The 55,368-nt window shown below is 71.3% G+C and carries 53 protein-coding genes, 5 tRNA genes, 1 other RNA gene and 2 pseudogenes (2 of these 61 only partly in view); 28 read left to right on the top strand and 33 right to left on the bottom strand.

What is annotated here, in order from left to right:
• Nucleotides 1-346, bottom strand: the beginning of a protein-coding gene (locus ACIRD7_RS31120) for a hypothetical protein (protein ID WP_403458804.1). Its footprint begins 497 nt before the window's first position; the window shows 346 of its 843 coding nt (coding positions 1-346); the start codon lies at nt 344-346; the stop codon falls past the left edge of the window.
• Between the two features lie 222 nt (nt 347-568).
• Here ACIRD7_RS31120 and ACIRD7_RS31115 point away from each other — a divergent pair, with 222 nt between their 5' ends.
• Together ACIRD7_RS31115 and ACIRD7_RS31110 are read left to right on the top strand one after the other, a co-directional pair.
• Nucleotides 569-1,657: a Leu/Phe/Val dehydrogenase gene (locus ACIRD7_RS31115; RefSeq protein WP_403458803.1), complete on the top strand. Its 1,089-nt coding sequence runs from the start codon at nt 569-571 to the stop codon at nt 1,655-1,657.
• A gap of 321 nt (nt 1,658-1,978) precedes the next feature.
• Nucleotides 1,979-2,236, top strand: coding sequence for a DUF3073 domain-containing protein (locus tag ACIRD7_RS31110; RefSeq protein WP_403458800.1), 258 nt, complete (start codon nt 1,979-1,981; stop codon nt 2,234-2,236).
• A gap of 125 nt (nt 2,237-2,361) precedes the next feature.
• Here ACIRD7_RS31110 and purM read toward each other — a convergent pair whose 3' ends face one another.
• From purM to ACIRD7_RS31080, 6 genes are all read right to left on the bottom strand, one after another.
• Entirely contained in the window at nt 2,362-3,438 is a 1,077-nt protein-coding gene (gene purM / locus ACIRD7_RS31105; protein ID WP_403458799.1) for a phosphoribosylformylglycinamidine cyclo-ligase, read from the bottom strand.
• A gap of 31 nt (nt 3,439-3,469) precedes the next feature.
• A complete protein-coding gene (gene purF, locus ACIRD7_RS31100) occupies nt 3,470-4,999 on the bottom strand; it encodes an amidophosphoribosyltransferase (protein WP_403458796.1) in 1,530 nt (509 codons plus the stop codon).
• A 61-nt stretch (nt 5,000-5,060) separates the two neighbouring features.
• On the bottom strand, nt 5,061-5,831 hold the full coding sequence (locus ACIRD7_RS31095) for an META domain-containing protein (protein ID WP_403458795.1): 771 nt from the start codon (nt 5,829-5,831) through the stop codon (nt 5,061-5,063).
• A gap of 70 nt (nt 5,832-5,901) precedes the next feature.
• Nucleotides 5,902-6,699 (bottom strand): sterol carrier family protein, encoded by a 798-nt coding sequence (locus ACIRD7_RS31090; protein WP_403458793.1) that lies wholly within the window; start codon nt 6,697-6,699, stop codon nt 5,902-5,904.
• Between the two features lie 10 nt (nt 6,700-6,709).
• Nucleotides 6,710-7,543: a M23 family metallopeptidase gene (locus tag ACIRD7_RS31085; protein ID WP_403458791.1), complete on the bottom strand. Its 834-nt coding sequence runs from the start codon at nt 7,541-7,543 to the stop codon at nt 6,710-6,712.
• Nucleotides 7,544-7,651: 108 nt separating this feature from the next.
• Nucleotides 7,652-8,155 carry an ArsR/SmtB family transcription factor gene (locus tag ACIRD7_RS31080; protein WP_403458789.1) on the bottom strand — a complete coding sequence of 168 codons (504 nt, stop codon included), beginning with the start codon at nt 8,153-8,155 and terminating at the stop codon, nt 7,652-7,654.
• A gap of 445 nt (nt 8,156-8,600) precedes the next feature.
• On the opposite strand from ACIRD7_RS31080, the gene ACIRD7_RS31075 reads away from it, so the two are divergent.
• Nucleotides 8,601-8,855 carry a hypothetical protein gene (locus tag ACIRD7_RS31075; protein WP_403458788.1) on the top strand — a complete coding sequence of 85 codons (255 nt, stop codon included), beginning with the start codon at nt 8,601-8,603 and terminating at the stop codon, nt 8,853-8,855.
• A 105-nt stretch (nt 8,856-8,960) separates the two neighbouring features.
• On the opposite strand, the gene purL is transcribed toward ACIRD7_RS31075, so the two are convergent.
• Genes purL through purS form a run of 3 tightly spaced genes read right to left on the bottom strand, consistent with a single transcriptional unit; the run spans nt 8,961 to nt 12,156 of the window.
• Nucleotides 8,961-11,219 (bottom strand): phosphoribosylformylglycinamidine synthase subunit PurL, encoded by a 2,259-nt coding sequence (gene purL, locus ACIRD7_RS31070; protein WP_403458787.1) that lies wholly within the window; start codon nt 11,217-11,219, stop codon nt 8,961-8,963.
• The gene (gene purQ, locus ACIRD7_RS31065) at nt 11,216-11,896 is read right to left on the bottom strand and encodes a phosphoribosylformylglycinamidine synthase subunit PurQ (RefSeq protein ID WP_403458785.1); all 681 of its coding nucleotides are present in this window, start codon (nt 11,894-11,896) and stop codon (nt 11,216-11,218) included. The genes purL and purQ overlap by 4 nt, the downstream gene beginning before the upstream one ends.
• Complete coding sequence (gene purS / locus ACIRD7_RS31060) at nt 11,893-12,156, bottom strand: phosphoribosylformylglycinamidine synthase subunit PurS (RefSeq protein ID WP_103783996.1); 264 nt, start codon at nt 12,154-12,156, stop codon at nt 11,893-11,895. The genes purQ and purS overlap by 4 nt, the downstream gene beginning before the upstream one ends.
• 279 nt (nt 12,157-12,435) lie before the next feature.
• Between purS and ACIRD7_RS31055 the strand changes: the two genes are divergently transcribed.
• The 8 genes from ACIRD7_RS31055 to ACIRD7_RS31020 all read left to right on the top strand — a co-directional run bounded on the left by ACIRD7_RS31055 (nt 12,436) and on the right by ACIRD7_RS31020 (nt 16,953).
• Nucleotides 12,436-12,753, top strand: a complete 318-nt coding sequence (locus tag ACIRD7_RS31055; protein WP_030947653.1) for an Lsr2 family protein — start codon at nt 12,436-12,438, stop codon at nt 12,751-12,753.
• A gap of 159 nt (nt 12,754-12,912) precedes the next feature.
• Nucleotides 12,913-12,984, top strand: a tRNA-Gly gene (locus tag ACIRD7_RS31050).
• 80 nt (nt 12,985-13,064) lie between these two features.
• Nucleotides 13,065-13,137, top strand: a tRNA-Gly gene (locus tag ACIRD7_RS31045).
• 131 nt (nt 13,138-13,268) lie between these two features.
• The gene (locus ACIRD7_RS31040) at nt 13,269-14,228 is read left to right on the top strand and encodes an ABC transporter ATP-binding protein (protein WP_403458784.1); all 960 of its coding nucleotides are present in this window, start codon (nt 13,269-13,271) and stop codon (nt 14,226-14,228) included.
• A complete protein-coding gene (locus ACIRD7_RS31035) occupies nt 14,225-15,001 on the top strand; it encodes an ABC transporter permease (RefSeq protein ID WP_403458781.1) in 777 nt (258 codons plus the stop codon). Before ACIRD7_RS31040 ends, ACIRD7_RS31035 begins: the two co-directional genes overlap by 4 nt.
• A gap of 16 nt (nt 15,002-15,017) precedes the next feature.
• Nucleotides 15,018-16,244, top strand: a complete 1,227-nt coding sequence (locus ACIRD7_RS31030; RefSeq protein WP_403458780.1) for a sensor histidine kinase — start codon at nt 15,018-15,020, stop codon at nt 16,242-16,244.
• A complete protein-coding gene (locus ACIRD7_RS31025) occupies nt 16,241-16,855 on the top strand; it encodes a response regulator (RefSeq protein ID WP_403458778.1) in 615 nt (204 codons plus the stop codon). Before ACIRD7_RS31030 ends, ACIRD7_RS31025 begins: the two co-directional genes overlap by 4 nt.
• Nucleotides 16,856-16,877: 22 nt before the next feature.
• Nucleotides 16,878-16,953, top strand: a tRNA-Gly gene (locus ACIRD7_RS31020).
• 76 nt (nt 16,954-17,029) lie between these two features.
• Here ACIRD7_RS31020 and ACIRD7_RS31015 read toward each other — a convergent pair.
• The 6 genes from ACIRD7_RS31015 to ffs all read right to left on the bottom strand — a co-directional run bounded on the left by ACIRD7_RS31015 (nt 17,030) and on the right by ffs (nt 26,104).
• The gene (locus tag ACIRD7_RS31015) at nt 17,030-17,929 is read right to left on the bottom strand and encodes a phosphoribosylaminoimidazolesuccinocarboxamide synthase (RefSeq protein ID WP_403458777.1); all 900 of its coding nucleotides are present in this window, start codon (nt 17,927-17,929) and stop codon (nt 17,030-17,032) included.
• A gap of 134 nt (nt 17,930-18,063) precedes the next feature.
• Complete coding sequence (locus tag ACIRD7_RS31010) at nt 18,064-19,554, bottom strand: N,N-dimethylformamidase beta subunit family domain-containing protein (protein WP_403458883.1); 1,491 nt, start codon at nt 19,552-19,554, stop codon at nt 18,064-18,066.
• A gap of 330 nt (nt 19,555-19,884) precedes the next feature.
• Nucleotides 19,885-21,948, bottom strand: a complete 2,064-nt coding sequence (locus ACIRD7_RS31005) for a hypothetical protein (protein ID WP_403458775.1) — start codon at nt 21,946-21,948, stop codon at nt 19,885-19,887.
• A gap of 332 nt (nt 21,949-22,280) precedes the next feature.
• Nucleotides 22,281-23,531, bottom strand: a complete 1,251-nt coding sequence (purD, locus tag ACIRD7_RS31000; RefSeq protein WP_403458774.1) for a phosphoribosylamine--glycine ligase — start codon at nt 23,529-23,531, stop codon at nt 22,281-22,283.
• Between the two features lie 80 nt (nt 23,532-23,611).
• Nucleotides 23,612-25,909 carry a DNA polymerase III subunit gamma and tau gene (locus ACIRD7_RS30995; protein ID WP_403458773.1) on the bottom strand — a complete coding sequence of 766 codons (2,298 nt, stop codon included), beginning with the start codon at nt 25,907-25,909 and terminating at the stop codon, nt 23,612-23,614.
• Nucleotides 25,910-26,007: 98 nt separating this feature from the next.
• Nucleotides 26,008-26,104, bottom strand: an RNA gene (ffs, locus tag ACIRD7_RS30990) — signal recognition particle sRNA small type.
• A 73-nt stretch (nt 26,105-26,177) separates the two neighbouring features.
• Between ffs and ACIRD7_RS30985 the strand changes: the two genes are divergently transcribed.
• Nucleotides 26,178-26,265: transfer RNA gene (locus ACIRD7_RS30985), tRNA-Ser, on the top strand.
• A gap of 307 nt (nt 26,266-26,572) precedes the next feature.
• On the opposite strand, the gene ACIRD7_RS30980 is transcribed toward ACIRD7_RS30985, so the two are convergent.
• The gene (locus tag ACIRD7_RS30980) at nt 26,573-26,965 is read right to left on the bottom strand and encodes a hypothetical protein (protein WP_403458772.1); all 393 of its coding nucleotides are present in this window, start codon (nt 26,963-26,965) and stop codon (nt 26,573-26,575) included.
• A 16-nt stretch (nt 26,966-26,981) separates the two neighbouring features.
• Nucleotides 26,982-27,736 (bottom strand): annotated as a pseudogene (locus tag ACIRD7_RS30975) (transposase family protein).
• 344 nt (nt 27,737-28,080) lie between these two features.
• On the opposite strand from ACIRD7_RS30975, the gene ACIRD7_RS30970 reads away from it, so the two are divergent.
• Together ACIRD7_RS30970 and ACIRD7_RS30965 are read left to right on the top strand one after the other, a co-directional pair.
• Nucleotides 28,081-30,111: a cell wall-binding repeat-containing protein gene (locus ACIRD7_RS30970; RefSeq protein WP_403458770.1), complete on the top strand. Its 2,031-nt coding sequence runs from the start codon at nt 28,081-28,083 to the stop codon at nt 30,109-30,111.
• A gap of 80 nt (nt 30,112-30,191) precedes the next feature.
• Nucleotides 30,192-30,314: pseudogene (locus ACIRD7_RS30965) on the top strand (phosphotyrosine protein phosphatase); the annotation flags it as partial.
• A 269-nt stretch (nt 30,315-30,583) separates the two neighbouring features.
• Here the strand turns inward: ACIRD7_RS30965 and ACIRD7_RS30960 are convergent.
• The 13 genes from ACIRD7_RS30960 to ACIRD7_RS30900 form a co-directional block, all read right to left on the bottom strand.
• Nucleotides 30,584-30,787, bottom strand: a complete 204-nt coding sequence (locus ACIRD7_RS30960) for a hypothetical protein (protein ID WP_403458768.1) — start codon at nt 30,785-30,787, stop codon at nt 30,584-30,586.
• A gap of 162 nt (nt 30,788-30,949) precedes the next feature.
• Nucleotides 30,950-31,738, bottom strand: a complete 789-nt coding sequence (locus ACIRD7_RS30955) for an Fpg/Nei family DNA glycosylase (RefSeq protein WP_403458766.1) — start codon at nt 31,736-31,738, stop codon at nt 30,950-30,952.
• A gap of 61 nt (nt 31,739-31,799) precedes the next feature.
• Nucleotides 31,800-33,074 carry a TerD family protein gene (locus ACIRD7_RS30950; RefSeq protein WP_403458764.1) on the bottom strand — a complete coding sequence of 425 codons (1,275 nt, stop codon included), beginning with the start codon at nt 33,072-33,074 and terminating at the stop codon, nt 31,800-31,802.
• 109 nt (nt 33,075-33,183) lie between these two features.
• The gene (locus ACIRD7_RS30945) at nt 33,184-35,184 is read right to left on the bottom strand and encodes a beta-galactosidase (protein ID WP_403458762.1); all 2,001 of its coding nucleotides are present in this window, start codon (nt 35,182-35,184) and stop codon (nt 33,184-33,186) included.
• Entirely contained in the window at nt 35,181-36,500 is a 1,320-nt protein-coding gene (locus ACIRD7_RS30940; protein WP_403458760.1) for a glycoside hydrolase family 36 protein, read from the bottom strand. The genes ACIRD7_RS30945 and ACIRD7_RS30940 overlap by 4 nt, the downstream gene beginning before the upstream one ends.
• A 26-nt stretch (nt 36,501-36,526) precedes the next feature.
• Nucleotides 36,527-37,411, bottom strand: coding sequence for a carbohydrate ABC transporter permease (locus ACIRD7_RS30935; RefSeq protein WP_403458759.1), 885 nt, complete (start codon nt 37,409-37,411; stop codon nt 36,527-36,529).
• Nucleotides 37,408-38,385, bottom strand: a complete 978-nt coding sequence (locus ACIRD7_RS30930) for a carbohydrate ABC transporter permease (protein ID WP_403458758.1) — start codon at nt 38,383-38,385, stop codon at nt 37,408-37,410. Before ACIRD7_RS30930 ends, ACIRD7_RS30935 begins: the two co-directional genes overlap by 4 nt.
• Before the next feature lie 5 nt (nt 38,386-38,390).
• Entirely contained in the window at nt 38,391-39,704 is a 1,314-nt protein-coding gene (locus tag ACIRD7_RS30925; protein WP_403458757.1) for an ABC transporter substrate-binding protein, read from the bottom strand.
• Nucleotides 39,705-39,958: 254 nt separating this feature from the next.
• Nucleotides 39,959-41,713: a copper resistance CopC/CopD family protein gene (locus tag ACIRD7_RS30920; protein WP_403458881.1), complete on the bottom strand. Its 1,755-nt coding sequence runs from the start codon at nt 41,711-41,713 to the stop codon at nt 39,959-39,961.
• 169 nt (nt 41,714-41,882) lie between these two features.
• Nucleotides 41,883-42,650: an SDR family NAD(P)-dependent oxidoreductase gene (locus ACIRD7_RS30915; protein ID WP_403458756.1), complete on the bottom strand. Its 768-nt coding sequence runs from the start codon at nt 42,648-42,650 to the stop codon at nt 41,883-41,885.
• Entirely contained in the window at nt 42,647-43,120 is a 474-nt protein-coding gene (locus ACIRD7_RS30910) for a cupin domain-containing protein (protein WP_403458755.1), read from the bottom strand. Before ACIRD7_RS30910 ends, ACIRD7_RS30915 begins: the two co-directional genes overlap by 4 nt.
• A gap of 10 nt (nt 43,121-43,130) precedes the next feature.
• On the bottom strand, nt 43,131-43,715 hold the full coding sequence (locus ACIRD7_RS30905; RefSeq protein WP_403458753.1) for a GNAT family N-acetyltransferase: 585 nt from the start codon (nt 43,713-43,715) through the stop codon (nt 43,131-43,133).
• Nucleotides 43,708-45,852 (bottom strand): penicillin acylase family protein, encoded by a 2,145-nt coding sequence (locus tag ACIRD7_RS30900; protein ID WP_403458752.1) that lies wholly within the window; start codon nt 45,850-45,852, stop codon nt 43,708-43,710. Before ACIRD7_RS30900 ends, ACIRD7_RS30905 begins: the two co-directional genes overlap by 8 nt.
• A gap of 77 nt (nt 45,853-45,929) precedes the next feature.
• Here ACIRD7_RS30900 and ACIRD7_RS30895 point away from each other — a divergent pair, with 77 nt between their 5' ends.
• The 5 genes from ACIRD7_RS30895 to ACIRD7_RS30875 all read left to right on the top strand — a co-directional run bounded on the left by ACIRD7_RS30895 (nt 45,930) and on the right by ACIRD7_RS30875 (nt 48,664).
• A complete protein-coding gene (locus tag ACIRD7_RS30895) occupies nt 45,930-46,649 on the top strand; it encodes a siderophore-interacting protein (RefSeq protein WP_403458751.1) in 720 nt (239 codons plus the stop codon).
• Nucleotides 46,650-46,729: 80 nt separating this feature from the next.
• Nucleotides 46,730-47,323, top strand: coding sequence for an HhH-GPD-type base excision DNA repair protein (locus ACIRD7_RS30890; protein ID WP_403458750.1), 594 nt, complete (start codon nt 46,730-46,732; stop codon nt 47,321-47,323).
• Nucleotides 47,324-47,397: 74 nt separating this feature from the next.
• A complete protein-coding gene (locus ACIRD7_RS30885; RefSeq protein WP_403458748.1) occupies nt 47,398-48,063 on the top strand; it encodes an HdeD family acid-resistance protein in 666 nt (221 codons plus the stop codon).
• A 98-nt stretch (nt 48,064-48,161) separates the two neighbouring features.
• A complete protein-coding gene (locus ACIRD7_RS30880) occupies nt 48,162-48,482 on the top strand; it encodes a hypothetical protein (RefSeq protein WP_403458746.1) in 321 nt (106 codons plus the stop codon).
• A gap of 56 nt (nt 48,483-48,538) precedes the next feature.
• Nucleotides 48,539-48,664 carry a hypothetical protein gene (locus tag ACIRD7_RS30875; RefSeq protein WP_403458745.1) on the top strand — a complete coding sequence of 42 codons (126 nt, stop codon included), beginning with the start codon at nt 48,539-48,541 and terminating at the stop codon, nt 48,662-48,664.
• Between the two features lie 33 nt (nt 48,665-48,697).
• Here ACIRD7_RS30875 and ACIRD7_RS30870 read toward each other — a convergent pair whose 3' ends face one another.
• Entirely contained in the window at nt 48,698-50,314 is a 1,617-nt protein-coding gene (locus ACIRD7_RS30870; RefSeq protein ID WP_403458744.1) for a helicase HerA-like domain-containing protein, read from the bottom strand.
• A 370-nt stretch (nt 50,315-50,684) separates the two neighbouring features.
• Here ACIRD7_RS30870 and ACIRD7_RS30865 point away from each other — a divergent pair, with 370 nt between their 5' ends.
• Both ACIRD7_RS30865 and ACIRD7_RS30860 read left to right on the top strand, forming a co-directional pair.
• Nucleotides 50,685-50,981, top strand: coding sequence for a type II toxin-antitoxin system VapB family antitoxin (locus tag ACIRD7_RS30865; protein ID WP_003999914.1), 297 nt, complete (start codon nt 50,685-50,687; stop codon nt 50,979-50,981).
• Between the two features lie 110 nt (nt 50,982-51,091).
• Complete coding sequence (locus ACIRD7_RS30860; RefSeq protein ID WP_403458743.1) at nt 51,092-51,730, top strand: LytR C-terminal domain-containing protein; 639 nt, start codon at nt 51,092-51,094, stop codon at nt 51,728-51,730.
• Nucleotides 51,731-51,830: 100 nt separating this feature from the next.
• Here the strand turns inward: ACIRD7_RS30860 and upp are convergent, their stop codons facing one another.
• Nucleotides 51,831-52,466 (bottom strand): uracil phosphoribosyltransferase, encoded by a 636-nt coding sequence (upp, locus tag ACIRD7_RS30855; RefSeq protein ID WP_403458742.1) that lies wholly within the window; start codon nt 52,464-52,466, stop codon nt 51,831-51,833.
• A 139-nt stretch (nt 52,467-52,605) separates the two neighbouring features.
• Between upp and ACIRD7_RS30850 the strand changes: the two genes are divergently transcribed.
• From ACIRD7_RS30850 to ACIRD7_RS30820, 7 genes are all read left to right on the top strand, one after another.
• A complete protein-coding gene (locus ACIRD7_RS30850; RefSeq protein ID WP_403458741.1) occupies nt 52,606-52,800 on the top strand; it encodes a hypothetical protein in 195 nt (64 codons plus the stop codon).
• A gap of 314 nt (nt 52,801-53,114) precedes the next feature.
• A complete protein-coding gene (locus tag ACIRD7_RS30845) occupies nt 53,115-53,648 on the top strand; it encodes a hypothetical protein (protein WP_403458879.1) in 534 nt (177 codons plus the stop codon).
• A gap of 38 nt (nt 53,649-53,686) precedes the next feature.
• A complete protein-coding gene (tadA, locus tag ACIRD7_RS30840) occupies nt 53,687-54,118 on the top strand; it encodes a tRNA adenosine(34) deaminase TadA (protein WP_403458740.1) in 432 nt (143 codons plus the stop codon).
• Nucleotides 54,119-54,191: 73 nt separating this feature from the next.
• Nucleotides 54,192-54,276 (top strand) — tRNA-Ser (locus tag ACIRD7_RS30835).
• 152 nt (nt 54,277-54,428) lie between these two features.
• Entirely contained in the window at nt 54,429-54,608 is a 180-nt protein-coding gene (locus ACIRD7_RS30830) for a hypothetical protein (RefSeq protein WP_403458739.1), read from the top strand.
• Nucleotides 54,605-54,898, top strand: coding sequence for a Dabb family protein (locus ACIRD7_RS30825; protein ID WP_403458738.1), 294 nt, complete (start codon nt 54,605-54,607; stop codon nt 54,896-54,898). The genes ACIRD7_RS30830 and ACIRD7_RS30825 overlap by 4 nt, the downstream gene beginning before the upstream one ends.
• Before the next feature lie 157 nt (nt 54,899-55,055).
• Nucleotides 55,056-55,368, top strand: the 5' end (the start) of a protein-coding gene (locus tag ACIRD7_RS30820; RefSeq protein ID WP_403458737.1) for an RNA polymerase sigma factor SigF. 542 nt of this gene lie beyond the right edge of the window; 313 of the gene's 855 nt are visible here — the first part of the coding sequence; it begins with the start codon at nt 55,056-55,058; its stop codon lies off the right edge, out of view.

The raw sequence follows: 55,368 nt of genomic DNA, 5'->3' as shown, positions 1-55,368 counted from the left end.
GTACGACCTCCGGCAGCACCGCGTCCAGCACCGGCCTGGGCAGTTCGTCGCCGAGCTCCCCGAGCGCCTGCCAGCCGCGCAGCCGGGTGCGCCACGGGCACACGCACAGCACCCCGTCGATCTCCAGCACGAACGCGTCGGCGCTCTCGTGGACCGGCACGGCGACGGGCGGGGTGGGCAGCAAGTCCGCCAGGGAGCGGCGCAGTTCGTCCTGGTACGACGGCCGGTCGGGGTTGCGGGCGTAACGCGCCCAGTGGTCGCGCTCCGGTTCCGGGAAGGCCGCAAGCGGTTCGTACACCCGCAGATAGGTCGCGTACGGGACGATCACCGAGGACACCTTGGGCACGCCTGCTCCATCCCCCGCCGTCTGCCAGGGAAACCTGCGAAACCCGCTCACAAACGTGCGGGAAAACTATGCAAATCGTCGCACGGGTGTACTCCGGGAGTAGGTGATCCTGAGCACTGCGGGTTGGACGGGCGCCGGCGGGTTTAATCTCATGCTCAACAGCCCCCGCCACCCGTACGGGAGCTCGCTCCGATCGCCGCACCGTACTCAGGAGTCACCACAGTGACCGACGTAACACACGGCGTCCTGCACACCCTGTTCCACTCGGATCAGGGGGGTCATGAGCAAGTAGTGCTCTGCCAGGACCGCGCCAGCGGCCTCAAGGCCGTCATCGCCCTCCACTCCACCGCCCTGGGCCCCGCCCTCGGCGGTACGCGCTTCTACCCGTACGCGACCGAGGAAGAGGCCGTCGCCGACGCGCTGAACCTCGCGCGCGGGATGTCGTACAAGAACGCCATGGCCGGTCTCGACCACGGCGGCGGCAAGGCCGTGATCATCGGGGACCCCGACCTGATCAAGTCCGAGGAGCTGCTGCTGGCCTACGGCCGCTTCGTGGCCTCGCTCGGCGGCCGGTACGTCACCGCGTGCGACGTCGGTACGTACGTCGCCGACATGGACGTCGTGGCCCGCGAGTGCCCCTGGACGACCGGCCGCTCCCCGGAGAACGGCGGCGCCGGAGACTCCTCCGTGCTCACCGCCTTCGGCGTCTACCAGGGCATGCGGGCCTCCGCCCAGCACCTGTGGGGAGACCCGTCGCTGCGCGGCCGCAAGGTCGGCATCGCGGGCGTCGGCAAGGTCGGCCACCACCTGGTCGAGCACCTGCGCGCCGAGGGCGCCGAGGTCGTCATCACGGACGTGCGCGAGGAGGCCGTCGGCCGGATCCTCGCGGCGCACCCGGACGGCGTGACCGCCGTCGCCGACACCGCGACCCTGATCCGCGTCGAGGGCCTCGACATCTACGCCCCCTGCGCGCTCGGCGGCGCCCTGAACGACGACACCGTGCCGGCGCTGACCGCCAAGGTGGTCTGCGGCGCGGCCAACAACCAGCTCGCCCACCCGGGCGTCGAGAAGGACATCGCCGACCGCGGGATCCTCTACGCGCCCGACTACGTGGTGAACGCCGGCGGTGTCATCCAGGTCGCCGACGAGCTCCACGGCTTCGACTTCGACCGCTGCAAGGCGAAGGCCGCGAAGATCTACGACACCACGCTCGCCATATTCGCACGTGCGAAGACGGATGGGATTCCGCCGGCCGCCGCGGCCGACCGGATCGCCGAGCAGCGGATGGCGGAGGCACGCGGAGCGCACTGATCCGCCGAGTCGTCCCGGCCTTCCTCGACCCCCTAACACGGGTTTGGCCGGTACCCGCCGGTGGGCAGTTGGAGAGAACTCTCACTCTTACCGGCGGGTCGACCGCCAATAAGTGGTTAAAATCGCGGTTGACCAGCGAGGACAGGGCACCTCAAAGGTCGTGGGCACACGCCTGTGCTGCGGGCGACGTACCGTATGGGCGCGGGCTCAGGTACCGTGGAAGCCCTACGGACCGGCCTCTCCACGGAGAGTCCGTTCCAGATCATGAACGCGTGTCGAGACTCTGGGGCCGTCGAGCCCCGTCACCGAGGGGGTCGAGCCATGGGGCGCGGCCGGGCCAAGGCCAAGCAGACGAAGGTCGCCCGCCAGCTGAAGTACAACAGCGGCGGGACTGACCTGTCGCGTCTGGCCAACGAGCTGGGCGCTTCGACTTCGAACCAGCCGCCGAACGGCGAGCCGTTCGAGGACGACGAAGACGACGACGACCCGTACGCGCAGTACGCGGATCTGTACAACGACGACGACGAGGACGATGAGGACGACGAGTCCGGTCCCACGTCGCAGCGTCGCGGCGCTTGACCTGGCGCGCTTCGCAGTTCCCGTCACAACTGCACTTCACCCGGTCCGGGGCCTCAGCGCCGGACCGGGTTTCGTGCTGCCGCACGGGGGCTGATCAGGCCACGGGGGCTGATCAGGCGGCGCTTTTAGTTCGAATACGTGCCCACCAGCGCTGCGCCCGTCTCGTGGTCGCCCCGGTCAGTGATCTCGCCGGCGACCCACGCCTCCACGCCGCGGTCGGCCAGCGTCGCCAGGGCCGCCTCGGTGGACTCCTCGGGGACGATCGCCATCATGCCGACGCCCATGTTGAGGGTCTTCTCCAGCTCCAGGCGCTCGACCTGACCGGTCCGGCCGACGAGGTCGAAGACCGGGGCCGGGGTCCAGGTGGAGCGGTCGACGATCGCGTGCAGGCCGTCCGGGATCACCCGGGCCAGGTTGGCGGCCAGACCGCCACCGGTGATGTGCGAGAAGGCGTGCACATCCGTGGTCCGGGTCAGCGCCAGGCAGTCCAGCGAGTAGATCTTGGTGGGCTCCAGCAGCTCCTCGCCGAGGGTGCGGCCGAGCTCGTCGATCCGCGCGTCCAGGGCCAGGCCCGCCTGGTTCAGCAGGACGTGCCGGACGAGCGAGTACCCGTTCGAGTGAAGGCCGGACGCCGCCATGGCGATCACCGTGTCACCCGTACGGATGCGATCGGGGCCCAGCAGCCGGTCGGCCTCCACGACACCCGTGCCGGCGCCGGCGACGTCGAAGTCGTCCTCGCCCAGCAGCCCCGGGTGCTCGGCCGTCTCGCCGCCCACCAGGGCGCAGCCGGCGAGCACACAGCCCTCGGCGATGCCCTTGACGATGGCGGCGACCCGCTCGGGGTGGACCTTGCCGACGCAGACGTAGTCGGTCATGAACAGCGGCTCGGCGCCGCACACCACGATGTCGTCCATGACCATCGCGACCAGGTCGTGGCCGATCGTGTCGTAGACACCCATCTGGCGGGCGATGTCGACCTTGGTGCCGACTCCGTCGGTGGCGGAGGCCAGCAGGGGACGCTCGTAACGCTTGAGGGCGGAGGCGTCGAAGAGGCCGGCGAAACCGCCGAGGCCGCCGAGGACCTCGGGGCGCTGGGTCTTCTTCACCCACTCCTTCATCAGCTCGACCGCGCGGTCGCCCGCCTCGATGTCGACGCCGGCCGCCGCGTAGGAAGCTCCGCCGGGCACAACAGTCTCAGACATTGCCTGGGATCTTTCGGGTTGGTTACAGGGCTTACGGGCGACGGATCGCGTCGACGGCAGCCGTGGCGGCCGGACCGGCCGCGAGCTCGGTCTCCAGGAGCTGCTTGCCGAGCAGCTCGGGGTCCGGGAGCTCCATCGGGTACTCGCCGTCGAAGCAGGCGCGGCACAGGTTCGGCTTGGCGATGGTGGTCGCCTCGATCATGCCGTCGATGGAGATGTACGACAGCGAGTCGGCGCCCAGCGAGGTGCCGATCTCCTCGATCGTCATGCCGTTGGCGATGAGCTCCGCGCGCGTGGCGAAGTCGATGCCGAAGAAGCAGGGCCACTTCACGGGCGGGGAGGAGATCCGGATGTGGACCTCCGCGGCGCCCGCCTCGCGGAGCATGCGGACCAGGGCGCGCTGGGTGTTGCCGCGCACGATCGAGTCGTCGACGACGACCAGCCGCTTGCCCTTGATGACTTCCTTCAGCGGGTTCAGCTTCAGGCGGATGCCGAGCTGGCGGATGGTCTGCGAGGGCTGGATGAACGTGCGGCCGACATAGGCGTTCTTCACCAGGCCGGCGCCGAACGGGATGCCGCTGGCCTCCGCGTAGCCGATCGCGGCCGGGGTGCCGGACTCCGGGGTCGCTATGACCAGGTCGGCCTCGACCGGGGCTTCCTTCGCGAGCTTGCGGCCCATCTCCACGCGGGAGAGGTAGACGTTGCGGCCGGCGATGTCCGTGTCCGGGCGGGCCAGGTACACGTACTCGAAGACACAGCCCTTGGGCTTCGCTTCCGCGAATCGGGAGGTGCGCAGGCCGTTCTCGTCGATGGCGACGAACTCACCCGGCTCGACCTCGCGGACGAAGCTGGCGCCGCAGATGTCCAGGGCGGCGGACTCGGAGGCCACGACCCAGCCACGCTCCAGGCGGCCGAGGACCAGCGGGCGGATGCCCTGCGGGTCACGGGCGGCGTAGAGGGTGTGCTCGTCCATGAAGACGAGGCTGAAGGCGCCCTTGACCTGCGGAAGGACCGTGTGGGCGGCCTCCTCGATGGTCAGCGGCTTGCCGTCCTCGTCGACCTGGGCCGCGAGCAGCGCGGTGAGCAGGTCGGTGTCGTTGGTGGCCGCGACGCGCGGGGTGCGGCCGCCCTCCTGCTTGGGCAGGTCGGCGACCATCTCGGCGAGCTGGGCGGTGTTGACCAGGTTGCCGTTGTGGCCGAGCGCGATGGAGCCGTGCCCGGTGGCCCGGAACGTCGGCTGGGCGTTCTCCCACACGGAGGCACCGGTGGTCGAGTAGCGGGCGTGACCGACCGCGATGTGACCCTGGAGCGAACCGAGCGAGGTCTCGTCGAAGACCTGGGAAACGAGGCCCATGTCCTTGAAGACGAGGATCTGGGAGCCGTTGCTGACCGCGATACCCGCGGATTCCTGGCCCCGATGCTGGAGGGCGTAGAGCCCGAAGTACGTGAGCTTTGCGACCTCTTCGCCCGGAGCCCAGACACCGAAGACGCCACACGCGTCCTGGGGGCCTTTCTCGCCGGGGAGCAGATCGTGATTGAGTCGACCGTCACCACGTGGCACGGCACCGAGTGTAGGCGAGATCGACCACTGGTCCGAATTGGGGATACGCGGCCGTAAACGATCACCCTGCGGCGGTCGCGTTCACGCGCTCGCCGTTTTCGCTGGTCAGAGTGAGGTTGCGGTGATCGATCCGGTACTCGACCGTGCCGCCGAAGAGGCCCAGGAGGGTCTTCTCCGTCTTCATGAGTGAGGCGTCGCACATCATGCGCGTGGTGGACGCCGTGCCGAGCGTGATACGGCCGTCGCTGACCGTTGCCTCGGCCTTCACCTTGTTGCAGCCCAGGCTTCCGCTGACCTGTCCGCTCTTGCGGTCGATGGTGAGGTGGGCCTTGCCGTCGGTGTCGGGGCTGGTGATGTTCCACTTCGTGTCCTGCAGCGTGGCCGCCTTCTGCTTGCTGAGGGCGACGCGGTCGCCGTCGGCCGTGGTGAGGGTCAGCCGGTCGCCGTCGACCTCGGTGGTGAGGTCGCCGTCGGCGAGGGTGCGCGCGAGGGTCTGCTCGAAGTTCACCGGGACGTTCTCGCAGGCCATCTCCGTCGACTGCAGCTGCTCGAAGGTGACGTGGCTGTCGGCGAAGGCGGCCTCGGCACCGAAGTTGTTGCAGCCGAGGCTGCCGTCCACCTTGCCGCCGTCGGCGATCTTCAGCCAGGCGCTGCCCGGGGCGTCACTCTTCTTCCCGTCGACGGTGACGTCGTCGACGGCCCAGTGGACGCCGGTGACGGAGGCCGCGGCCCCGGCACCGACCGATTCGCTGCCCGCGTCCTGGCTGCCGCAGGCGGCGGCGAGCGGAAGGAGGGTGAGCGCGGCGAGGGCGGCCAGTCGCTTTGTGTCCATGCCGAGTGTGTCCATGCCGGTGGGACGGGAGGGACACGGGACCGGTTCCGTTGGTTCGCCCGCGGGCGCGTCACCCCATGAGGGGCAGCAGCCCGCCCAGGTCCGCCCGCTCCCCGCTCGCGCTCACCTTGGCCTCCGCCACGGCGTCCTTCCAGGTCACCCGCCCGGTCGCCAGCCGGATCCAGGTCAGCGGGTCGGTCTCGACGACGTTGGGCGGGGTGCCCCGGGTGTGCCTCGGCCCCTCGACGCACTGGACCACGGCGTACGGCGGGATCCGCACCTCGGTCGAACCGCCGGGCGCCTTCGCGGCGAGCGCGTCGGCGAGCAGCCGGGTGCAGGCGGCGAGGGCCTGGCGGTCGTGGGGGACGCCGAGGCCGGGGACGGCGGCGTTGAGGTCGTCGGTGTGGGCGACCAGCTCGACGGTCCGGGTGACCAGGTAGTCGGCGAGGGTCATGGCGCCGGTGAGGGCGGCGAGGAGGCGGTCGCCGGGCACGGCCGCGAGCCCGGCGGCGAGCCGTTCCTCGGTGCGGGCGTACAGGGCGTCGAGGTCGGGGTTGGCGGCGGCGAGGTCCTGGGTGCGGTCGGCGATGTCGACGGCCCGGGCCGCCGTGGCGAAGGGCCACTCCAGGAGGGTCAGTTCGGCCTTGGCCGGCTCGTCGCGGTCGAGGTTGCGGCTGACGCTCCCCACGGCCATGGCCACGTGCGCCGCCAGGTCCCGCACGGTCCAGCCCGGCAGCCGGGTGGGAAGGGCGAGCTGCTCCTCGGTGAGGGTGCGCACGGCCTGCCGTACGTGCCCGAACTGGGTGAGCACCGCGGTGCGGATCCTGGCGGGGTCGTAGGTGCGGGCACGCTTCTTGGCCGGGGGCATGTACGGCAGCCTATGCGGGCCGGGACGCGGGCGCGGCCGCCTCGAAGACCTCGCCGTTGCGGGGGACGCCGACACCGCGCCAGGTGAAGGGGATGCCGCGGGCGGTGTCGGGGTCGGGGCCGTTCATCAGCTGGAAGTGCACGTGCGGCTCGCTGGAGTTGCCGGAGTTCCCGCACCGGGCGAGCACCTGGCCGGCGCGCACCCGGTCGCCCTCGCGGACGGCGAGCGAGCCGCGTTGCAGATGGGCGTAGAGGGCGTGGGTGCCGTCGCCGAGGTCGAGGACGACGTGGTTGCCGACGATCCTGCGGACGCCCCCCATCTCGCGCACCGCACCCTCGACGAGCATCAGATAGAGCAGTCCGGGCAGCGAGGTGCGGCTCAGGTGGTCGCGCTGACGGTCGTCGGCCCGCACGACCGTGCCGTCGGCCACCGCCGACAGCGGGGCGCCGAAGGCCGGGAAGTCGGCATTGCGCCGGGCGAGCGGCCACAGCGCGCGGAACCCGGGGCGGGCGCCCGGCTCGGGCTCGGCGACGATGTCGATGGCGTAGGTCTGCCCGTAGGCGTGCGTGCCATGGCTCGGGGTGCGGTCGGCCGGGCTGTTGAGCGCGGACCAGCGGCCGCTGACGGGAGGGTCGACCTCGACCGGCTCGCGGTCCTTCGGCGGGTCGTCGGGTGTGCGGCCCGTCCGGTTGACGACGGCGACGAGGACGTACGCCAGGACCAGGGGCAGGAAGTTCCACCAGTGCGGGTACCCGAGGTCGAGCCAGGCGTCGGCGATGATCACGGCGAAGAAGGCCGCCAGCAGGGCGCGGAAGGCGATCATGGCGAGCTTGCGTGCGGACATTGTTCCCCCTGTTTTTTCATGACGTGCGGTCGTGCAACGCCGTTCGGCACCTTGCGGACGTGCCGCCGTTTCGGCAACTTGCGGCCGTACCGCCGCCGTTTCGACGGCTTACGGCCGTGCCGTCGCCAGTGCCACCAGCAGCGGTACGACCCGTCCCGGCGGGACCTCGTAGCGGCCCCGGCCGGTCGTGTGGAGCCAGCCCGCGCCGGTCAGCTGGCGCAGGTGGTGGTAGATCTGGCCGGTCGTGCCGACCTCGTCCAGCTCGGCGAGTTCGGCGGCGGTGCGCCGGCCGCCGAGGATCTCCCGGAGCAGCCGCAGCCGGACGGCGTGTCCGAGCGCCGCGAACGACTCGGCGGCCGCGGTCCAGTCGTCGTCCAGCAGGCCCTCGGTCAGCGTGCCGTGCTGCCACTCGTACTGCTCGCCGGTCGGCAGCCGTACGGCGCCGGTGAACAGGACGCCGCCGTCGGCCGCCCCGAGCTCGGCCAGTTGGTCCTTGAACCCTTGCAGGGCCCAGAAGTCGCCCTCGCCGAGGCGGGGCGCGGCAGGGCGTGCCCCCTCCAGTGCCGCGATGCGGCGTTCGAGGTCGGCGACGCGTTGTTCGAGTTCCTCCACACCGTGGATATTACGGAACTACGTAATTACGGTCAACTCTGCCGCCGTAGCCGATCTCGAGATCCGGTGACTCGGGCACCATGAGGCAACTCACGTCGCGCTCGCGCGAGCGGCCGGCTCGCCCCCGGCGACCCGGGCGAGCCGCCTCGCGGTGGAGACGCTCCAGGCCCTCGCCCCGTCCACGGACGATCCCCGCCTGCCGCTGATGCCGGCCGCCGTCCAACCGGTCCTCGTGCCTCCATCTCCTCGATCGCCACGCCGAAGCGGCCGCCTGCCGCGGGGAAGCGATCGGCATCGTGGGGGAGGAGGCGCGGGGGGGGACGGGAAGTTCCTGGTGGTCCTGGCCGACATGCAGGGCGAGCAGGCGCGTTGCCTCGCGGAGGCCGGTGACCAACGCCGCGGCCGCGGACGCCTGTCGCAAGGAGACGGACATCCGCTACGGGCTGTGCCGGACCGACCCGTCGCCCGTCCCCGGCTCGCCCGGTCCCTGGCCGACCTCTCCACCCACCTCCAGGACGCAGGCCGCCTGCCCGCCGCCGTCTCGGCGGCGGAGGCCGTCGCACCCTTCGTGCACGCCATGGCGATGGCCCGCAACGCGGGCGTCATGGACCTGGCCGCCGGGTGCCGGTCGGCATCGACCTCGCCCAACGCTGGCCCCGGGCGGCGCCGTGGCCGAGTGGCGGCGTCTGGTCGGCCCTGAGCTTCCGGACCGGTCGACGTAAGGGCACGGAAAGACGTAAGGGCACGGAAAACGGCGAGGCCCGCCCGGATCACCGGGCGGGCCTGCGGTCAGTACGGAGACCGGCTACGCCAGCAGCGCCTCGATGGTCCCCTCGTGCGCCTCGCGCAGCTCCTCCAGGGAGAGCGCGAACTCGCCCTGCAGCTCCACGGAGTCACCGTCCACGACACCCACGCGGGTGACCGGCAGACCCCGGGCGCCGCACATGTCGTTGAAGCGGACCTCCTCCGAGCGCGGGACGGCCACGACCGCGCGGCCGGCCGACTCGGAGAAGAGGAAGGTGAAAGCGTCCAGACCGTCGGGGACGACCAGACGGGCGCCCTTGCCGCCGAGCAGCGCCGACTCCACGACCGCCTGGATCAGGCCGCCGTCCGACAGGTCGTGCGCGGAGTCGATCATGCCGTCGCGGGAGGCGGAGATCAGGATCTCGGCGAGCAGCCGCTCGCGCTCCAGGTCGACCTTCGGGGGCAGCCCGCCGAGGTGGTCGTGCACGACCTGGGACCAGGCCGAGCCGCTGAACTCCTCACGCGTGTCGCCGAGGAGGTACAGCAGCTGGCCCTCCTCCTGGAAGGCGACCGGCGTGCGCCGGGCCACGTCGTCGATGACGCCGAGGACCGCGACGACCGGCGTCGGGTGGATGGCGACCTCGCCGGTCTGGTTGTACAGGGAGACGTTGCCGCCGGTCACGGGGGTGCCGAGCTGCTGGCAGGCGTCCGCCAGACCGCGCACGGCCTCCGCGAACTGCCACATGACGGCCGGGTCCTCGGGCGAGCCGAAGTTCAGGCAGTCGGAGACGGCGAGCGGCTTGGCGCCGGTGGTGGCGACGTTGCGGTACGCCTCGGCGAGGGCCAGCTGGGCGCCGTGGTACGGGTCCAGCTTGGCGTACCGGCCGTTGCCGTCCGTCGCGATGGCGACGCCGAGGCCGGTCTCCTCGTCGATGCGGATCATGCCGGAGTCCTCGGGCTGGGCGAGGACGGTGTTGCCCTGCACGAAGTGGTCGTACTGCGAGGTGATCCACTTCTTGGAGGCCTGGTTCGGGGAGCCGACCAGCTTCAGGACCTGGTCCTTCAGCTCGTCCGCGCTCTTCGGCCGCGGCAGCTTGTTCGCGTCGTCCGCCTGGAGGGTGTCCTGCCAGTCCGGACGGGCGTACGGGCGCTCGTAGACCGGGCCCTCGTGCGCGACGGTCCGCGGGTCGACGTCGACGATCTTGCCGCCGTGCCAGTAGATCTCCAGCCGGTCGCCGTCGGTCACCTCACCGATGACGGTGGCGATGACGTCCCACTTCTCGCAGATCTCCAGGAACCGGTCGACCTTCCCCGGCTCGACGACCGCGCACATGCGCTCCTGGGACTCGCTCATGAGGATTTCCTCGGGCGAGAGCGTGGAGTCACGCAGCGGTACGTCGTCGAGGACGACGGTCATGCCGCCCGAGCCGTTGGAGGCGAGCTCGGAGGTGGCGCAGGAGAGACCGGCCGCACCCAGGTCCTGGATGCCGACGACCAGCTTCTCCTTGAACGCCTCCAGGGTGCACTCGATGAGGAGCTTCTCCTGGAAGGGGTCGCCGACCTGGACGGCCGGGCGCTTGGAGGGCTTGGCGTCGTCGAAGGTCTCCGAGGCGAGGATCGACGCGCCGCCGATGCCGTCACCGCCGGTGCGGGCGCCGTACAGGATGACCTTGTTGCCCGCGCCGGACGCCTTCGCGAGGTGGATGTCCTCGTGCCGCATGACGCCGATGGCACCGGCGTTGACCAGCGGGTTGCCCTGGTAGCAGGAGTCGAAGACGACCTCGCCGCCGATGTTGGGCAGGCCCAGGCAGTTGCCGTAGCCGCCGATGCCGGCGACGACGCCCGGGAGGACGCGCTTGGTGTCCGGGTGGTCGGCGGCACCGAAGCGCAGCGGGTCGACCACGGCCACCGGCCGCGCGCCCATCGCGATGATGTCGCGCACGATGCCGCCGACACCCGTGGCCGCGCCCTGGTAGGGCTCGACGTACGACGGGTGGTTGTGCGACTCGACCTTGAAGGTGACCGCGTAGCCCTGGCCGACGTCCACGACACCGGCGTTCTCGCCGATGCCGACGAGCAGGGCGTCCGACTGCGGGGCCTTCTCGCCGAACTGGCGCAGGTGCACCTTCGACGACTTGTAGGAGCAGTGCTCGGACCACATGACGGAGTACATGGCGAGCTCGGCGCCGGTCGGCCGGCGGCCCAGGATCTCGACGATCCGCTCGTACTCGTCCTTCTTCAGGCCGAGTTCGGCCCAGGGCAGCTCGACGTCGGGGGTCTCGGCCGCGTGCTCGACCGTGTCCAGTGGCGTCCGGCTCATGCGTTGACCAGCTTCTTGAGGATCGAGGTGAAGAAGGGGAGACCGTCGGTGCGGCCGGACCCGATGAGGGGCTCGACGGCGTGCTCCGGGTGCGGCATGAGGCCTACGACGTTGCCGGCCTCGTTGGTGATGCCGGCGATGTCGTTGAGCGAGCCGTTCGGGTTGAAGTCGAGGTACCGGAACGCGACCCGGCCCTCGGCCTCCAGCATGTCCAGCGTGTACTGGTCGGCGACGTAACGGCCGTCCATGTTCTTCAGCGGGATGAAGATCTCCTGGCCCTCGCTGTAGTCGCTGGTCCAGGAGGTCCCCGCGTTCTCCACGCGCAGCTTCTGGTCGCGGCAGATGAAGTGCAGGTGGTCGTTGCCGAGCATCCCGCCCGGGAGGAGGTGGGCCTCGGTGAGGATCTGGAAGCCGTTGCAGATACCGAGGACCGGAAGGCCGGCCTTCGCCTGCTCGATGACGCTCTCCATCACCGGCGAGAAGCGGGAGATGGCGCCGGCCCGCAGATAGTCGCCGTAGGAGAAACCGCCGGGCAGCACCACGGCGTCGACCTGCTTGAGGTCCTTGTCCTTGTGCCACAGGGCGACCGGTTCGGCACCCGCGAGGCGGATCGCGCGCTGGGTGTCCCGGTCGTCAAGGCTCCCCGGGAAAGTGACGACGCCAATACGAGCGGTCACTTCGCGGCCTCCGCGACTTCCTCCACCTTGACGGTGAAGTCCTCGATCACGGTGTTGGCGAGGAAGGATTCCGCAAGATCGTGGATGCGGGCGAGCGCGGCCTCGTCGACCGGTCCCTCAACTTCCAGTTCGAAACGCTTTCCCTGACGGACGTCGGAGATCCCTTCGAATCCCAGCCGCGGCAGTGCGCGCTGCACCGCCTGGCCCTGGGGGTCGAGGATCTCCGGCTTGAGCATGACGTCGACTACGACGCGTGCCACGTGCACTCCCGGTGGTGTGGTGCTGAGCAGGTTCCTGCAGTGGTTTCAGACTACCTGCACAAAATTTCTACGCGCGTCGACTTGTAGGAATCTACGTGATGGCTGTCACGGGCCGACGGGAGCGTGTCTGTCGATGAAAAGTTCCGGAAAAGATCCCGGATCGACACCTGATACCTATTGCGCATGGGACACGCGGGAGGATTTAGTCGAGCTTCACATTACATTGCCCGGCACTGTACAAATGAATTGTCTACGTGCCGTACGAAGGGACCGATATTCGTGGCGCAGAAGGTCGTGGTCACTCTCTTTGACGACATCGACGGCTCGGAAGCGGCGGAAACGATCGCCTTCGGACTCGACGGCAAGTCGTACGAGATCGACCTGAATGAAGCCAATGCCAAGAAACTGCGTAAGGCACTCGCGCCCTACGTGGAAGCAGGCCGCAAGCGGTCGAAGTCAGGCAAGGCGTACAAGCAGACCGAGGTCGCCCCGGACCCGGCCGCCGTACGGGCCTGGGCCCAGGCCAACAAGATGGAGGTGCCGGCCCGCGGCCGCATCCCCAAGAAGGTGTACGAGGCATTCGCCTCGGCGCAGTGAGGGGACGACCCGAGGGTCTGCGCTCAGGGTCCGTCAGCGGACCCTGAGGGCGGCCGACTTGCCCCGGTGCGACAACCGACTTGCGCTACCCCCCTGCTGATCAGCTAATGTCTGGAGCACGCCGCCGGGCGGGGCAGAAAAGCCCAGCTCGCCGAGCATGCGGGTGTAGTTCAGTAGTAGAACATCCCCCTTCCAGGGGGAAGGCGCAGTGTGCAATTCCTGTCACCCGCTCCGCACCGCCGCCCTGAGCACTCATGTGGATCAGGTAGGCTGGTGCTCGCACCGATCGGTGAGAGCCGGTCGGGGGCAATGCGGACGTAGCTCAGTTGGTAGAGCGCAACCTTGCCAAGGTTGAGGTCGCGAGTTCGAGCCTCGTCGTCCGCTCGGGAATGAGACCCCCGGTCCTGAGGACCGGGGGTCTTTTCATGTCCCGCGCCGGGATCTCTGACATTTGTCATGCGGAGCGGTGACACCGCGCACTGCTGCCGGCTCCGGATCGCCGGGACGCTGACGTCATGGACATCAACGAACACGAACACGTGATTGAGGTCACCGACCTGCGGCGTGTGTACGGGGGCGGGTTCGAGGCGGTGCGCGGAATCTCCTTCTCCGTAGCACGCGGGGAGGTATTCGCCCTGCTAGGCACCAATGGCGCCGGCAAGACGTCGACCGTCGAGCTGCTGGAAGGACTTGCCCGGCCGGCCGGGGGACGCGTGCGGGTGCTCGGGCACGATCCCCACGCCGAGCGGGCCGCCGTACGGCCGCGGACCGGGGTGATGCTGCAGGAGGGCGGCTTTCCGTCCGAGCTGACCGTCGCCGAGACCGCACGGATGTGGGCCGGGTGCGTGAGCGGTGCGCGGCCGCCGCTGGAAGTGCTGGAGAGGATCGGGCTGGCCGGGAAGGCCGGCGTACGGGTGAAGCAGCTGTCCGGGGGTGAGCGGCGGCGCCTCGACCTTGCGCTCGCGCTGCTCGGGGACCCCGAGGTGCTGTTCCTGGACGAGCCGACGACCGGGCTCGACGCCGAAGGGCGCCGGGACACCTGGGAGTTGGTGCGGGAGCTGCGCGACGCCGGTACGACCGTGCTGCTGACCACGCACTACCTGGAGGAGGCCGAGGGCCTCGCCGACCGGCTGGCGATCCTGCACGAGGGGCGTATCGCCACGGCCGGCACGCCGGTCGAGGTGACGGCGGCCCAGCCCTCGCGGATCACCTTCGAGCTGCCGCAGGGCTACTTCGTCGGAGATCTGCCGCCGCTCGACGGCATGGGCGTGCGCGAGCACGAGATCGACGGGCGCGTCGTACGGCTGCGGACGCACGAGCTGCAGCGGACCGCGACCCGGCTGCTGGTGTGGGCCGAGGCCGCGGGTGTGGAGCTGCGGCGGCTGGACGTGCGGCCGGCGTCGCTGGAAGAGGCGTTCCTGGGGATCGCGCGGGAGGCGGCGGGCGCCGCCGAGAAGAAGGAGTACGCGGCATGAGTACGGCGATGACCACCCCGGTGGGACGCATGACGGCGCTGGCCCGCGCTGAGGTGACGCTGCTCGGACGCAGCAGGGGCACCCTGTTCGCGGCGCTGTTCGTGCCGCTGCTGCTGCCCTTCAGCGTGCAACAGGCCGCGAGGGAAATGGACCTGGCGGAGGCAGGACTCACCCTCGGCACGGTCGTCCTGCCCGCCTCGATCGGCTTCTCACTGCTCTACGCGGTGTACGCCACGCTCGTCTCCGTCTACACCGCCCGGCGCGAGGAACTCGTCCTCAAGCGGCTGCGCACCGGCGAGCTGAGGGACGCGGAGATCCTGGCCGGGGCCGCGCTGCCGGCCGTGGTCACGGGCCTCGCGCAGAGCGTGGTGCTGGCGGTCGGCTGCGCCGTCCTGCTCGATGTGGGCGCACCCGCCGCGCCCCATCTCGCCGTGCTGGGTCTGCTGTTGGGGATCGTCCTGTGCGCGTCGCTGGGCGCCGTGACCGCGTCGTTCACCCGAACCGTCGAGAGCGCGCAGGTCACGACCCTGCCCGTGCTGTTCCTCTCCATGATCTTCTCCGGAATGTTCATCCCCCTTGAGGTGCTGCCGGACCGGGTGGCGTCGGTGTGCGAGTTCCTGCCGCTCACCCCGGTGACCACCCTGCTGCGGGGTGGCTGGACCGGCGACCTGTCGGCGTACGAGTCGATCGGTCCCCTGGTGACCGCGCTGGCCTGGACGGTCCTGGGCGTGTTTGCTGTACGGCGGTGGTTCCGCTGGGAACCGCGGCACTGAGGCAGGGGGACGGCGGATGCGCGGGCCGGGGACATGGTGGCGGGGCAAGAGCACACCGGCGAAGGTGGAGACGTACACCAGGTGGTCGTTCCACTCCTTCGCGGTGACGGAGGTCCTGTCGGTCTCGCTGCCGGTCCTCGGCAACATGGCGACGCCGCTGGGCGGCTGGCTGCTGCTCGTGGTGTGCGCGCACGCGGCGGTCAGCGCCCTGGTCGTGTCGCGGGCGCTGCACTGGGTGTGCGATCGGCGTGAGCAGCCCGTACGACTGCTGTGGGCGCTCGGCGCCGTCACCGCGGCGGTCGCCGCCACAGGTCTGACCGTGGTGGAGTACGGCCCGAAGGGCGACGGCGTCGACTCGGCGGCGGGCAGTGTCTTCGGCGCCGTCGTGTTCTTCGGCGTGGGCATCACCGCGCTGGGGATGCGCAGCCGCAGGCGGGTGTTCGCCCTCGTCGCGGGCTTCGCGGCGGGATCCGGGCTCTTCGTGCTCCTGATCAGCCGGTCCGTCTTCGCCGCGCTGGTCATCGCCCTGATCACGCTGCTCGGCAGCGGTTTCTTCGCCTTCGTCGCCCTCTTCTCCGTCTGGCTCCTCAAAGCGGTCTACGAACTCGACGAGGCCCGCGAGACCCGCGCCCGGCTCGCGGTCGCCGAGGAACGGCTGCGGTTCGGGCGGGATCTGCACGACGTCATGGGGCGGAACCTGTCGGTCATCGCGCTCAAGAGCGAGCTCGCGGTGCAGCTCGCGCGGCGCGGGCGCCCCGAGGCCGTGGAGCAGATGATCGAGGTGCAGCGGATCGCGCGCGAGTCGCAGCGCGAGGTGCGCGACGTCGTACGCGGCTACCGGGAGGCCGACCTGGAGGTCGAACTCACCGGTGCGCAGGGGGTGCTGACGGCGGCCGGGATCGAGTGCCGGGTGACCGGCCGGGCCACCGGGCTGCCCGTCGAGGTGCAGTCGGTGCTGGCCTGGGTGGTGCGGGAGGCGACCACCAATGTGCTGCGGCACGGGAATGCCGAGCGGTGCTCGGTGGGGGTACGGGTGAGCGAGGGACGTGTGGTGCTGACGGTGGAGAACGACGGCGCGGCCGGAGCCGCCGACGGGGGTGGCGGCTCCGGGCTCACCGGGCTGCGGGAGCGGCTGGCCGCGGTCGACGGGACACTGGCGGCCGGTCGCGTCGGCGAGGCGGTGTTCCGGCTGGTGGCGGACGTGCCGCTGGCCGGGGCGGATGTGCGGGAGGTCGCCGTATGACGGGGCCGGTGCGGCTGCTGCTCGCCGACGACGAGCATCTGATCCGCGGGGCGCTCGCCACGCTGCTCTCCCTGGAGGACGACCTCCTGATCGTCGCGGAGGCGGCCAGCGGGCCCGAGGCGCTGGCGATGGCGCGGGCCCACGAGCCCGACGTCGCCGTACTGGATCTGCAGATGCCCGGGGCGGACGGTGTGAAGGTCGCCACATCCCTGCGCGCCGAACTGCCCGGCTGCCGGGTCATGATCGTGACCAGTCACGGGCGGCCCGGACATCTGAAACGGGCCCTTGCGGCCGGTGTGCGCGGGTTCGTCCCGAAGACCGTCAGCGCTCAGCGGCTCGCCGAGATCATCCGTACCGTGCACGCCGGAAACCGCTACGTCGACCCCGAGTTGGCCGCCGACGCCATCGCCGCCGGGGACTCGCCGCTGACCGTGCGGGAGGCCGAGGTGCTGGAACTCGCGGCCGACGGGGCGCCCGTCGCGGAGATCGCGGAGCGGGCCGCGCTGTCCCAGGGGACCGTGCGGAACTATCTGTCGTCCGCCGTCTCCAAGCTCGGGGCCGAGAACCGGCACGCGGCGGTGCGTCTCGCGCGGGAGCGAGGTTGGGTATAGTGGATCCCGCGCCACGGCGCATGCGAACGTAGCTCAGTTGGTAGAGCGCAACCTTGCCAAGGTTGAGGTCGCGAGTTCGAACCTCGTCGTTCGCTCCACATCAAAGGCCCCGGTCATCGACCGGGGCCTTCGTCATGCCAGGCCCCTTGTCATGCCGGGGCCTTCGTCATGGGCTCAGCTCCAGCTCGTGCCCGTCAGGCGCTCGTACGCCTCCACGTACTTCGCGCGGGTCGCGTCCACGACCTCCTGCGGCAGCGCGGGCGGCGGCTGCTCGCTCCTGCGGTCCCAGCCGGAGGCCGGCGAGGTCAGCCAGTCGCGCACGAACTGCTTGTCGTACGACGGCTGCGCGCGGCCCGGCTCCCACTGGTCGGCCGGCCAGAAGCGGGAGGAGTCCGGGGTGAGGACCTCGTCGGCGATGACCAGGCTCTCGCCGTCGAAGCCGAACTCGAACTTGGTGTCGGCGAGGATGATGCCGCGCTCGCGGGCGATGTCCCGGCCCCGGGAGTACACGGCGAGCGTGGCCTGGCGCAGCCGGGCGGCGGTGTCGGCGCCGACCTGGCGGGCGACCTCCTCGTAGGAGACGTTCTCGTCGTGCTCGCCGACCTCCGCCTTGGTGGCCGGGGTGAAGATCGGGGCGGGGAGCTCGCTGCCGTCGACGAGGCCCTCGGGGAGGGCGAGGCCGCAGACCGTGCGGGACTCGTTGTACTCGGCCAGGCCCGACCCGGTCAGATAGCCGCGGGCCACGGCTTCCACCGGGACCATCTGGAGCGACTTGCAGATCATGGTGCGCCCCGCCCAGTCGGCGGGGGCGCCCTCGGGCACGTCGGTGCTGATCACGTGGTTGGGGACCAGGTCGGCGAGCTGGTCGAACCACCACAGGGAGAGCTGGGTGAGGACGCGTCCCTTGTCGGGGATCTCGGTCGGCAGCACCCAGTCGTAGGCGGAGATACGGTCGCTGGCGACCATCACGAGGTCGCCCGCCTCGTTCTGGTACAGCTCGCGCACCTTGCCGGTGTGCAGATGCACCAAGCCCGGAACCTGGATCGGCTCAGGCTTTTCTACGAATCCGGACACGGTTCCTCCCCGTGGTTGAACAAAAGGGGCGCCCGCAGGGCTCGCATAGGGCGGTGGTGGGAGACGGGCGGGCCAATAGGTCGATTGTCCCGTATGAGGGCTCTGACCTTGGACTTGGGGTGTGCTGGGTGAGCTCAGTCACGTTTGCAGATGCGGTCCAGGAGGTTCGCGGTGGCGCGCTGGACGCGGGCGTCGACGTGGCCCGGGCGGTCCAGTGCCGGGGACCAGGCGAACGTCCCGGACGCGAAGACCAGGGCGCCGGAGGGCGATCGGTACAGGGACGTCTCCTGGTGGCGCACGACGCCCTCCTTGTCGGCGTACGGGGAGTGTGCGAGCAGGATGCGCTCCTCGTGCTCGGGCAGCGGGGCGCGCGGGAAGTAGCGGTCTGCCTCGCCGGCGACCAGGCCCTCGATCCCGTCCCCCTCGTGGGCGCCGGTCGCCTCCCACAGCCAGTGATCGGCGTTGCGGACGATCAGCGGGTGCGGCTCGGGGACCTGGCCCGCGTACTGGATCCCGATCAGCTCCTGCTCGGGCCGGTCGATCTCCCGCCACAGCACGGGCCGGCCGGGGCCCTTGCGCTTGCGGCAGGTGAGCAGGCGGTCGGGGACGCCGGACGGGGAGGGGCCCAGCTCCACCTGCCAGTACATGGAGTTGGCGGAGAGGAAGACGAGGGAGGTGCCGTTCTCACGGGCCAGCTCGACGGTTCGGCGCATGTTCGACGACCAGTACTCGTCGTGGCCGGGGAAGACCAGACCGCGGTAGCGGGTGGGGTCGACATGGCCGCCGTGCAGGTCGCGGGCGTCGGCGTAGGCGATGTCGTAGCCGTAGCGCTCGGCCCAGCGGATGAAGTCGTAGGCGTGGCCCACGTGCAGGGGCAGGCCCGCGCCCGCGTAGGGGCGGTCGAAGGAGACGGTGGTGGCGGCGTCGGCCTCGCCGAGCAGCCGGCCGTCGGCGTCCCAGGCGTGGTAGAGGCTGGCGCCGGTGCGGCCGTCCTCGGGGTAGAGGTTGTACGCCTGCCAGGTGACGTCGGGCAGGAGCAGCAGCAGGTCCGCGGGGTGGTTGTCGCGGACGGTGAAGGGGATGTGGGAGCGGTAGCCGTCGGCGGTGGTGAGGACGGCCACGTAGGCGCCGATGCTCCAGTAGCTCGGGACCTGCAGGCGCCAGGACAGCCACCAGTGATGGCAGGAGACGGTGCGGTCGGCGGTGAGCGGCGGGGGCTGGACGATGCCGGAGAGGCGGGGGCTGGTGGTGATCTTCGAGGCGCCGTCGCCGCCGTAATGGCCGATGCGGTAGATGTCGACGGCGAACTCCTGGGGCGGGTCGACCGTGATGTGGAAGTCGACCGCCTCGCCGGGGGCTACCGCGCCGGTGGAGATGAAGCCCTTGATCTGACGGCGCACGTCGTCCGCCGAGCGCGGGCCGGCGCTACGGGGCGCGGGGACCCTCGGGGTGTCCGACGTGGGCGGGTGGGCCTGGCCGTCGACGTACCAGGGGACCACCTGGCCCGTGTCGTCGAAGTAGGTGACGTTGCCGCGCAGCCAGGGGACCGGGCCCTGGCCGAAGGGGTCCGTCACGGCGTGTGCGAGTGCTCCCGACTCCCAGCGGCGGATCTGCTCCGACCCCATGGCCATACCCCTCCCTCGTTCCCCCGTGATGGTGCAGCGAGCGTTGTGTGGTGTGTGCGGTGTGTGGTGCCCGAGCCTGCCTGTGCCTGGTGTGGTGCGAGTGCCGTAAGGATTCCCGTGAGCTGCGTGTTCTTGCCGTGCCGGCCGTGCGACGTGGGCTTTCGTATGCCTGTCGGATGGCGTAAGCCCTTGCCATATGCGCTATCGGTCCCAGCACATCACATTCCGCACGCATCCTGTCACTATTCGTTGCGAATTGGCCGAAAGTGGAACCGGGGGCTCCGACCGCATACGGCGCTCAGGCCCCGTCGGACCGGGCGGGCGCGGCCGTCAGACCAGCCTCACCGGCTTCTCCGGGCGTATCCCCGACTCCACCAGCCAGGCGCGCAACGGCGCCGGGTCCCCGTTCTCGATGAGGCTGAGGACGCGGGGGGTCAGGTCGGCGGCCCGTTCGCCGTTGACAAGAAGGGTGGGGCCGTCGAGCCAGTCCAGGCCGGGGGCCGCGCCCGCGGTGTCCATCGCGGCGCAGCAGACCATGGCCGTCACATGGTCGGTCAGCAACTCGCGCGAACTGCGGGGCGGTTGGAGCGGGAAGAGCGGGAGCGCGCCGATGTCGAGGAGGGTGCTGCCGGGGAGGTCCGGGGACGCGGGGCGCTCCGCCGGGGCCGCGGCCTCCTCGCGGGCCAGCTCGGCGGTCAGGCCGGCGGCCAGGGCGGAGCTGCGCTCGGTCTCGGGGTCGTCGGCGGGGTTGTCCTCCGCCATGGCGGCGTAAGGGGGCTTGGGGGGGCGGGTGGTGACGACCGGGTCGGCGGGGTCGGCGAGGGTCGGGGTGTGGGCGTCCGAGGGCCGAGCGGGGTGGGGGGCGGACGGGTGGGGCTCGGAGGGGTCGGACGGGTGGGGCTCGGAGGGGTCGGCGGCGAGGTGGGCCTCGGAGGGGCCTGCGGCGAGGTCGGACGGGTGGGTCCCGGAGGGGCCGGCGGCGAGATCAGACGGGCCAGCCCCGGAAGACCCCGCGGCGAGATCAGACGGGCCAGCCCCGGAGGACCCCGCGGCGAGATCAGACGGGCCAGCCCCAGAGGACCCCGCGGCGAGATCGGGCGGTGGGGTCGACAGGTGGTCCAGGACGCGGGCCAGGGTCGGGCCGTCGCTCTCCGGGGAGGTGTCGGTGGTGCGGCGGACGCCGAGGGCGTCGAGGACGCGGTGCAGACGGGCCGCGTCGGTGCGCCATTTGCGGTCCACGACCTCCTCCGGGTACTCCTGCCAGTCCACCGGGGACCAGTCCGGGCCGCGCTCGGCCGGGCCGCCGTGGAACAGGCGGGCGGCGAGGAGCGAGGCGGCCTCGTCGACCGCGCCGGGCTCTTCGAGCAGGTCACAGGCGGGGCGCTCGCCGAGCCGGGAGGCGAATCCCTCGGCCAGCCGGTCCCGCCGGGACAGCTCGGTGAGCGCGGCGACCACGCCCGCGTCGAGCCGGGAGGGCCAGCGGCCCATCCGCCAGGCGGGCAGCGCCACCCGCGTGAGCAGCCGGTCCCAGCCCGCGTACGCCAGCCCGACCTGTTCCTGGGCGACGATCCGCAGCCCGTAGTCCACAGCCTGTGCGCGCTCGGCGGCCGCGGCGGCCACGCCCCGCTCCATCTCGGCGGCGTGATCCCGGCAGCTGCGCAGGAGCAGCCGCGCGACCCAGCCGATGCCCGCGCACACCGCCCGCGACCCGGGGCAGCGCCCGCTCGTGGAGGCGACGGCCACGGCCGCGTCCAGACCCCGGACGAAGCGCCGGGCCTGGGCTATGTCCGGGTGGGCCGAGGGTCCCGTACCGGCGACGACCGGGGCGAGGACCGCGCGCAGCTCCCCCACGCGCATCCACCACAGGAACGGGGAGCCGATGACGAGGACCGGGGCGGCGGTCGTACGGCGATGGGGGCCGCGTTTGCTTCCGCCCTGCAGGCCGTTCAGCCCGTCCTCGTGCTCCGCCGGCGGCGGGCCGTTGGACGGGTGGGTGCGGTCCTCCAGCCAGCTGTCGCAGTCCGGGGTGAGCGCTATCGCGGACGGTGCCGGGACGTCGAGGCGGTCGGCGAGGTCGCGCACCAGGCGGTACAGGTCCGGGGCCTGTTCCTCGGTGATGGGGACCGTCGGGCTGACGGCCGGGCGGGCGCGGGCGACGACCAGGGCGACGGCGGCCGCGGCGAGCAGGACGAGGACGGCGGCCGGGGTGACGACCCAGCGGGCGGCGTGCCAACCCGGGCCCACGAAGTGGCCGGTGGAGGCGCCGGCGAGCAGCACCACGGCGATCGCCGCGGGCAGCAGGGCGACGGCCATCGCGCGGCTGCGGATGCGCAGCACCACGAGGGCCCGGGCGCGCGCAGCCTGCGCACCCACCTCCACACCCATACCGGTCACGGCCGGACCTCACCCCCTCCCGGGTGCCCTGGCTGTCCGAACTGTCCTGGCTTTGCTCACTCCCCCACTGTGGCACCCACCACTGACATCGCAATGCCGGTGGGCCAAGTGCCGGAACGCTTGCGCCGCACCCTAGTTGGGGCTTCGACCCACGTCAGCCGGATGGGGCATCGGTCACTCGATGGAATGGCTCAGGGGAGAGGTGGATGACGGTCAGCGAGGGTCAGGCCCCCGATCCGGGCATGGACCAGGCCCCGAACCCTGAGACGGGTTCGGGGCCTGTGGGGTTTATCGACCGGGGCGGATTCCGCCCGGCGCGGGAGCCGCGGGGCTCAGGCGCCCGCCACCTTCGCCGCGATGTCCGTACGGTGCTGGGAGCCGTCGAGCTTGATGCGGGCCACCGCCTGGTACGCGCGGTCGCGGGCCTGGGCGAGGTCCTTTCCGGTCGCCGTGACGGACAGGACGCGGCCGCCCGCGCTCACGATCGCCTCGCCGTCGCGCTTGGTGCCGGCGTGCAGGACGTAGGCGTGCGGGGCGTCCTCGGCGGCCACCTCGTCGAGGCCGGTGATCGGGTCGCCGGTGCGCGGGGTGCCGGGGTAGTTGTGCGAGGCGACGACGACGGTGACCGCGGCGTCCTCGCTCCAGCGCAGGCGCTCCAGGTCGGCGAGGTCGCCGTTGGCGGCGGCCAGCAGCACACCGGCCAGCGGGGTCTTCAGCCGGGCCAGCACGACCTGGGTCTCGGGGTCGCCGAAGCGCGCGTTGAACTCGATGACCCGCACGCCCCGGGAGGTGATCGCGAGACCGGCGTAGAGCAGCCCGGAGAACGGGTTGCCGCGGCGGCGCATCTCGTCGACGGTCGGCTGCAGGACCGTCTCCAGCACCTCCTCGACCAGCTTCGGGTCGGCCCACGGGAGCGGGGAGTACGCGCCCATGCCCCCGGTGTTGGGGCCCTCGTCGCCGTCGAGCGCCCGCTTGAAGTCCTGGGCGGACTGGAGCGGGACGACCGTCTCGCCGTCGGTGATGGCGAAGAGGGAGACCTCGGGGCCGTCGAGGTACTCCTCGATGACGACGCGCTCGCAGGCGTTGGCGTGCGCCCTGGCGGCCTCGAGGTCGCCGGTGACGACCACGCCCTTGCCCGCGGCGAGGCCGTCGTCCTTCACCACGTACGGGGCGCCGAAGGCGTCGAGGGCCTCGTCGACCTCCTCCGGTGTGGTGCAGACGTAGGAGCGGGCCGTCGGAACGCCGGCCGCCGCCATGACGTCCTTCGCGAACGCCTTGGAGCCCTCGATCTGCGCGGCTTCCCCGGAGGGGCCGAAGACCGGGATGCCCGCCTCGCGCACGGCGTCGGCGACCCCGGCGACGAGGGGTGCCTCCGGCCCGACGACCACGAGGTCGGCGCCGAGCTCCGTGGCCAGCGTGGTGACGGCCTCGCCGTCCAGGGCGTCGACCTGGTGCAGTTCGGCGACCTCGGCGATGCCGGCGTTGCCGGGGGCGCAGTGCAGCGCGGTGACGTCGGGATCGAGGGACAGGGAGCGGCAGAGGGCGTGTTCGCGGGCGCCGGTGCCGATGACGAGGACCTTCACGGGGGTCAGCCTAACGGGGTTCTTGTGCGGGGTGCCGAGAGGCCGGGGGTTCGCGACCTGTACGTTCCTCCAAGCGCCCCCTACTCGTTCATGAACTCCTCGACCACCGTCGCCCCCAGCTCCCGCACGATCAGGTCGTGGCCGGACAGTGCCGACTCGTTCAGGTCGGGGTCGTCGTCCTCGGGGATGTCGTCCTCAGGGGCCACCGGGTGCGGGGGCTCCGGGGAGGACGCGGTGGACGGCTGGGACGCGGGGGCAGGGGTCGCGGTGGCCGCCGAAGGGGCCGACGGAGGCGGGGTGGGTGCCGTGGGCGCCGCCGGCTCGGGAGCGGACGGGCGCTGGGCGGACGTACCGCCGCCGTAGCCGCCACCGCCATGGCCGCCGGTGCTGCCGCCGCCGTAACCACCGGCGCCGCCTCCGCCGCCGTAGCCGGAGGAACCGCCGGTCGGTGCGGGCGCCGAACCGCCGCCCGACGGGTCGATGATCGCCTCGATCTTCCACTGGACGCCGAACTGCTCGGTCAGCGCCTGCCGCAGGACGTCCTCGCTGCCGCTGCTCGCGAAGTTGTCGCGCGCTCCGGCGTTGACGAAGCCGAGTTGGAGGGTGGTGCCGTCGAAGCCGGCCACGTGGGCGTTCTGGCTGAGCAGGATCCAGGTGAAGCGGCGGCGGTTCTTGACCGCCTCCAGGATGTTCGGCCACAGCATGCGGGGGTCGAGGCCGCCGCTCGGGGGCGCGTAGGCGGCCGCGGGGCCCGGGGTGGGGGCGGCGGGCGCGGCGGGCGCGGGCTGCGGTGGCGGGGTGGGGGTGCCGGCGGCGGGCCGGGACTCGGTCGCGGGCTGGGCGCCGCCGCCAGCCTGGGCGGCCGTGGGCCAGCCGCCGGGGCGTCGGCCGCCGCCCGCGGGCGCGGCGGTGGGCCAGGCACCGGGGGCGGGGGCCGAGGGTGTCTGCTGGGGTGCGGCGGGCGGGGTGGGCGCGGGTGCCGGTGCGGGGACCGCCTGAGGTGGCTGTGGCTGCTCCTGGGGCTGCGCCGTCGGCGCGCTCTGCTCCGCCGCCGCCGGAACACTGCCGGCGCCGGTCGCGGGCCCGCCGGGAGCCCGGACCGCCGCCCGCGCCGCGGCGGGGCCGCCACCCGGCGGTACCGGTGCCGCGGGCGCCGCGCCGTGCGCGTCGGGACCCGGCACGTATCCCATCGCGGGCATCCCACCGCCGCCGGAGAAGCTGACTCCCCGCTCCAGCCGGTCGAGCCGGGCCATGACCGCGCGCTCGTCGCCGTACGCCGCCGGGAGCAGGACGCGCGCGCAGATCAGCTCCAGTTGCAGGCGGGGCGAGGTGGCCCCCCGCATCTCGGTCAGGCCCTCGTTGACCAGGTCGGCGGCGCGGCTCAGCTCGGCGGCGCCGAAGGTGCCGGCCTGGGCCTGCATGCGCTCCAGGACGTCTGCGGGGGCGTCGATGAGCCCCTTGTCCAGCGCGTCCGGAACGGCGGCCAGGATCACCAGGTCCCGCAGCCGCTCCAGCAGGTCGGCGACGAAGCGCCGGGGGTCGTTGCCCCCCTCGATGACGCGGTCCACGACCTCGAAGGCGGCGGCCCCGTCACCGGTCGCGAAGGCCTCGACGACGGAGTCGAGGAGCGAGCCGTCGGTGTAGCCGAGCAGAGAGGTGGCCATGGCATACGTCACACCCTCTTCCCTCGCTCCGGCGAGCAGCTGATCCATGACGGACATGGAGTCACGCACGGACCCCGCGCCCGCGCGCACGACGAGGGGCAGCACGCCCTCCTCGACGGGGATGTTCTCCCGGCCGCACACCTCGCCCAGGTAGTCCCGCAGGGTGCCCGGCGGGACGAGGCGGAAGGGGTAGTGGTGGGTCCGCGAGCGGATGGTCCCGATGACCTTCTCGGGCTCGGTCGTGGCGAAGATGAACTTCAGATGCTCGGGCGGCTCCTCGACGACCTTCAGCAGCGCGTTGAAGCCGGCCGACGTGACCATGTGGGCCTCGTCGATGATGTAGATCTTGTAGCGGCTGCTCGCGGGGCCGAAGAAGGCCTTCTCGCGCAGCTCACGGGCGTCGTCCACGCCACCGTGCGACGCGGCGTCGATCTCGATGACGTCGATGGAACCGGGGCCGTTGCGGGCGAGGTCCTGGCAGGACTGGCACTCGCCGCAGGGGGTCGGCGTAGGACCCTGCTCACAGTTCAGACACCGCGCGAGGATCCGCGCGCTGGTCGTCTTGCCGCAGCCGCGCGGACCGCTGAACAGGTACGCGTGATTGACCCGGTTGTTCCGCAGCGCCTGCTGCAACGGGTCGGTGACATGCTCCTGCCCGATGACCTCGGCGAACGACTCCGGGCGATAGCGGCGGTACAGCGCGAGAGACGACACGCATACGAGGTTATAGGCGCCCACTGACAACGCGGACAGCGCTGCTGGGGCCGGACGGCACCGGAACTCTCGGAGACCTCATCGAAACTCTCCGGAGACGACAAGACCCCCCACGCACCCGCCAGAGCCAACCTACCCTTGCTGCCTTCCGGCCCTGGGGGAGTTCAGTCAGATAGCGCCGCGTGAGGGGCTGAGCCCCAGCCTACCTGATCGCCGGGCGCCCGAACGAGTTCGCTAGCACCCTCCAGCGTCATGTAATGTTTCCGGCGGAGGATTCGCCTAGAGGCCTAGGGCGCACGCTTGGAAAGCGTGTTGGGGGCAACCCCTCACGAGTTCGAATCTCGTATCCTCCGCCAGTGCCTCACCGGGCACGATGTCGAAAGGCCCCACCGTTCGCGGTGGGGCCTTTCGACGTTGTCCGTCTCACTTTCCGTCTCAGTTCGTCTCCGGCGGCTCCGAGAGAGCGTCGCCGACTTGCTGGGCGACTTTCCGCAGCAGGGTTCCAGTGAGCCTTTCCCAACCTCAGGTTGAGGCGTGACGAAGGCATCGGATCTTGGCGTGGCTGCTGTGGCGGAGGCGTACTGGCGGACGGCCGCGCCCGCGCGCAGACGACGAGGCCGTTCCCGGTGACATGCACCGGGGACGGGCCCCTCGCCCGTTCGTTCAGGAAGCCCGGATCGCCCGGTCGATCTCCGCGCCGGTACGCGCCACGACGACGGGCCCCTCGTCCCTGAGGGAGGCGGGCAGAAGCTCGCGGTCCTCGTCCCGCTGGATCATGGTCGGCCCGCCCGGGACGACGAGCACGGCATCCAGCCGTCGCAGCAGGACGGCCAGGAGGTCCATGATCCCGTCCCCTCCGAAGCGGTTGAAGGTGATGCCGGTCGGGCTGTTGAAGTACACACCCGCCTCCTCCCCCTCCGCCGTACTCACCAGCAGGAAGTCCGTCTCGGGGTCCCGCACCACCGCATAGGGGCCGAGGACCTCGTGCGCGGCACTCATGTCCAGCGGCGCCGGCGCATCGTTCTCGAACCGGCACACGAAGACGTCAAAACTCATGGAGTCCCTTCTAACCTCAGGTTGAGGCGTGGTGAAGGGCGACGACAGCCTTCACGATGTCGGTGATCCGGTTGGTGCTGCAGCGGAGTTTTCGCAGAAGGCGCCAGCCCTTCAGGGTGGCTATGGTCTGTTCGCCGAGACAGCGGATCTTGGCATGGGTGCTGTTGTGTCGCCGCTTCCGGCGTTTGAGCCGACGGCCCCTGAACGGCACCCGGACGGGGCGCCCGGCGCCCTGGTAAGCCTTGTCCGCCCAGCACTTCACCTCGGCCTCGGCGAGCGCGTCGATGATGCCGTGGCGCCGGGCGGCGGTCAGGTCATGGGTCGATCCGGGCGATGCCGGTGAGGCCCCCAGCAGTCGGCCGAACGGGTCGGTGAGGACCTGGACGTTCATGCCGTGGCGTTTGTGTTTTCCGGAGTAGTACGGGGTGTCGGCGGCGATCCGGTCGATCGGCAGCAGGGTGCCGTCCAGGATCACGAAGGCTTTCGCCCATACGGTCTTCATCGCCTCGGTCAGGGTCGGCGTGGCGGCGGCCAGGACGTCGATCACCTCACCTATGTACCGGTACACGGTCGCGACGCCGATGCCGAACCCGGCGGCGAGCCGCGTGTAGGTGTCCCGCACCGCAGGTGGGCGAGGACGAGCAGGGCCTGACGGCCGACAGGCAGCCGTCGCCACCGGGTCCCGATCTCTCGCTGCCGGGCACGCAGCCGTGTGGTCAGGAAGCGCAGGGTGCGGCCGGAGACATCGATCGACGACGGGTAGACAAGCACGCGAAGCTCCTGGCGGACACGGGTGATCTTGGTCGAGAACCCGTCTACCAGGGGCTTCTTCGTTCCGTACAGCTGGCAGCCTCCAACACCTCGCCGCCGCGGTCAGGTTGGAAAAGGCTCAATAACGGCATGATGCTGATGGGGTCGCCGCGAACCGCGGGGCCCTTCAGCCTCGTCTCCCGCGACTTGTCCACGGGTGCGTCGGCACCGGGTGCCCCCTGCCTCCACAGATGCCGCGGCACGTAGCTAAAGTTTCGCCGCTGCCGTACGGACGACGAACACGATGCCGTCCGTTCGCCTCGGGGGAGGGGCAACGCAGCCATCCATTCACCTGTGGGGGCACATTGAACATCTCTGCGCGTCGCGGATTCGCGGCGCTCACGACCGTCGCCGCAGTCGCGGCCGGTCTCGTCGCCGGGCTCCCGGGCCAGGCGACCGCCGACACCGCCGGCTGGCCGGCCACGGACGGCAGGCTGCTGTACAACGAACTCGGCTCGCTGCGGTACATCAACCCCGACGGGACCAAGAGCGCCCAGTTCTACGAGACCGCGAATCAGGCCGCCTGGTCCGCCGACGGCAGCCAGATCGCCTACGTGGGCTCCGCCGACAGCCGTCTCCGCACGAAGACGTACGCCCAGGAGTCGATATCGGGCCGGGACATCGTCATGCCGGCGGGCAGTGGCTGGCATCCGACCGATCCGACGTTCTGGAACGGCGGAGGCGACATCGTCTTCACCGCCGGAGGCCGACTACGAGTGGCCGTGGCCAACAGCGCCCGCGCTCCTCAGGCCCTGTTCGGCACCGACGTCGACGGCTGCGACTCCAAGGCCAGCGGCGCCGTCAACGGCAAACTGGCCTTCGTGCGCACCGGCACAAGCTGCTCCACCACCGGCACTCCAGCCGTCTGGGTCTACAACGGCCCCACCAAGGCCTTCACCAAGGTGGCCGCCGACGCGGACGAGCCGAGCATGTCCCCGGACGGGCAGTCGCTGGTCTTCACCCGCAGCGTCGCCGGACACAAGCAGCTCTTCACGGTCAAGGCCGACGGCACCGGGCTGACCCAGATCACCACGGACCCCGTCGACCACAACCGTCCGGCCTGGTCTCCCAAGGGCGACCGGATCGCCTACGACACCTACTTCGCCGGCAGCGCGGACACCGCCAGTGGTTCGCAGATATGGATCCGCGACCTCGCCGCGGGCACGGAGACACGTGTGCCCATGGCCGACGGCACGGACGTGGCCTGGCAGCCGCTCCGGAAGAACGCGATCTCCCGGGTCTACGGCGCCGACACCTACGGCACCAACATCGCGTCGTCCAAGTGGACCTGGAACACCCTCGGCAAGAGCGTGCCCGGCATGATGAACGCGAGCTCGGCCGTCCTGATCAGCAAGTCGGACTCCGCGTATGCCACCACCGCGACCTCGCTGGCCGGCAAGAAGCACGGACCGGTGCTGATGACCTCCGGCACGGGCCTGGACTCCTCCGTCCAGACCGAGCTGAAGCGCATGCTGCCCAAGGGCAAGACCGTCTACCTGGTCGGCGGAACCAGCATCCTCAACAGCTCGGTGGCGTCCAAGGTGACCTCGCTCGGGTACGTCGCCAAGCGGCTGTCCGACGTCTCTCGCTACTCCACCTCGGTGGCCGTGGCCAAGACGATCACCAGTGCGCCGAAGTACGTGTTCCTGGCGACCGGCACCGACTACCACAACGCCCTCGCGGCCAGCTCCGCCGCCGGCGCCATGGGCACCTCGGGCACCGCTGTCGTACTGCTGACCCAGGGCTCGACCATGACCGCGTCCGTCTACGGCTACCTGAACAAGTACAGCCCGAGCACGACGAAGATCATCACGGTGGGGACCGACGCCGAGTCGGCGCTGACCAAGGCGTACAACGCCGGCAAGCTGCCCAACTGGCCCAGCAAGTACAGCTACTACCGCTTCGCCGGCAGTCCGGCGCCGGTCGCCGCGAGGCTCGCCGAGTTCTGGTGGTCGTCGCCGTCGGACGCCGCGGTGGCCTCGGTGAACAGTTGGACCGGTGGCGTCTCCGCGTCGTCGGCGATGACCACGTTCGGCCCGCTGCTGTGGACCGACGTCACCTCGCTGACGTACGACACCAAGTCGTACATGATGCGCACGTCGGCGAGCCTGAACCACGTGGCCGTGTTCGGCGGCAACGGCTCCGTCGACGCGAAGGTCGTCCCGTTGATCGGCCGGGCCATCGGCGTGGACAGCACCTACGCGTACACCTCGTACTACAACGGTGACATCCCGCAGAGCCCGACCTCCCAGCCGCTGTCCGCGGGCACCGCGAGCACCGGCAAGCCCGTTCCGAGCCCGGATCTGGCCCCGCTCAAGGTGACAGTCTCGAAGTGACCCCCGGTCCGGGCCACCCTCCTCCCAGAGGGGCGGCCCGGACCACCGGCCGATCGGCCGGGGACATCTCGCGAGCGCGGGCCGACGCCTGCCCGATCTTCCCCGACAAGAAGTGCCTGGACCGGGCCCTGGAAGACCCGGCGGGCAAGGGCGTCGAGGCCGTTCGCCCCATCCGCGACGAGATCCACACCGCGCAGGAGGCGAGAGACCTGACTCGGCCGGAGACGGCATGCGCCAAGTCATCATCAGCTCCGGCCCCGCCGGACGACCCGGCCGACGCCCGTCTCGGTTTCCGTCTCATTCAGCCCCGTTCACGGACGTTCAGCCGGGGCCAGAGGCCCTTCGGCCCTCTGGCGTTTGTCCCGAGCCTTTGGCCGGGTGCCCAAGTCCGGGAGCCATTGCCCAGGGGCCTTTGCCCGGGGGCTTTGGCTGGGCACCTTGGCCCGTGGGTCTTTGTCCGGGCGAAATGGCCTCAGGCCGCGGACCGGGCCAGGCGGTGGAACGCCTGGGTGGTGCGGGGGTGGGCCATCTCGTCCAGGAGGTGGCGCCAGTCCGGGTCGGACGCGGGGTGGGTCAGGTCCCAGGCGGCGAGGAGTGGCGTGAGGTCGCTCTCGTGCGGGGGCTCTGTGGCGTCGTTCATGGTGGGGCTCACGGTGGACGGCAGTGGCGACTTCATGGCCGGTTTCCTTCCGGGCGGGGACTCCAAACCTCTGGGATCCGTCGGGTTCAACCATGCCGTCGGCCGGCGGGAAGGACTATGGCGTACGCCACCCTGTCCGAGGTACGGCCGGCTCTACCTACAGAGGGCTGTCCGCCCCCGGCTCGCGGCCTCGGGCGTTCACCCGCTCTCTCCCTGGCACCCCGGACACCACACCGTCGTCCGGCCGGCCACGCGGGACCGGCGCAGGGAGGTGCCGCAGCGGGGGCAGTGGGGGCTGGGGGTGTCTCGGTGGCCGGTCAGCCAGGAGTCACGGGGTGGGACGCGGCCGGCGGTGACCGCGGTGCGCAGGGTGCGGCGCATCTGGGTGTGGAGGGTGCGGCGGTCGGACTGGGTGAGGTCGGCGGTGCGGGTGGTGGGGCGCACCTTCGCGCGCCAGAGGATCTCGTCGGCGAGCAGATTGCCGAGGCCGGCCAAGACGGACTGGTTCATCAGGACGCTCTTGACGCTGCCCCGGTGGGCGCGCAGGGCGGCCTCGAACTCCTCTCGGTCCACCGCGAGCGCGTCGGGGCCCTGGCGCCGCAGCAGCCGTACGACGTCGGAGTCGTCGTACGCCAGCCACAGGCCCTGGAGTTTGCGCTGGTCGCGGTAGCGGAGCTGGTGGTCGCGGGAGAGCGTGAACAGGACGCGGTCGTGCGGCTCGGGCGGATCGTCGGGGTGGGCGCAGAGCAGTCGGCCCGTCATGCCGAAGTGCAGCAGGAGGGTGGGGCCGCCGGTGCGGGCGAGGAGCCACTTCCCGTGCCGCTCGGTCCGCGTGACGCGGCGGCCCTCCAGCGCATCCCGCAGGCCCCGCGCGCTCACCCCGTGCAGGACGCCCGTGTCACGCACGTCGACCCGGCGGAGCACCCTGCCCTGCGCACAGGACCGGAGCACCTCCCGGAAACCCTCCACGTCCGGCAGCTCAGGCATGGCGGACGGCTTTCGGCACGCGGACCATGCCTTCCCGGGTACCCGGATGTCGCTGGAGCGCTCAGCGGCGCTTGAACTCCACCGGGCCCGCGTTCATCTCGATCGTGCCGTCCGGGTGGAGGACCGGGCGGCGTTCGGTCATGCGGGCGCTGTAGGCCTCGACGTGGTGGATCGCTGCGCCGTCGGGCGAGGTGAAATCCACCAGGGCGATGGCCACCCAGTAGCGGGTCTTGGTGTTCTCGAAGAGCGGGACCGTGACCGTCGAACCCCGGTCGTCGGTGACCACGACCTTCGCGCCGAAGCTGCGGAAGGAGCCGAAGCCGTTGCTGAGCGCGGAGTAGGCGCACAGCAGGACGTAGCCCTGCTGGTCGGGGCGGACGATACGGAGGGTCTCGCGGCCGGGGACCCGGGAGTCGCCGTCGAGGTGGATGAAGGGAGGGTGCTTCCGGGAGCCGAGGCGCTTGTAGTAGACGACGTCGGCGCCCTTGCCCGTCTTCGCCGTGTCGGTGTCGGACGCCGGGGCGCCCTTCTTGCGGGTGATGAGGGTGCCAGGTGCCCGCTCGCCGCGTACCGCCTTCGAGGCCGGCACGAACAGGGCGTAGAGGTCGAGGTCGGCGCCCCTCCTGCGGCGCTGGTCGCTGCCGCCGTCCCACTCCAGGGTGGCCGTGACCACCAGCTCGCGGTCCGTCTTGTCCAGGCTCATCGAGACCTGGCCGCCCTTGTCGAGGCTGATCTTGCCGAGCGGCGGCTTGCGCAGGCTCATCGGGGCCGGGGCGGCCGGCATCGGCACCTCTTCCGCGGGTTCCTCGGCGGGCTCCTCCTGCGCCACCTCGATGCCGAAGTCCGTCGCGAGGCCGGCCAGGCCGTTGTCGTAGCCCTGGCCGATCGCGCGCAGCTTCCAGCCCTCGCCCCTGCGGTAGAGCTCCATCAGCAGGACGGCGCGTTCGCCGTCGGTGAGGGCGGGTGGCCGGAAGTGGACCGGTTCGGCGCCCAGTTGGGAGGCACGGATCAGGACGTCCTTGACCTCGTGGAAGGTGCGGCCGGGGTCGTCGGGGTCGCAGCTGGCGACCAGGACGACCCGGTCCACGTCCGCCGGAAGGCGGGCCGGGTCCATCTCGATGCGCTCCGCGCCCTCCTCGTCGGCGGCGACGTGCCATACCGCACCGGACTCGGCGGACGGCTGGTTGTAGAAGACCAGGTCGTCGTCGGACCTGACCTTGCCGTCCGCCGCCACCAGCAGGGCGCTGAGGTCGAGCGTGGCGCCCACGGCGTGCAGTTCTGCGAACACGGCCCCGTCGCCCACCGCGATGTTCCCGCCCTTGGCCAGCTCCGGCATACCGCCCACCCCTCGAAAATCCCCCAGCGCTCCCCGGCGCTTCCGAGCCACCCTGCCACATCCGCCCCGGTACGAAAGGGTGTACGTGGGGAAGGGGCGTGCCGTGGTCTCAGCGCGGCTCGCGCACCACCGCCGTCTCTCCCGCCGGAACGCTGACCGAACCCCGCGCCGGCTTGCCCGTCAGCAGTTCCGTGGCGTCCGGGGCCACCGTGACCTCGGCGGGGCGGTCGGTGTGGTTGATCAGGAAGAGGTAGTCGGCGTCCGGGCCGCGGCGCAGGGCCGCCTCCACGCCCGGTGCCGTCTCGCGCACCGGCTTCACCCCGGCCTCCGCACGGATGCGGTCCAGCAGCGCGGCCAGGGTCGCCGCGTCCGGCCGCGTCGCGACGTACCAGGCGGCGCCCTCGCCGAGCGAGTTGCGGGTCACCGCCGCGACGCCCGTCAGCGGGCCGCTCGTGTACGACTCGACCGGCTCGGCGCCCACCAGGTGGACCCGCTCCGACCACAGCGTTGCCGTGCCGCCGCCGCTGAGGGCCACCGACTCGCCGGGCAGCAGCGGGAAGAGCTCGTCGGTGCGCACACCGAGCACCTCGCGGAACGCACCGGGGTAACCGCCCAGCCGGACATGGCAGTTCTCGTCGACGGCACCGCTGTGGAAGCCGACGGCCAGGGTGCCGCCGGCCGACGCGAAGGACGTCAGATTCCGCGCGCCCTCGTCGTCCACCAGGTACAGCGAGGGGACCAGCACCGCCCGGTAGGCCGAGAGGTCCGCGTCCGGGCGTACGAAGTCCACCGCCACGCCGGACCGCCACAGCGGCTCGTACCAGGCGCGCACCAGGTCGAGGAAGCGCGGTTCGGCGCTCGGCTGGGAGGGGAGTTCCATCGCCCAGCGGGTGTTCCAGTCCCAGACGATCGCCACCTCGGCCGTGCCGACGCTGCCGCGCACCTCGGCCAGCGCGGCCAGGTCCGCGCCCAGGCGGACCACGTCCCGCCAGATCTCGCTGTCGGTGCCCGCGTGCGGCAGCATCGCCGAGTGCCACTGCTCGGCGCCCGCCTTCGCCGCCCGCCACTGGAAGTACGCGATGCCGTCCGCGCCCCGGGCCACATGTGCCAGCGCGTTGCGCCGCAGCTCGCCGGGCCCCTTCGCCCTGTTCACCGGCTGCCAGTTCACCGCGCCCGTCGAGTGCTCCATCAGCAGCCACGGGCCGCCCGCGAGGGAGCGGACCAGGTCGCCGCTGAGCGCGATGTCGATCTCGGACTCGGGGTCGGTGGAGCGCAGGTAGTGGTCGTTGGAGACGACGTCCAGCTTCGGGGCCCAGCGCCAGTAGTCCAGGGCGTCGAAGTTGTACATCACCATGAAGTTGGTGGTGGCGGGGATCTCCGGGGCCGCCTCCAGCAGCACCTGGCGCTCCGCCTCGTACAGCGACAGCAGTTCGTCGCTGCAGAAGCGGCGCCAGTCCAGCTGGTGGGTGGGGTTCGGTACCGCGCCGGTGGGGCGGGGCGGGATGATCTCGTCCCAGTCGTAGTACCACTGGCTCCAGAAGCGCGTGCCCCAGGCGTCGTTCAGCGCCGCGAGGTCGTCGGCGTACCGCTTCCTCAGCCAGCGCCGGAACGCCGCCGCGCTCTCGTCGCAGTAGCACTCGGCGTTGTGGCAGCCGTACTCGTTGTGGACGTGCCACATCGCCAGCGCCGGATGGCCGGCGTAGCGCCGGGCGAGCTCGCCCGCCATGCGCAGGGCCGCCTCCCGGTAGGCCGGGCTCGACGGGCAGAACGTCTGACGGCTGCCGTACGACAGTCCCCGGCCGTCCTTGTCCACGGGCAGCGCCTCGGGGTGGGCGCGGAAGAACCACGCCGGGGGCGCCGCCGTCGGGGTGGCCAGGTCGGCCGCGATGCCGTGGGTGTGCAGCAGGTCCAGGACACGGTCCAGGAGGGAGAAGTCGTACTCGCCCTGCTTGGGCTCCAGCAGCGCCCAGGAGAAGATGCCGACGCTGACCATGGTGACCCCGGCCTCGCGCATCAGGCGCATGTCCTCGGCCCAGACCTCCTCGGGCCACTGCTCCGGGTTGTAGTCACCCCCGTAGGCGATGCCCGGGACCTTGAGTTCGCGCTTCACCGCGCACCTCCCCCGAGGAGCCGGCGGGTCGTCGCCACGCCCCACTCGTCGAGGGACAGCAGGCGGTCGCTGGAGGCCATCAGGCCGCCCGTCGCCTCGACGTGCGCGGCCCACCGCTCCCGGGTCTCCACCGCGGGGCGGGCCATCAGGCAGTCGGGGTCGTTGGTCCAGAGCCGGCCGTGCTGCCACTGGCGGCCGACGCCGGTGAACTCGGCCGGGTCCTGGCCGGGCTGGCTGAAGTCGTCGGCCTCGGGGCGGCGGTGCGGGGCGGTGTCGGGGCTGACCCGCATCGCGTCGAACAGGCCGAGGGAGGGCAGCATCGGCGCACCGCAGCCCAGCAGGTAGGCGTCCTCGCCGATCGCGTCCCGGATCAGCCGGACACCGGAGCGGTACGCCGTCAGCGCGTCCGACTCCGAGTCGTGCCGTACGCCCTCCAGGGCGCCCGCGTACAGGAAGTCGACCTTGAAGTAGTCGTAGCCCTCGGCGCGCAGTGTCCGGAAGACCTCGGTCAGATACGCCGCCGCCCCGGGGTGGGTGGTGTCCAGGACACGCAGGTCGTGGCCCCAGTTGCGGCCGGCGTGGGTGAAGTCGCCGTCGGCGGTGCGCACCAGCCACTCGGGGTGCTCGGCGGCCAGGTCGCTCGCCGGGTCGACCAGGAAGGGGGCCGTCCAGATGCCGGCGCGGCGGCCGCGGGCGCGGATGGCCTCCGCGATGTCCGCGCGGGAGCGGAAGCGGCCGGAGAGGGTGAGCCAGTCGCCGAGCGCCTTCTGGTAGCCGTCGTCGATCTGGACGACGTCTATGGGCAGGTCGAGGGTGTCCATCGCGCGGAGGTTCTCGTGGATGTCGTCCTCGGTGACGGCGGTGAAGTACTCGTACCAGGAGCACCAGACCGTCGGCGCCGGGCGCGGGGCGGGCAGCTGGAGGCTGTCGGCCCAGTCGCCCAGCACCGACTGGACGGTGGCGCCCGTCCACTCCTTCACCGGTCCGTCGGCCGTGACCTCGGCGACGGCGTCGTCCGTCACGACCAGGCGGATGGACGGGACCTCGCTGACGGGGTCCGTCGCCGCCCACAGCCGGACGGCCGAGCCGTTGCCGGGGTCGAGCGCCAGCAGGCCCTCGCCCTGGAAGGTGCCCTCGGGGGCGGTGACGCCGGGGCGGTAGCAGACCGTCGCCCAGTTGTCGTTGGTCGGGCGGTGGGGGCGCTCGCCGAGGGCGTAGGTGCCACTCGGGCTCCAGGACTGCCAGCCCTCCTCGTGGACCCGGGCGCGGGCCGGGTCCACGGGCACGGAGGCGACGGGGGTGAAGGGGTGGTGCACGGGTGTCTCTTTCAAGAAGGGGGCCGTCAGCCCTTGTTGGCGCCCAGGGTCAGACCGCTGACGAACTGCCGCTGGAGCACGAAGTACACGATCAGCGTGGGGATCGCGGTGAGCAGGGCGCCCGCGGCGACCAGGTTGGGGTCGGTGAAGTACGCGCCGGAGAGGTTGTTCAGCGCCGAGGTGATCGGCATGTTCTCGCCGGTGGAGATCAGGACCAGGGCCCAGAAGAAGTCGTTGTAGATCCAGATGGACAGCAGCGTCGCCAGGGCCGCCATCGCGGGGCGGCACAGCGGCAGCACGATCTGCCAGTACTGCCGCCACACCGAGGCGCCGTCGACGAGCGCGGCCTCGGTCAGCTCGTGCGGCAGCGTGCGCATGTAGTTGCTGAGCACGAAGGCGCAGAAGCCGGACTGGAAAGCGACATGAATCAACACCAGGCCGAGCGCCGAGTCGTAGAGCTTGCCGCTCATGGTGATGCCGGGCAGGTCGATCAGCAGGTACAGCCGGTACAGCGGGGTGATGATGACCTGCTGCGGCAGCAGGTTGCCGGCCGTGAAGACCAGCAGCAGCGCCAGGTTGAGGCGGAAGTCGAAGCGGCTGACGTAGAACGCGACCATCGAGGACAGGAAGAGCGTCAACAGCACCGCCGGCACGGCGATGATCATCGTGTTGACGAAGTAGTGGCTCATGTCCGACTGAGTGAACGCGTTCGTGAAGTTGTCGAAGTTCAGCGTGTCCGGCCAGGACACGTATCCCTTCTCGCTCGTCTCCGAGTACGGCCGCAGCGCCGCGTAGATCGCCCACAGCAGCGGCGCGAGCCAGGCCAGCGCCGCGCCGGCGAGGAAGAGGTGCAGCAGGATCCGGGCGGGGCGGAGGGGCGTACGGGGCTTGGTCATGGCGGTGGTGCTCATGCGCGCCGCTCCTTCCGGAAGGTGGCCACCAGGTAGGGGATGATCACGACGAGGGAGATCAGCAGCAGTACGACCGCGATCGCGGAGCCGTATCCGATGCGGCTGGACTCGCCGATGATGTTGTTGGTGACCAGGATCGAGAGCAGCTCGGTGCCCTCGGCGCCCTTGTTGAAGACGAAGACCAGGTCGAAGGCGCGCAGCGCCTCGATGATGGTGACGACCAGGACGACGGTGTTGGTGGGGCGCAGCGTCGGGAAGATGACGTTCTTGAACGTCTGCCACTCGTTGGCGCCGTCGAGCGCGGACGCCTCCCGCAGCGAGGGGTCGACGCCCTTCAGGCCGGCCAGGTACAGGATCATCATGTAGCCGGTGTGCCGCCAGGACGCGGCGACGAGGATCGCCCACAGGTTGAGGTCCGGGTCACCGATCCAGTCGATGTACTTTCCGGGCTCGTTGGCCCCGATGATGCTGTTGATCAGGCCGGTGTCGGGGTTGTAGATGAGCTGCCAGACGAAGCCGATGACGGCCATGGACAGCACGACCGGCAGGAAGAACGCGGTCTGGTACACCCTGCTGAACCGGATCCTCTTGTCCAGCTGCACGGCCAGGAACAGGCCGAGCGGGGTCGGGATCACGATCAGGACGACGAACCAGATGACGTTGTGCTCGACGGCGGGCCAGAACTGCGGGTTGTTGGTGAACAGTTCCTTGAAGTTCTCGAGCCCGACCCACTTGATGGAGTCGAAGCCGATGCCGTCCCAGGTGGTGAAGGCCAGCGCGATGGAGGCGAAGGCGGTCACCCAGACGAGGGCGATGTGCAGGACGGTCGGCAGACCCGCCATCAGACCGAGGGTGATCCGGTCGCGTCGGGTCAGCAGACGGCTGTGCCCGTGGGGCACCTTCGTGGCGGGGGCAGCGCCCGGAGGCGGCACGGCGGCCGCCTCCGGGATCTCCTTGGTGGTTTGTGTGGTCATGTCGATCAGCCGGACGCGAAGATCGTCTTCTTCTGGCGCTCGATCGAGGACAGCAGGCTGTCGACGCCCTTGGGGTCACGGATGAACTTCTGCAGCGCGGGCTGCATCACCGTGGAGGTGAAGTCGGGGCGGGAGTCGCGGTCCATGAACTGGGTCAGGGACTTGGCGCCGGCGATCATGTCGTACGCCTTCTTCTGAAGGGGGGTGTACGAGGAGGTGTCGGCCTTGGTGGAGGCGTGGACCGAGCTCGGGTCGGACTTGAGGTAGACGGTCTCGGCCTCCGGAGTGCCCAGGAACTCGAGGAGCTTGACGGCCTCGGTCTTGTTCTTCGGGCTCTTGCTCATCATGAAGCCGTCGGTCGGCGCCTCGACGGTGTCCTGCCCGAACTGCGGGTCGATCTCCGGGAAGGCGAAGAAGTCGAGGTCGTCCAGGGCGGCCTTGTCCGTGAACTGCTGGGCCACGAAGGTGCCGAGGAGGTACATGCCGGCCTTCTTGGAGGCCAGCGTCTGGGCCGCGTCCTGCCAGGTGCGGCCGACCGCGCCCTCCTGGTGGTACGGGAGGATCTCGGTCCACAGGTCGAAGACCTTGCGCACCTTGGCGTCGGTCCAGGAGGCCTTGCCGGCCATCAGCTCGACGTGGAAGTCGTAGCCGTTCTGGCGGAAGTTGATCTGGTCGAAGGTGCCGAGCGCGGGCCAGGCGTCCTTGTCACCGAAGGCGATCGGGACCAGCTTGTCCTTCTGCATCCGCTTGCACAGCGCGACGAAGTCGTCCCAGGTGGTGGGGACTTCGTAGCCGTTCTCCCGGAAGACGCTCTTGCGGTAGAAGACCGCCCACGGGTACGTGTACAGCGGCACGAAGTAGTACTTGCCGTCCTCGCCCTTGCTGAGCTTGTGCATCGCCTCGGGGAAGTTGCCCCCGATGGTCTTCCACACGTCGTCGATCGGGGTGGCCAGTCCCTTGGCCGCGAAGAACTGCATCCGGTAGCCGGCGAACCAGGTGAACACGTCGTCCGGCGTGCCCTGGAGGTAGGAGTTGATCTGCTCCTGGAAGGTGTTGGAGTCCTTGGTGTTCACGTCGACCGTGATGCCGGACTTCTTCTTGTAGGCCGCGTAGATGTCCGCGAAGGCCTTCTTCGGCACCGCGTCGGAGGCCTTGGAGCCGAGGGTGACGGTCTTCGGGTCGCTCGCCGTGCCGCTGCCGCCGCAGGCGCTGAGCAGGGGGACGCCCGCGCCGAGTACGGCGGCGCCGCCTATCCCGCGCAGCAGGGTGCGGCGACCGGGCGAGGGCAGGGAGAGACCGGAGGGGGAGAAGTGCTGCATCTACGGCTCCTGATGGCAGGGTTCGATCGTGAGGGTGGACGTGTCGAAGTCCGTCGTAACCGATCAGAAATCAACTTGACCGAACACGTTGGCGCAATAACAGCCGTATGTCTGGTCATGCGTCAAGAGATGTCGTTCGCCGTTTCGGAAACGTGACCGACATCTCGAACCCGCCGTTCACCGTCGTGATGATCGAACCCGGGAACGTTCACGGCGCCGCCGGGCCGGGGACCAGCGCGTACGGCTCCGGTCTGCTAGCGGATCAGCACGGTCCGGGTCTCGCTCACCTGGTCGACGTCCGACGTCCGGACGGTCACCTTCATCTCCCACTTCCCGGCGATGGGCAGGTTGAGGAAGCTGTTGCCCCAGTAGCCGCCCTTGTCGGTGAGTTCGGCGTCGAGGGGGCCGATGTCCTTGGCGGGGAGCGTGAAGGAGATCCGCAGCTCCGGGACGACGGACACACCGCCGTCGGGCCCGTAGACGAGGGCCTCGATCGAGTTGTCGCCCACCCGGCCCGGGTCGAGGGTGATCTGCACCTTGCCGCGGGCGCCCTGGGTGCCGACGGCGAAGGGCACGTTGGTGACGGAGGCGCCGATGACCGCGGGCGTACCGGCCGCCGCCTCGGCCTGAGCGCGGCCGGGCAGGGTGCTGGTGAGCAGCGTGGTGACCACCAGGACGGCCGCGCCCACGGCGACTTCGGCGAGGACGGAACGCCGCAGGGCCCGGCGGTGCGGATCGGCCGACGGCGGTACGTCGGCCTGCGGCGGCTCGGGCAGCGGCGGGCCGCCGGCCGGCTCGGGCAGGGACGGGCCGCCGGCCGGCTCGGGCACCTTCTCCCGTACGGCCGTCTCCGCCGGCGCGTCGACGGTCGCGAGCCGTGCCGTCCAGCGGCGGGAGACGGCCGCCGCCGCGAGGAGCAGCACGACCGCGGCCAGCTTGAGGGTCAGGAGCCTGCCGTACGTCGTGCCGGTGAGCGCGTCCCAGGAGCCGAGGCCGCGCCAGGACTGGTAGACGCCGGTGACGACGAGGACCGTCACGGATGCGAAGGCCAGGCGCGAGAAGCGGGTGACCGCCGCCGGGGTCGGACGGGCGCGGTACAGGGTGACGAGCAGGGCCGTGAGGCCGCCCAGCCAGACCGCCGTGGCGAGCAGGTGCAGGGCCGAGGACGTCATCGCCACCGGCACCTGGATGCCCGCGGAGGCGTGCTCGCCGGCGGCCCAGGTCATGGCGAGTCCCACGGCGAGGGCGGCGCCCGTCCAGCCCGGGGGCCGCCCTCGCCGTGACAGCCGTACGAGGTAGAGCGCGGCGACCAGCAGCAGGGCCAGCCGGGCCAGCAGGATCTCGCCGGGGCGGCCGGTCAGGGTGCGGGTGAGGGCGTCGGCGCTCAGGGCGCCCAGGGGGCCCTCGCCGGTCTCGTAGGGGGCGCGCAGCGCGAGCAGGGCGAGGGTGGCGGCCAGCAGGGTCCACCAGCCCGCCCTGAGCAGCCGGGACAGGACAGGGGCGTCCGGTGGGCGGCAGACCGCCATGAACGTCGCCGTGCCGATGAGCAGGGCGACGGCGAGGTAGGCCAGATAGCGGGCGATGTTGTAGAGGCTCTTGGTCGCCGGGTCCTCGGTCGGGCCCGTGTCGACGGTGGCCGTGGTGAGGGACTGTTTGGCGACCGAGAAGGTGAACGCGCCGGACACCGGGTGGCTGTCGGCCGAGACCACGCGCCAGGCGACGGTGTACGTGCCCTCCGCGAGCTTCGCGGGCAGCGTGACCCGGGCGGTCCCGGCGCCCTCCGCGGCGTGCTCGGGCTCACCGGTGCGCAGCCGACGGCCGTCGGGGTCCAGCACCCGGAAGGAGTCCTCCAGCAGTCCGACGGACTCCGTGAAGGTCAGGGTGATGGCGCGGGGCGCCGACTTGAGGACGCTTCCGTCCTCGGGGTCGGTGGCGCGGAGGGCGGCGTGCGCGGACGCCGGTCCCGTTCCGCCGAGGAGGAACAGGACCAGCAGGGGGCCCAGCAGCACCAGCCGCTGAAGCCGCCGCCGCTCGGTGAACCGGCGGCGCGCTCGTCGTCGCTCATCGCACCCCACGTGTGTCACATCTCCGTCGTCGGACTTGAGGCCTCGGGGGTAGGTACGGACGCGGAGGCATTCGGGCTCAACGCGGTCGGACACCGTGCGGAAAGCGGCCTGATCACCACCCCGGCCGCGCCGACACCCCACCGTCCACCACCAGGTCGTGCCCCGTCACCCATGACGCGAGTCCCGACGCCAGAAAGACGCACGCGTCCCCCACGTCCTCCGGCCGCCCCAGCCGCCCGGCCGGTGCCGCTCCCTCCCAGCGCCGCACGCCCTCCGGCCACGCCTCCTCCAGTCCCTCCCGGTGGATCAGCCCCGGTGACACGGAGTTCACGCGGATGCCGGAGCGGCCGTACTCCAGGGCCGCCGCGCGGGCGTGCGTCACCACCGCCGCCTTGGACGCGGCGTAGTGCGCGTGCAGGGGTGCCGGGCGGGTCGCCTCGATGGACGCGATGTGGGTCACCGAACCGCCTCCGCCCCGCTCCCGCATGACCTCCACCGCAGCCTGCGTGCAGGCGAACACGCTCGACAGGTTGGTGTCCACGACGGCCCGCCACTGAGCCGCCGCCATCCCGGCAAGCTCCCGCGTCGGCTGCGCGCCCGCGTTGTTGACCAGCGCCGTCAGCCGCCCGCCGCCCCACTCGGCGGCCTCGGCCACCACCCGTCGGCACGCGTCCTCGTCCGTCAGGTCGGCCCGCAGGACGACGGCCCGGCCGCCCGACTCCCGGATCCGGGACGCCGCTTCGTCCGCCGCCGTCACCGCCGTACGACAGTGCAGGGCGACCGCAGCCCCCTCCTGCGCGAACCGTCGCGCGATCCCCCGCCCGATGCCGCCGCCCGCGCCCGTGACCAGGGCGACCTGTCCTTCGAGGAGTCCGCTCATGGGCGGCACAGTGCCGCTATCCGGGCGGCCTCGGCCGGGTAGCGCGCCGTCAGTTCCGCCAGGTCGCCGTGCTCATAGCCCTCGTAGGTGAAACCGGGCGCCATCGTGCAGCCGAAGAAGGTCCAGGAGCCGCCCGCCGCCACCCGCCCGCCCATCCAGGTCCCGGCCGGGACGGTGAGCTGGATGTGCTGGCCGCGGGTCACGTCCGGGCCGAGCACGGCGGTGCGGGAGGTGCCGTCGGGGGCGAGCAGCAGCATCTCCAGGGGGTCGCCCAGGTAGAAGTGCCAGACCTCGTCCGACGGCAGGCGGTGCAGGGCCGAGTAGTCGTCGGCGGTGAGCAGGACGACTATCGCGGTGCCCTGCGGCCGCCCGTCGGACAGCTCGGGCCCCGCCCAGGTCTGCCGGAACAGCCCTCCCTCGCGCGGGATCGGCTCCAGGCTGTAGTGCGCGACGAGCTCTTCGGGGGTCACTCCCGGAAGGCTACCCCCGGCTGAGGAAGGCCAGTTGGGCCTTCTTCTCCGGGATGTACACGTCGGGCAGGTCCACCTCCGGCAGCACGACCACCGGTCCGGCCGTGAAGCCCTGCTTGAGGAAGCGGGCGACGGCCTTCTCGTTGCGCACGTCCGGATCGACGACCACGCGTCGGCGGTCCAGGGTGTGGAAGACGTACGACGCCACGACCGCGAGGAGCACCGAGGTCCAGCCGGGCCGAGGGCCCTCGGGACCGGCGGGGGCGAGCAGCAGGTGGACGCCGATGTCGCCGGGAAGGACCTCGTAGCACTCGCTGACCCGGTCCGCCTCCGGCTCATAGGTCTGGAGGAGGGCGACGGGGGCGGCGTCCCGTTCGACCAGGTAGGCGTGGTGGGTGTCGAGGCCGGCCAGGTGGCCGTAGATCTCGGCCACCTGGTCCCTGGTCAGGCCGTTCATGCCCCAGAAGGAGGCTCGTTCCTGGCTGACCCAGCCGTGGACGACGTCGGTGTCGGCGTCCGGGTCGAGGGGACGGATGCGTACGGTGCCGAATCCGTCGACGACCTGCTCATGGACCGCTGCGGACAGCTCAGACATCTGATTCCTTCGTGAACTGGGTGAAATCGGTGACGACCGGGACCAGCTCTCCCTTGAGCCACAGCGGGAGTTGGTCACGGTGATGGGGGGAGCCGGGGGCGCCCCAGGCGCCCAGCGGGACCACCCAGCGGCTGGCCTCGCGGTCGGCCAGGTCCCAGACATAGCGGGCGGCGGGACCGCGCGCGCTCAGGTCGGTCAGGCCGGGGACGGACGACGTGCACAGCACGCAGTCGTGGTCGCCGGAGAGGCCGGGCGCGGCGTACGAGGGGTCCGGGAGAGCCCGCCAGGGGGCGAGGCGGTGCGTATCGCCCCAGCTGCCGGAGGGCCGCTCGGCCGCCACCTCCTCGACCGCGGCCCGGACCGCCTCGGCGCGGTCGATGCCGTACAGCTCCTCGGCGCGCAACAGGTGTTCGAGGGCGAAGCCGACGCGGGGGAGCAGCGCGAGCCAGGGGAGGAGGACCTCGGAGTAGGCGGGCGGCGTGGCCAGCGCGGCGAACGCCGGGTGCGCGGCGAGCCGCCGTACGACGGCACCGCGCAGCCGCGCGTACAGCGCCGCCGCCTCGCTGTCCGCGTCCATGCGGCGGTCCCAGCCCAGGAGCCGCCGCCGGACGCGGGCGGCCTCGGCGGTGAGGGATCCGACGCCGCGCAGGAGGTCCAGCAAGGGCTCCGCCGAGGCCAGTTGGGTGTCCATGTGGATCGCCGGCATGTCGGCGGCCGACCAGCGCTCCTTCTCCCCCAGCAGTTGCGTGATGCGGTCGGCGCGATGGGGCGGGGCGAACTCGACACCGAGCGGGGCGGCGACGCCGCGCTGGTTTGCCATGGCGGCGACGCCGTCGGTGAGCCCCGCGCGGGGTGTCTCGTGCCAGCCCCGCCAGTCGTGGCCGGGCTCCCAGGCGGGCACCAGCCGGATGCCGTTGGCCTCGGACCGCACCGGCACCTTCCCGGCGACTCGGTGCAGCAGGCCGCCCTCGGTGTCGGCGGCCTGGACGACGTTGACGGGCTCGGTCCACAGGTCGACGGCCCGGTCGACGTCGGCGACCCGGCGGGCGCGCAGCAGGGGGAGGAGGGCGCCGAAGCCGAGGTCGGCGGTGACGCGGGGCGGGTGGCGGAGGGCCACGGCGAGGGGCGGGGCGTCGGGCAACTCACCAGAGAAACCTTCCTGCACATCGCCCGGCGAGCCTTCCGGCAAGCCGTCCCGCGACCCGTCGGGCAGCCCTTCCGGCCCCCCGATCACCACCGGCCCCCGAGCCGTCTCGATCACCTCGACCTCGACCGGCTCCTCCCCCGCGACCTCCACGACCTCCGTGTGCCGCGCGGCCCGGCGCCACACCCCGTCCGGGTCCAGCGCCTCCACACCGGCCCCGGTGCGCCGCAACCGCTCCCGGTACAGGTCCTGGTAGTCGGCCATGGCGTTGGTGATCGCCCAGGCGACCGTGCCGGTGTGGCCGAAGTGGGCGATGCCGGGGACGCCGGGGACGGCGAGGCCGACGACGTCGAACTCCGGGCAGGAGAGGTGGATCTGCTGGTAGACGCCGGGCTCCTCGATGAAGCGGTGCGGGTCACCGGCGATGACCGCCTGCCCCGTGACGGTCCGCTCCCCGCTCACCAGCCAGCCGTTGCTGCCGGAGGTGCCCGGCCCGTCGGCGGCGAACAGCCCGACCGCGTCGGCGCCGAGGTGCCGTACGACCTGCTCGCGCCAGAGCTTGGCCGGGAAGCCCGCGAACAGGATATGGATGCCGAGCCAGACGCCGAGCGGGGTCCAGGGCTCCCAGCGGCCGGGTGCGAGACCGGTCCGCGCGAACTCCGGTGTGCGGGCGGCGCCTTCGGCCAGACCTTCGTTCACCCCGTCGACGTACGCCCGCACCCACCGCGCCGTCTCGGGGTCCCGTCTCTCCAGTTCGGCGAAGCAGCGTCTCGCCGTGTCGTCGAGGCGGGCCCGTCTGACGAACCGGTCCCAGGGCAGGGCCTCGGCACCGAGGAAGGAGGCCGAGGTGCCCCGCGCCCGGTGCCGTTCCACCTCCAGCTGCCAGGCGCGGTCGAGGGCGGTGACACGGCCCTGGACCCGGGCGAGTTCGCTCGCCCCGTCGGCGCGGAGATGCGGAATGCCCCAGGCATCGCGGAAGATCTCGCCGGTCACCTGTGCCCCTCCTTTGCTTTAGGTTAGGCTTCCCTAAGTTATTGGTGCGGGAATGGTACTTGAAGGGTGAAGAAGCCATGGGGCAGGGGCACGGCTGGGAGGGCGCGGTCCTGAAGCTGCTGCGCGCGAAGGACTTCGTGTTCACGGTGACGGGGTCCGAGGACGTCACCGAGCACTACCGCCGGGTCCACCTCACGGACGGCGGCATGCTGGCGGCGACCGGCGTCCACCCCACGATGTGGGTCCGGCTGTGGTTCGACAACGCGGGCAAGCCGCACCAGCGCGCCTACACCCTGGTCGACCCGGACCCCGAGGCCGGCACCTTCAGCCTGGAGTTCGCCCTGCACGAGGGGGTCGCCAGCGACTGGGCGCGCACGGCGAAGCCCGGCGACTCGATCGAGGCGACCATCCACGGCACGGGCTTCACCGACCCCGACCCGGCCCCCTCGCACGTCTTCGCCGTCGCCGACACCGCCTCCCTGCCGGCCCTCAACTCCCTGCTCGACGCCCTGGGACCGGCCCCGGCCACGGTGTGGTTCGAGGGCGAGCGGGACGGTCTGCCCTTCCGCACGGCCGAGTCCCGCCACGACGTCCGGACGCTGCCGAGGCGCGACGCCGGGGCCCACCTCGTCGCCCAGGTCAAGGAGGCCCTGCCCGAGATGCTCAAGAGCACCTCGGACCCGTACGTCTGGATCGCCTGTGACACCGCGACGACCCGGGCCCTCACCTCGTACGTCCGCAAGGAGCTCGGGCTGCCGAAGCAGCGGGTGAACGCGCTGGGTTACTGGCGCGCCTGACCGGGGCAGGGGCTGCGTACCCCTTGCGCGCCCCTGCCCCCCGCGCGCATCCCTCCGGCGCGCGCGGCATCATCGGGGACATGGACGTCACCCTGCATCTCGCCCAGGATCCCGAGGCCGACGCACTCCTCGGCCGCAGCCCGCTCGCCGCGCTGGTCGGCATGCTGCTGGACCAGCAGGTCCCGATGGAATGGGCGTTCAAGGGGCCGCGCACGATCGCCGACCGGCTCGGCGCGGACGACCTGGACGCGCACGACATCGCCGCCCAGGACCCGGACGCGTTCGTGGCCCTGCTGTCCGAGAAGCCGGCCGTGCACCGCTACCCGGGCTCCATGGCCAAGCGGATCCAGCAGCTGTGCCAGTACCTCGTCGAGCGCTACGAAGGTGACGCCGAGCTGGTCTGGAAGGGCGTCGACGACGGCCGCGAACTGCTGCGCCGGCTGGAGGACCTGCCCGGGTTCGGCAAGCAGAAGGCCCAGATCTTCCTCGCCCTGCTCGGCAAGCAACTGGGCGTGCGGCCCGCGGGCTGGCAGGAGGCCGCGGGCGCCTATGGCGAGCCTCAGTCCTTCCGGTCCGTCGCCGACATCACCGGTCCCGAGTCGCTGACCAAGGTGCGCGCGCACAAGCAGGAGATGAAGGCGGCGGCGAAGGCTGCGAAGGCGGCCCGCAACTAGCGTCCCCGCGGGGGCGTCAGCCGACTGGCCCGCCCCGAATGGCGGGCCGGGCCGCCCCGTTCCCAGCATGGAGCATGACCGAGGCTCCGAGCGGTTCCCCATGGGGGCGTGACTACGACGACCGTCGTGTGCACTCGGGCCATGCGCCGGGAAGCGCGCACGAGCCCGAGCCGCCCTTCGAGGGCCCCCTGCACGCGCTGTCCCGGGCCGCCTGGCAGGTCGTCCTGGTCACCGGGGTCGTCTCCCTGGTCCTGGGCGTCTTCGTGCTGGTCTGGCCGGACGCCTCGCTCCGGGTCGCCGGGGTGCTCTTCGGCCTCTACCTGCTGATCAGCGGCGTCTTCCAGCTGGTCGCCGCCTTCGGCACGCACCGCACGACCTCGCTGCGCGTGCTCGCGTTCGTCAGCGGCGCCCTGTCGATCCTGCTCGGCCTGTTCTGCTTCCGGGGCGCGATGCAGTCGATCCTGCTGCTCGCCCTGTGGATCGGCATCGGCTGGCTCGTCCGTGGCATCACCCACACCCTGGCAGCCGCCTCCGACCGGTCCGTGCCGGCCCGCGGCTGGCAGATCCTCCTCGGGGTCGTCACCTTTCTCGCCGGGATCGTGCTGATTGTCTCGCCGGTCGAGTCGATCACCGTGCTGATGGTGCTCGGCGGCTGCTGGCTGGTGGCGGTCGGCCTCGTGGAGATCGTCACCGCGCTGCGGCTGCGCGGATCGGCCCGTCGGATTCCGCGCGAACTGTGACACGCACAGTGATACCCACCCCTGCCCCGTACGCCGAGCGGGCGGTTATCCCGCCGGCCGGGATGAACGCCGTACGGCTCCCGGGGAGATGACCTTCCGTGAGGACCGCACGATGCCGCTCGCGCAGCCGCACCTGGCTGCGGGTCGTCGTGCTGCTGCTCGCCCTGCTCGTGCCCGGCGCACACGCCCAGGCGCACGCCCTGCCCATGGTGGCCGGCGCCGCCGAGGTCGCCGAGCACGACGTCCTCGACACGGCCCTGCGGCCACCGGCCCGCGCCGACCGGCGCACTCTCGTCCGCACGCGTCCGGCCCCCTCGCCGGCGCCGGCGCCCGGTACCGCACCGGGCCCCCGGTCCAGCGCGCCGCACCGGCCGCCGTACGTCCCGCACATCCTGCGCACCGTGGTCCTGCGCTGCTGACAGACCCCTGCCACGAGGTCCGTGAGGTCCGTCAGTACGACGCAAGGAGCACAGTCATGCCCACCGACCACTACGCGGTCCTGCGCGCCCTGCTGCGCGCCGAGGCCGTCCGCAACGCCCCGAAACCGCAGGTGAAGAAGGACAAGCCGCAGCATCCCCCGAAGGTCCGGGAGCGCGGCTGACGCGGCTGCGGCGGAGGCGGGCTTTTCTCCGGGTCACCGCCTCCGCCGCGCCGTGCCGAACAGCGACCGGGTGATCTCCCGTCCGATCCGCGTACCGACCGACCGAGCCAGGGACTTGAACATGGCGCTCCCGACGACCTGCTCGACGACGGAGGGCTCGCCCTCCCGCATCTCGTCGGGCCCCTTCGCACCCCGCGGCCCGCGCATCTCGTCCGGGCCCTTGCCGCCGCCCGACCGGAGCCGCTCGTACGCCGACTCCCTGTCCACAGCCTGTGCATACCGCCCGTACAGCGCGGACGCCGTGACCGCCCGCTCCAGCGCGTCCGCCTCGACGGGCCCCATCAGCGACTCGGGCGCCCGCAGCCGGGTCGCGGCGACCGGCGTCGGGGCGCCCTTCTCGCTCAGGACCGTCACGACCGCCTCACCGGTACCGAGGCCGGTGAGGAGTTCCTCCAGGTCGTACGCCGAATTGGGGAACGTCCTCACGGTGGCCCTGAGGGCCTTCTGATCGTCCGGCGTGAAGGCCCGCAGCGCGTGCTGGATCCGGTTGCCGAGCCGGCCGAGCACCTCGGCGGGTACGTCCTTCGGCGTCTGGGTCACGAAGAAGACCCCGACCCCTTTCGAGCGAATCAGCCGCACGGTTTGCGTGATCGAGTCGAGGAAGTCCTTCGAGGCGCCGTCGAACAGCAGGTGCGCCTCGTCGAGGAAGAACACGAGCTTCGGCCGGTCGGCGTCACCGACCTCGGGAAGGTCGTGGAAGAGGTCGGCGAGCAGCCACATCAGGAACGTCGAGAACAGCTGCGGCCGGTCCTGTACGGCGGACAGTTCGAGGACCGACACCACGCCCCGCCCGTCCGGAGCCGTCCGCAGGAACTCGCCCGTGTCGAACTCCGGCTCCCCGAAGAAGCCGGCCGTGCCCTGCGCCTCGAAGGCGGTGAGGGAGCGCAGGATCACCCCGGCCGTCGCGGTCGACAGCCCGCCGATGCTCTCCAGCTCCGTCCTGCCCTCGTCCGAGGTCAGGAAGGCGACGACGGCCCTGAGGTCCTTCAGGTCGACCAGCTCCAGGCCCTTGGTGTCGGCGTAACGGAAGATCAGGCCGAGGGACTGCTCCTGGGTCCGGTCCAGCCGCAGGACCTTGGACAGCAGCACCGGGCCGAAGCTGGTGACCGTGGCCCGCACGGGGACGCCCCGGCCGATGCCGCCGAGGGCGTGGAACTCCGCCGGGAAGCCGGTCGCCGTCCACCGCTGATGGACCTCGGCGGCACGCGAGCGCACCTTGTCGCCCTGCACGCCCGGCGCCGAGACCCCGGAGAGGTCGCCCTTGACGTCCGCCAGGAACACCGGCACGCCCTGGGCCGACAGCTGCTCGGCGATCAGCTGGAGCGTCCTGGTCCTGCCGGTGCCGGTGGCGCCCGCGACCAGGCCGTGCCGGTTGAGCATCGGCAGCGGCAGCCGGATCTGCGCGTCGGGCAGGCACCGCCCGTCCCAGATCAGGGCGCCGAGGTCGAGGGCGGGCCCGGTGAAGGCGTATCCGGCGGCGATCTCCAAAGCCTCCCGCGGCAGCGCGGCGGCGCCGCCCCGCCCCTCGGGAGCCGGTGACGGCGGCGCGGCCGCGGACCCGGCCCTGGGCGTGGTCTTGCGGTCGCTCATGTCAGGCCTCCGCGTGCTCGTGCTCCGACGCCGTCGTGCCGGGCCGGTTCACCCGCTCGGCCCCCGGAGCCGGGCCGGCCTCCGATCCGACACCGTGTTCGAGTCCATCCCGGCCACCGGCTCGGCTTCCGCCGGGCTGCCGAACCGGTCCGCTCCGGCGTCCGATCCGGGTTCCGATCGACTTCCGATCGACGTCCGATCGGCGTTCGATCGGCTTTCGATCCGGCTTCCGATCGGCTTCTGATCGGCTTCTGATCAGCCACCATTCCCGCGACGTTTGCCGTTTCGCACCGGTTCGTCCCGTCTTTTCCAGCCTCGCACTCCGTCTCCATGGCTGCGCCCGGAACGTCTTGACCGGTAGGCTTTCCGTGTGATCTTCAAGCGCATCGGAAACGGCCGGCCGTACCCCGACCACGGCCGGGAAAGCACCCGGCAGTGGGCGGACGTCGCGCCGCGCCCGGTCCGCCTCGATCAGCTCGTGACGACCAAGGGCCAGCTCGATCTGGAAACCCTGCTCGCCGAGGACTCGACGTTCTACGGCGACCTCTTCGCGCACGTCGTGAAGTGGCAGGGCGACCTGTATCTGGAGGACGGCCTCCACCGCGCGGTGCGCGCGGCGCTCCAGCAGCGCCAGGTGCTGCACGCGAGAGTCCTGGAACTGGACTGACTCCGGGCTGAGGCGGCCGGGCGTCCCCTGTTGCCCCTTTCGGGTTGGTCCGAGCGGCCTCGAATGATCATCTAGTAGGCATTGCCGCTCGGGCGCACTACGCTGCGCCCATGAGCATGCTGACTCCCCAGGGCATGGGCGGCCAGTACCGCATCAAGGGGAACAAATACCCTCGGATGCGCCGGCGTCGGCGACGCGGCAGGCTCGCCGTCCTCGCCGTCGCCTCCGTCGCCGCGCTCGGGATGGTCGGCTGGGGCACGCTCCAGCTCATCGACGTCTTCTCCGGCGGCGGCGGAGAGGCCTCGGCAGCCGGACCCAAGTCCGACTGCGGGACGAGGGCGACCCCCTCGCCCACCGCGACCGCGCCGCTGCCCAAGCCGGCGGGCATCACCGTCAACGTCCTCAACGCGACGACCCGCAGCGGGCTCGCCAAGAAGACCGCGGACGAGCTGAAGAAGCGCGGCTTCAAGATCGGCGACGTGGGCAACGCGACGAAGGTGTACGACAAGAAGGTCAAGGGCACCGGGATACTGCTCGGCCCGTCCGCGTCGCTCAACACCTCGCTGCCGGTCCTGGCCACCCAGCTCACGACGGCCGAGCGCCGCACCGACACCCGCAAGGGCACGACGGTCGACCTGATCATCGGCGACCGGTTCAAGGAGCTGGCGAAGAGGCCGGCCGCCGACAAGGCGCTGGCCGCCCTGGCCAACCCGAAGCCGGCGCCCTCCGCGTCGAAGCAGACCTGCTGAGCAACGCCGGGCGGGGGCGCGGGGAACCGCGCGACAAGCGACGACCGACCGGCCGTCGCGACGCAACCGCGCCCCGACGGCGAAAGGGCGCTCCCGCGCCCTACTCGGCCGCCCCGTAAAGACGATCCCCCGCGTCACCGAGTCCCGGCACGATGTACCCGTGCTCGTTCAGGTGGTCGTCCACGGCCGCCGTCACCACGGTGACCGGCGTCCCCGCCAGCTCCTGCTCCATGAGCTCCACGCCCTCGGGCGCGGCGAGCAGCACGACGGCGGTCACGTCGTCCGCACCCCGCTTGATGAGCTCCTGAATCGCCGCGACCAGCGTGCCGCCCGTGGCCAGCATCGGGTCCAGGACGTACACCTGACGCCCGGAGAGGTCCTCGGGCATGCGCGTCGCGTACGTGGAGGCCTGGAGCGTCTCCTCGTTGCGGATCATGCCCAGGAAGCCCACCTCGGCGGTCGGCAGCAGCCGGACCATGCCGTCCAGCATGCCGAGCCCGGCGCGCAGGATCGGCACCACCAGGGGGCGCGGGTGGGAGAGCTTGACGCCGGTGGTGTCGGTGACCGGGGTCGTGATGTCGACCGCTTCGGTGCGCACGTCCCGCGTGGCCTCGTAGGCGAGCAGGGTGACCAGTTCGTCGGCGAGCCGGCGGAAGGTCGGGGAGTCGGTGCGCTGGTCGCGCAGCGTGGTGAGCTTGTGGGCGACCAAGGGGTGGTCGACGACGTGGAGACGCATGTCCACAACATTAGCCGGGCCGGGTATGCCCGGCGTCCCCACGCGCGGCAAGTCCCGGGCACGCCCTTCACCCGTGCGCTGGCATCAAACCGCCCGTCGGAGGGAAAGTGGGAGGGACGTACCCGGGGGTGGTGAGCCGATGCCGAATCCTGAGTCGCCTGCGGATCCCACGCAGGACTCGCCGGAGGAGAACGACGCCGCGCGCCGTCGGCGGCGCGCCCAGTTCCTGCGGGACCTCGCCGAGGCCCGCGAACTGCGGGACCGCGTCCAGCCGCGCCGTGCCAAGGCGGCCCGGCTTCGCCACGCCATGCGGATGCGAACGTTCCGCTGGTAGGGCGAGCCGGCGGGGAAGATCCGCGCCCTTCGGGGACGTTGGAGCGGTGGGCGTGCGTGGACAGCCGGAAAGCCGCGTACGATCCGCACGTGGCGGCAACGAGTGCGCTGGTGAGTCCTTCACGGACGTGCTCGCGCAACCCCTCGGGACCATGCGATCAAAACTGCCGGACACAGGGAGCCGAAGACGTCCCCTGAACGCCTTGTTTCTGCCACGATTCCGAGTGGGTGGGCTCGGAGCACAGCTCTCCCCGCCCCCAACCTCCGCCGGGGGGACCCCCAACCGGCACGCCTATGACCAGTGGGAGAGTCACGGTGTACTTCGCCGCACTGCTCGCGCGCACCGAAGACGGGTGGGAAGCGAGCGACACAGAGCTCGACGATGTGGAGACCCTGTCGGATCTCGCCGACCTGGCCCGTGAAGCCTCGCCCGAGGACGACACGGTGCTCGTACTCATCGAGCAGGAGGACGCCTGGTTCGGAGTCGTCCGGATCGACGGCGAGGACGACCCTCGTATCTACGTCTCGGACGCCGCCGCAGCCGCCCGCAGCAGCTACGGCGAGATCCTGCTCACCGACGAACTGCTCGGCAGGGAGCCCGGCGACGACGGCGCCGACCTGGACTCCCTGGACCTCGACGGCACGGAGGAGCCGGACGGCGACTCCGAGGACGACGACGAGGAGGGCGGCTCCGCCGACGCGGTCCCGCACAGCCCCGTCGGCGACAGCGAGATCCTCGACGACCTCGGTGTCGGCGAGAAGGAGCTGAAGGCCCTGGACGCCGAGGACGCGCTCAGCGCGATCGCGGAGGCGCTGGGTGCCTCGGAGGTCCTGGAGACCGTCCGCTGACCTCGTTCGACCCCGTACGCGACCGCTGGCGGGCCGCGATGCGGCTCGCCCTGGACGAGGCCGGCCTGGCCGTCCGGGGCGGGGACGTCCCCGTCGGCGCCGTCGTGCTGTCCGCCGACGGCACGACCGTGCTCGGCGGCGGCCACAACGAGCGCGAGGCGACCGGCGATCCGACCGCGCACGCCGAGGTCCTGGCGATCCGGCGGGCCGCGGCCGCGCTCGGCGAGTGGCGGCTGTCGGGCTGCACGCTCGTCGTCACACTGGAGCCCTGCACGATGTGCGCCGGGGCGCTCGTGCAGTCCCGCGTGGACCGGGTCGTCTACGGCGCCCGGGACGAGAAGGCCGGCGCGACGGGCTCGCTCTGGGACGTCGTGCGCGACCGGCGGCTCAACCACCGGCCCGAAGTGATCGAGGGCGTTCTGGCCGAGGAGTGCGCCCGGCTGCTCACCGACTTCTTCAGGGATCGCTGAAGAGCCGCGAACAGCTGAGGGGCCGCGAATACCGATTTCAGAGCATGGCCCGGCGTGCTGTAAGGTCTCCCTCGGTAGCGTGTCCGAGCGGCCGAAGGAGCTCGCCTCGAAAGCGAGTGTGGCGCAAGTCACCGAGGGTTCAAATCCCTCCGCTACCGCTTCAGAAGGGCCCCGTCCGAGGACGGGGCCCTTCGTGCTGTTGATCTCCCGCAAGGCGCGAAGGTTACACTCACCGCCGGCAACACGGGGCTCTTTCGGCTCTTTCGACTCATACGGCACGGCAGGCATGGCAGCCACAGGGGAGGCCGCGATGGCGGTGAATTCCAAGAAGATCGCCGTCTATGTCCTCGCGGTCTTCGTGCTCTACGTGATCATCACGGACCCGGCCAAGGCGGCGGACTACGTCCAGGTAGGGTTCGAGGGCATTTCGGACGCCGCCAAGGCCATCGGCGACTTCATGACCTGGATCGCCAACGGAGGAGACTCATGATCCGCCACCTCGTCCTGTTCAAGCTGAACGAGGGCGTCGAGCGCGACGACCCCCGGGTGGTGGCCGGCGAGAAGGCCTTCCGCTCGCTGGAGGACTCGATCCCCGAGATCCGGCACTGGGAGCTCGGCTGGAACCTCAGCGACCGCCCCATCGCCTACGACTTCGCCATCAACTCCGCCTTCGAGGACGCCGCCGCCCTGCGGACGTACGCGGAGCACCCCGAGCACCAGGCGGGCGTCGCCCTGTGGCGGGAGTTCGCCACCTGGGTGATCGCCGACTACGAATTCTGAGCCGCGCGGCGCCCCGACCCACCCGAAGCCCTCCGCCGGAACGGCGGGGGGCTTTCGCGTGTCTAACGCAACCTTTCGTCCCCAACACGGGATTATGCGGTACTTGAACACAATGAACTGTCTTGTGATGCTATGACCGCTTTTGACGGATGAGTTGATGGATCACGAGGTGGAGTTGACCGTGCCGGCCAGTACTGCGCCTCAAGCCCCGACCCAGGAGGAGCCTCCCGCGTCCCCGCCACCCCGCAGTCGCGGCGCCGACACCCGGGCGCTCACCCAGGTGCTCTTCGGGGAGCTCAAGGAGCTGACACCGGGCACGCCGGAGCACAACCGCGTGCGCGGGGCGCTCATCGAGGCGAACCTCCCGCTCGTGCGCTACGCGGCCGCCCGCTTCCGCTCCCGCAACGAGCCGATGGAGGACGTGATCCAGGTCGGCACCATCGGGCTCATCAACGCCATCGACCGCTTCG

The sequence above is a fragment of the Streptomyces sp. NPDC093568 genome, assembly GCF_044764945.1.
In the GTDB taxonomy this organism is placed as follows: Bacteria; Actinomycetota; Actinomycetes; order Streptomycetales; family Streptomycetaceae; genus Streptomyces.
The sequence above is the reverse complement of the archived record's forward strand: the minus strand, read 5'-3'. Positions and strand labels throughout refer to the sequence as shown.

Excerpts from the sequence above, each read along its gene's own strand:
- ACIRD7_RS30960 (WP_403458768.1), bottom strand. The coding sequence starts at position 30,787 with ATGAAGTCGCCACTGCCGTCCACCGTGAGCCCCACCATGAACGACGCC.
- upp (WP_403458742.1), bottom strand. The coding sequence starts at position 52,466 with ATGCGTCTCCACGTCGTCGACCACCCCTTGGTCGCCCACAAGCTCACC.
- tadA (WP_403458740.1), top strand. The coding sequence starts at position 53,687 with ATGCGGCTCGCCCTGGACGAGGCCGGCCTGGCCGTCCGGGGCGGGGAC.
- ACIRD7_RS30895 (WP_403458751.1), top strand. The coding sequence starts at position 45,930 with ATGGGGCAGGGGCACGGCTGGGAGGGCGCGGTCCTGAAGCTGCTGCGC.
- ACIRD7_RS30950 (WP_403458764.1), bottom strand. The coding sequence starts at position 33,074 with ATGCCGGAGCTGGCCAAGGGCGGGAACATCGCGGTGGGCGACGGGGCC.
- ACIRD7_RS31030 (WP_403458780.1), top strand. The coding sequence starts at position 15,018 with ATGCGCGGGCCGGGGACATGGTGGCGGGGCAAGAGCACACCGGCGAAG.
- ACIRD7_RS31035 (WP_403458781.1), top strand. The coding sequence starts at position 14,225 with ATGAGTACGGCGATGACCACCCCGGTGGGACGCATGACGGCGCTGGCC.
- ACIRD7_RS30905 (WP_403458753.1), bottom strand. The coding sequence starts at position 43,715 with ATGTCTGAGCTGTCCGCAGCGGTCCATGAGCAGGTCGTCGACGGATTC.
- ACIRD7_RS30885 (WP_403458748.1), top strand. The coding sequence starts at position 47,398 with ATGACCGAGGCTCCGAGCGGTTCCCCATGGGGGCGTGACTACGACGAC.
- purL (WP_403458787.1), bottom strand. The coding sequence starts at position 11,219 with ATGAGCCGGACGCCACTGGACACGGTCGAGCACGCGGCCGAGACCCCC.
- ACIRD7_RS30930 (WP_403458758.1), bottom strand. The coding sequence starts at position 38,385 with ATGACCACACAAACCACCAAGGAGATCCCGGAGGCGGCCGCCGTGCCG.
- ACIRD7_RS31095 (WP_403458795.1), bottom strand. The coding sequence starts at position 5,831 with ATGGACACAAAGCGACTGGCCGCCCTCGCCGCGCTCACCCTCCTTCCG.
- purM (WP_403458799.1), bottom strand. The coding sequence starts at position 3,438 with ATGTCTGAGACTGTTGTGCCCGGCGGAGCTTCCTACGCGGCGGCCGGC.
- ACIRD7_RS30825 (WP_403458738.1), top strand. The coding sequence starts at position 54,605 with ATGATCCGCCACCTCGTCCTGTTCAAGCTGAACGAGGGCGTCGAGCGC.
- ACIRD7_RS30860 (WP_403458743.1), top strand. The coding sequence starts at position 51,092 with ATGAGCATGCTGACTCCCCAGGGCATGGGCGGCCAGTACCGCATCAAG.
- ACIRD7_RS31025 (WP_403458778.1), top strand. The coding sequence starts at position 16,241 with ATGACGGGGCCGGTGCGGCTGCTGCTCGCCGACGACGAGCATCTGATC.
- ACIRD7_RS30980 (WP_403458772.1), bottom strand. The coding sequence starts at position 26,965 with ATGAGTTTTGACGTCTTCGTGTGCCGGTTCGAGAACGATGCGCCGGCG.
- ACIRD7_RS31110 (WP_403458800.1), top strand. The coding sequence starts at position 1,979 with ATGGGGCGCGGCCGGGCCAAGGCCAAGCAGACGAAGGTCGCCCGCCAG.
- ACIRD7_RS31010 (WP_403458883.1), bottom strand. The coding sequence starts at position 19,554 with ATGGGGTCGGAGCAGATCCGCCGCTGGGAGTCGGGAGCACTCGCACAC.
- ACIRD7_RS30925 (WP_403458757.1), bottom strand. The coding sequence starts at position 39,704 with ATGCAGCACTTCTCCCCCTCCGGTCTCTCCCTGCCCTCGCCCGGTCGC.
- ACIRD7_RS30890 (WP_403458750.1), top strand. The coding sequence starts at position 46,730 with ATGGACGTCACCCTGCATCTCGCCCAGGATCCCGAGGCCGACGCACTC.
- ACIRD7_RS30915 (WP_403458756.1), bottom strand. The coding sequence starts at position 42,650 with ATGAGCGGACTCCTCGAAGGACAGGTCGCCCTGGTCACGGGCGCGGGC.
- ACIRD7_RS30875 (WP_403458745.1), top strand. The coding sequence starts at position 48,539 with ATGCCCACCGACCACTACGCGGTCCTGCGCGCCCTGCTGCGCGCCGAG.
- ACIRD7_RS30850 (WP_403458741.1), top strand. The coding sequence starts at position 52,606 with ATGCCGAATCCTGAGTCGCCTGCGGATCCCACGCAGGACTCGCCGGAG.
- ACIRD7_RS31040 (WP_403458784.1), top strand. The coding sequence starts at position 13,269 with ATGGACATCAACGAACACGAACACGTGATTGAGGTCACCGACCTGCGG.
- ACIRD7_RS30830 (WP_403458739.1), top strand. The coding sequence starts at position 54,429 with ATGGCGGTGAATTCCAAGAAGATCGCCGTCTATGTCCTCGCGGTCTTC.
- ACIRD7_RS30955 (WP_403458766.1), bottom strand. The coding sequence starts at position 31,738 with ATGCCTGAGCTGCCGGACGTGGAGGGTTTCCGGGAGGTGCTCCGGTCC.
- ACIRD7_RS30935 (WP_403458759.1), bottom strand. The coding sequence starts at position 37,411 with ATGAGCACCACCGCCATGACCAAGCCCCGTACGCCCCTCCGCCCCGCC.
- ACIRD7_RS31090 (WP_403458793.1), bottom strand. The coding sequence starts at position 6,699 with ATGCCCCCGGCCAAGAAGCGTGCCCGCACCTACGACCCCGCCAGGATC.
- ACIRD7_RS30870 (WP_403458744.1), bottom strand. The coding sequence starts at position 50,314 with ATGAGCGACCGCAAGACCACGCCCAGGGCCGGGTCCGCGGCCGCGCCG.
- ACIRD7_RS31085 (WP_403458791.1), bottom strand. The coding sequence starts at position 7,543 with ATGTCCGCACGCAAGCTCGCCATGATCGCCTTCCGCGCCCTGCTGGCG.